The sequence below is a fragment of the Actinoplanes sp. NPDC051475 genome (assembly GCF_040689425.1).
Lineage (GTDB): Bacteria > Actinomycetota > Actinomycetes > Mycobacteriales > Micromonosporaceae > Actinoplanes.
The window spans coordinates 286,437-341,101 of record NZ_JBFAZZ010000005.1; the positions used below are offsets into that span (position 1 = coordinate 286,437).

The 54,665-nt window shown below is 71.7% G+C and carries 59 protein-coding genes (2 of these 59 cut by a window edge); 18 read left to right on the forward strand and 41 right to left on the reverse strand.

Annotated features, from left to right (window positions below):
* The 3 genes in view from AB0368_RS12950 to AB0368_RS12960 are tightly spaced (at most 33 nt apart) and all read left to right on the forward strand, a layout consistent with a single transcriptional unit that may run on beyond the window.
* Window positions 1-44 carry the 3' portion of a zinc-binding alcohol dehydrogenase family protein gene (locus AB0368_RS12950; RefSeq protein WP_366154025.1) on the forward strand. Its footprint begins 919 nt before the window's first position, so only the last 44 of its 963 coding nucleotides appear in the window; its start codon lies off the left edge, out of view; it ends in the stop codon at window positions 42-44.
* A 33-nt stretch (window positions 45-77) separates the two neighbouring features.
* Window positions 78-1,259: a serine hydrolase domain-containing protein gene (locus tag AB0368_RS12955; RefSeq protein ID WP_366154026.1), complete on the forward strand. Its 1,182-nt coding sequence runs from the start codon at window positions 78-80 to the stop codon at window positions 1,257-1,259.
* Between the two features lie 11 nt (window positions 1,260-1,270).
* The gene (locus AB0368_RS12960; RefSeq protein WP_366154027.1) at window positions 1,271-1,645 is read left to right on the forward strand and encodes a nuclear transport factor 2 family protein; all 375 of its coding nucleotides are present in this window, start codon (window positions 1,271-1,273) and stop codon (window positions 1,643-1,645) included.
* Here AB0368_RS12960 and AB0368_RS12965 read toward each other — a convergent pair.
* Window positions 1,605-2,756 (reverse strand): NAD(P)/FAD-dependent oxidoreductase, encoded by a 1,152-nt coding sequence (locus AB0368_RS12965; protein ID WP_366154028.1) that lies wholly within the window; start codon window positions 2,754-2,756, stop codon window positions 1,605-1,607. The two genes, AB0368_RS12960 and AB0368_RS12965, sit on opposite strands and share 41 nt — an antisense overlap.
* A 54-nt stretch (window positions 2,757-2,810) precedes the next feature.
* Complete coding sequence (locus AB0368_RS12970) at window positions 2,811-4,424, reverse strand: CocE/NonD family hydrolase (RefSeq protein WP_366154029.1); 1,614 nt, start codon at window positions 4,422-4,424, stop codon at window positions 2,811-2,813.
* A gap of 79 nt (window positions 4,425-4,503) precedes the next feature.
* On the opposite strand from AB0368_RS12970, the gene AB0368_RS12975 reads away from it, so the two are divergent.
* Together AB0368_RS12975 and AB0368_RS12980 are read left to right on the forward strand one after the other, a co-directional pair.
* Window positions 4,504-5,883, forward strand: a complete 1,380-nt coding sequence (locus AB0368_RS12975) for a serine/threonine-protein kinase (RefSeq protein WP_366154030.1) — start codon at window positions 4,504-4,506, stop codon at window positions 5,881-5,883.
* A 79-nt stretch (window positions 5,884-5,962) separates the two neighbouring features.
* Window positions 5,963-6,175 (forward strand): hypothetical protein, encoded by a 213-nt coding sequence (locus tag AB0368_RS12980; RefSeq protein ID WP_366154031.1) that lies wholly within the window; start codon window positions 5,963-5,965, stop codon window positions 6,173-6,175.
* A 39-nt stretch (window positions 6,176-6,214) separates the two neighbouring features.
* Here the strand turns inward: AB0368_RS12980 and AB0368_RS12985 are convergent, their stop codons facing one another.
* Window positions 6,215-7,165, reverse strand: coding sequence for a helix-turn-helix domain-containing protein (locus tag AB0368_RS12985; protein ID WP_366154032.1), 951 nt, complete (start codon window positions 7,163-7,165; stop codon window positions 6,215-6,217).
* Between the two features lie 239 nt (window positions 7,166-7,404).
* Here AB0368_RS12985 and AB0368_RS12990 point away from each other — a divergent pair, with 239 nt between their 5' ends.
* Window positions 7,405-8,094: a VOC family protein gene (locus AB0368_RS12990; RefSeq protein WP_366154033.1), complete on the forward strand. Its 690-nt coding sequence runs from the start codon at window positions 7,405-7,407 to the stop codon at window positions 8,092-8,094.
* Here the strand turns inward: AB0368_RS12990 and AB0368_RS12995 are convergent.
* Entirely contained in the window at window positions 8,083-8,418 is a 336-nt protein-coding gene (locus AB0368_RS12995; RefSeq protein ID WP_366154034.1) for a helix-turn-helix domain-containing protein, read from the reverse strand. The two genes, AB0368_RS12990 and AB0368_RS12995, sit on opposite strands and share 12 nt — an antisense overlap.
* 75 nt (window positions 8,419-8,493) lie before the next feature.
* Between AB0368_RS12995 and AB0368_RS13000 the strand changes: the two genes are divergently transcribed.
* Complete coding sequence (locus AB0368_RS13000; protein WP_366154035.1) at window positions 8,494-9,369, forward strand: alpha/beta hydrolase; 876 nt, start codon at window positions 8,494-8,496, stop codon at window positions 9,367-9,369.
* On the opposite strand, the gene AB0368_RS13005 is transcribed toward AB0368_RS13000, so the two are convergent.
* The 3 genes from AB0368_RS13005 to AB0368_RS13015 all read right to left on the reverse strand — a co-directional run bounded on the left by AB0368_RS13005 (window position 9,284) and on the right by AB0368_RS13015 (window position 10,590).
* Window positions 9,284-9,745 (reverse strand): VanZ family protein, encoded by a 462-nt coding sequence (locus tag AB0368_RS13005; protein ID WP_366154036.1) that lies wholly within the window; start codon window positions 9,743-9,745, stop codon window positions 9,284-9,286. The genes AB0368_RS13000 and AB0368_RS13005 overlap by 86 nt on opposite strands.
* Window positions 9,746-9,790: 45 nt before the next feature.
* Entirely contained in the window at window positions 9,791-10,126 is a 336-nt protein-coding gene (locus AB0368_RS13010; RefSeq protein WP_366154037.1) for a YnfA family protein, read from the reverse strand.
* 107 nt (window positions 10,127-10,233) lie between these two features.
* Window positions 10,234-10,590 carry an STAS domain-containing protein gene (locus AB0368_RS13015; protein WP_366154038.1) on the reverse strand — a complete coding sequence of 119 codons (357 nt, stop codon included), beginning with the start codon at window positions 10,588-10,590 and terminating at the stop codon, window positions 10,234-10,236.
* Window positions 10,591-10,868: 278 nt separating this feature from the next.
* Here AB0368_RS13015 and AB0368_RS13020 point away from each other — a divergent pair, with 278 nt between their 5' ends.
* Window positions 10,869-11,873, forward strand: coding sequence for an AraC family transcriptional regulator (locus AB0368_RS13020; RefSeq protein WP_366154039.1), 1,005 nt, complete (start codon window positions 10,869-10,871; stop codon window positions 11,871-11,873).
* Between the two features lie 4 nt (window positions 11,874-11,877).
* On the opposite strand, the gene AB0368_RS13025 is transcribed toward AB0368_RS13020, so the two are convergent.
* On the reverse strand, window positions 11,878-12,252 hold the full coding sequence (locus tag AB0368_RS13025; RefSeq protein ID WP_366154040.1) for a hypothetical protein: 375 nt from the start codon (window positions 12,250-12,252) through the stop codon (window positions 11,878-11,880).
* Window positions 12,253-12,505: 253 nt separating this feature from the next.
* Here AB0368_RS13025 and AB0368_RS13030 point away from each other — a divergent pair, with 253 nt between their 5' ends.
* On the forward strand, window positions 12,506-12,796 hold the full coding sequence (locus AB0368_RS13030; protein WP_366154041.1) for a hypothetical protein: 291 nt from the start codon (window positions 12,506-12,508) through the stop codon (window positions 12,794-12,796).
* A 7-nt stretch (window positions 12,797-12,803) separates the two neighbouring features.
* Here the strand turns inward: AB0368_RS13030 and AB0368_RS13035 are convergent, their stop codons facing one another.
* The 5 genes from AB0368_RS13035 to AB0368_RS13055 all read right to left on the reverse strand — a co-directional run bounded on the left by AB0368_RS13035 (window position 12,804) and on the right by AB0368_RS13055 (window position 17,321).
* Complete coding sequence (locus AB0368_RS13035; RefSeq protein WP_366154042.1) at window positions 12,804-14,282, reverse strand: molybdopterin-dependent oxidoreductase; 1,479 nt, start codon at window positions 14,280-14,282, stop codon at window positions 12,804-12,806.
* Between the two features lie 3 nt (window positions 14,283-14,285).
* The gene (locus AB0368_RS13040; protein WP_366154043.1) at window positions 14,286-14,927 is read right to left on the reverse strand and encodes a fasciclin domain-containing protein; all 642 of its coding nucleotides are present in this window, start codon (window positions 14,925-14,927) and stop codon (window positions 14,286-14,288) included.
* Between the two features lie 68 nt (window positions 14,928-14,995).
* A complete protein-coding gene (locus tag AB0368_RS13045; protein ID WP_366154044.1) occupies window positions 14,996-15,745 on the reverse strand; it encodes an anti-sigma factor in 750 nt (249 codons plus the stop codon).
* Window positions 15,742-16,350, reverse strand: a complete 609-nt coding sequence (locus AB0368_RS13050; RefSeq protein ID WP_366154045.1) for a sigma-70 family RNA polymerase sigma factor — start codon at window positions 16,348-16,350, stop codon at window positions 15,742-15,744. Before AB0368_RS13050 ends, AB0368_RS13045 begins: the two co-directional genes overlap by 4 nt.
* A gap of 68 nt (window positions 16,351-16,418) precedes the next feature.
* On the reverse strand, window positions 16,419-17,321 hold the full coding sequence (locus tag AB0368_RS13055) for a Gfo/Idh/MocA family oxidoreductase (RefSeq protein WP_366154046.1): 903 nt from the start codon (window positions 17,319-17,321) through the stop codon (window positions 16,419-16,421).
* 77 nt (window positions 17,322-17,398) lie between these two features.
* Between AB0368_RS13055 and AB0368_RS13060 the strand changes: the two genes are divergently transcribed.
* From AB0368_RS13060 to AB0368_RS13070, 3 genes are read left to right on the forward strand one after another with little or no spacing between them, the layout of a single operon-like run.
* A complete protein-coding gene (locus AB0368_RS13060) occupies window positions 17,399-17,764 on the forward strand; it encodes a hypothetical protein (RefSeq protein ID WP_366154185.1) in 366 nt (121 codons plus the stop codon).
* On the forward strand, window positions 17,757-18,188 hold the full coding sequence (locus AB0368_RS13065; RefSeq protein WP_366154047.1) for a hypothetical protein: 432 nt from the start codon (window positions 17,757-17,759) through the stop codon (window positions 18,186-18,188). Before AB0368_RS13060 ends, AB0368_RS13065 begins: the two co-directional genes overlap by 8 nt.
* Window positions 18,185-18,637: a MaoC family dehydratase gene (locus AB0368_RS13070; RefSeq protein ID WP_366154048.1), complete on the forward strand. Its 453-nt coding sequence runs from the start codon at window positions 18,185-18,187 to the stop codon at window positions 18,635-18,637. Before AB0368_RS13065 ends, AB0368_RS13070 begins: the two co-directional genes overlap by 4 nt.
* An 18-nt stretch (window positions 18,638-18,655) precedes the next feature.
* Here the strand turns inward: AB0368_RS13070 and AB0368_RS13075 are convergent, their stop codons facing one another.
* The 7 genes from AB0368_RS13075 to AB0368_RS13105 all read right to left on the reverse strand — a co-directional run bounded on the left by AB0368_RS13075 (window position 18,656) and on the right by AB0368_RS13105 (window position 25,361).
* Window positions 18,656-20,110 (reverse strand): glutathionylspermidine synthase family protein, encoded by a 1,455-nt coding sequence (locus tag AB0368_RS13075; protein ID WP_366154049.1) that lies wholly within the window; start codon window positions 20,108-20,110, stop codon window positions 18,656-18,658.
* A 3-nt stretch (window positions 20,111-20,113) separates the two neighbouring features.
* A complete protein-coding gene (locus AB0368_RS13080; protein ID WP_366154050.1) occupies window positions 20,114-20,506 on the reverse strand; it encodes a hypothetical protein in 393 nt (130 codons plus the stop codon).
* Between the two features lie 84 nt (window positions 20,507-20,590).
* A complete protein-coding gene (fabG, locus tag AB0368_RS13085) occupies window positions 20,591-21,349 on the reverse strand; it encodes a 3-oxoacyl-ACP reductase FabG (protein ID WP_366154051.1) in 759 nt (252 codons plus the stop codon).
* Between the two features lie 68 nt (window positions 21,350-21,417).
* Window positions 21,418-23,064: an alpha-amylase family protein gene (locus tag AB0368_RS13090; RefSeq protein ID WP_366154052.1), complete on the reverse strand. Its 1,647-nt coding sequence runs from the start codon at window positions 23,062-23,064 to the stop codon at window positions 21,418-21,420.
* A complete protein-coding gene (locus tag AB0368_RS13095; protein ID WP_366154053.1) occupies window positions 23,045-23,917 on the reverse strand; it encodes an MFS transporter permease in 873 nt (290 codons plus the stop codon). The genes AB0368_RS13090 and AB0368_RS13095 overlap by 20 nt, the downstream gene beginning before the upstream one ends.
* Entirely contained in the window at window positions 23,914-24,354 is a 441-nt protein-coding gene (locus tag AB0368_RS13100) for a hypothetical protein (RefSeq protein WP_366154054.1), read from the reverse strand. Before AB0368_RS13100 ends, AB0368_RS13095 begins: the two co-directional genes overlap by 4 nt.
* A 35-nt stretch (window positions 24,355-24,389) precedes the next feature.
* Window positions 24,390-25,361, reverse strand: coding sequence for a hypothetical protein (locus AB0368_RS13105; RefSeq protein WP_366154055.1), 972 nt, complete (start codon window positions 25,359-25,361; stop codon window positions 24,390-24,392).
* A gap of 62 nt (window positions 25,362-25,423) precedes the next feature.
* Between AB0368_RS13105 and AB0368_RS13110 the strand changes: the two genes are divergently transcribed.
* Window positions 25,424-26,089 (forward strand): DedA family protein, encoded by a 666-nt coding sequence (locus AB0368_RS13110; protein ID WP_366154056.1) that lies wholly within the window; start codon window positions 25,424-25,426, stop codon window positions 26,087-26,089.
* Window positions 26,090-26,122: 33 nt separating this feature from the next.
* On the opposite strand, the gene AB0368_RS13115 is transcribed toward AB0368_RS13110, so the two are convergent.
* The 5 genes from AB0368_RS13115 to AB0368_RS13135 all read right to left on the reverse strand — a co-directional run bounded on the left by AB0368_RS13115 (window position 26,123) and on the right by AB0368_RS13135 (window position 31,200).
* The gene (locus tag AB0368_RS13115; RefSeq protein WP_366154057.1) at window positions 26,123-27,301 is read right to left on the reverse strand and encodes a glycosyl hydrolase family 18 protein; all 1,179 of its coding nucleotides are present in this window, start codon (window positions 27,299-27,301) and stop codon (window positions 26,123-26,125) included.
* Between the two features lie 13 nt (window positions 27,302-27,314).
* Window positions 27,315-28,571 carry a glycosyl hydrolase family 18 protein gene (locus tag AB0368_RS13120; RefSeq protein ID WP_366154058.1) on the reverse strand — a complete coding sequence of 419 codons (1,257 nt, stop codon included), beginning with the start codon at window positions 28,569-28,571 and terminating at the stop codon, window positions 27,315-27,317.
* 160 nt (window positions 28,572-28,731) lie between these two features.
* Window positions 28,732-30,111, reverse strand: coding sequence for a glycoside hydrolase family 16 protein (locus AB0368_RS13125; protein WP_366154059.1), 1,380 nt, complete (start codon window positions 30,109-30,111; stop codon window positions 28,732-28,734).
* Window positions 30,112-30,209: 98 nt separating this feature from the next.
* Window positions 30,210-30,875 (reverse strand): membrane protein insertase YidC, encoded by a 666-nt coding sequence (gene yidC, locus AB0368_RS13130; RefSeq protein ID WP_366154060.1) that lies wholly within the window; start codon window positions 30,873-30,875, stop codon window positions 30,210-30,212.
* A gap of 49 nt (window positions 30,876-30,924) precedes the next feature.
* A complete protein-coding gene (locus AB0368_RS13135; protein ID WP_366154061.1) occupies window positions 30,925-31,200 on the reverse strand; it encodes a DUF6412 domain-containing protein in 276 nt (91 codons plus the stop codon).
* Window positions 31,201-31,316: 116 nt separating this feature from the next.
* On the opposite strand from AB0368_RS13135, the gene AB0368_RS13140 reads away from it, so the two are divergent.
* The 3 genes from AB0368_RS13140 (at window position 31,317) to AB0368_RS13150 (ending at window position 35,428) form a co-directional block, all read left to right on the forward strand.
* Window positions 31,317-32,435: a glutamate--cysteine ligase gene (locus tag AB0368_RS13140; protein ID WP_366154186.1), complete on the forward strand. Its 1,119-nt coding sequence runs from the start codon at window positions 31,317-31,319 to the stop codon at window positions 32,433-32,435.
* Window positions 32,432-33,811 (forward strand): FAD-dependent oxidoreductase, encoded by a 1,380-nt coding sequence (locus AB0368_RS13145; protein WP_366154062.1) that lies wholly within the window; start codon window positions 32,432-32,434, stop codon window positions 33,809-33,811. The genes AB0368_RS13140 and AB0368_RS13145 overlap by 4 nt, the downstream gene beginning before the upstream one ends.
* A 141-nt stretch (window positions 33,812-33,952) precedes the next feature.
* Complete coding sequence (locus AB0368_RS13150) at window positions 33,953-35,428, forward strand: polysaccharide deacetylase family protein (protein ID WP_366154063.1); 1,476 nt, start codon at window positions 33,953-33,955, stop codon at window positions 35,426-35,428.
* A gap of 4 nt (window positions 35,429-35,432) precedes the next feature.
* Here AB0368_RS13150 and AB0368_RS13155 read toward each other — a convergent pair whose 3' ends face one another.
* From AB0368_RS13155 to AB0368_RS13165, 3 genes are all read right to left on the reverse strand, one after another.
* Window positions 35,433-36,239 (reverse strand): DNA-formamidopyrimidine glycosylase family protein, encoded by an 807-nt coding sequence (locus AB0368_RS13155; RefSeq protein WP_366154064.1) that lies wholly within the window; start codon window positions 36,237-36,239, stop codon window positions 35,433-35,435.
* A 97-nt stretch (window positions 36,240-36,336) separates the two neighbouring features.
* Window positions 36,337-37,146, reverse strand: coding sequence for a hypothetical protein (locus AB0368_RS13160; protein WP_366154065.1), 810 nt, complete (start codon window positions 37,144-37,146; stop codon window positions 36,337-36,339).
* A 117-nt stretch (window positions 37,147-37,263) separates the two neighbouring features.
* A complete protein-coding gene (locus AB0368_RS13165; RefSeq protein WP_366154066.1) occupies window positions 37,264-38,073 on the reverse strand; it encodes a hypothetical protein in 810 nt (269 codons plus the stop codon).
* A gap of 111 nt (window positions 38,074-38,184) precedes the next feature.
* On the opposite strand from AB0368_RS13165, the gene AB0368_RS13170 reads away from it, so the two are divergent.
* Both AB0368_RS13170 and AB0368_RS13175 read left to right on the forward strand, forming a co-directional pair.
* Window positions 38,185-38,481, forward strand: a complete 297-nt coding sequence (locus tag AB0368_RS13170) for a 4a-hydroxytetrahydrobiopterin dehydratase (RefSeq protein ID WP_366154067.1) — start codon at window positions 38,185-38,187, stop codon at window positions 38,479-38,481.
* Between the two features lie 92 nt (window positions 38,482-38,573).
* Window positions 38,574-39,719, forward strand: coding sequence for an FHA domain-containing protein (locus AB0368_RS13175; RefSeq protein ID WP_366154068.1), 1,146 nt, complete (start codon window positions 38,574-38,576; stop codon window positions 39,717-39,719).
* Between the two features lie 40 nt (window positions 39,720-39,759).
* Here AB0368_RS13175 and rocD read toward each other — a convergent pair whose 3' ends face one another.
* From rocD to AB0368_RS13240, 13 genes are all read right to left on the reverse strand, one after another.
* Window positions 39,760-40,968, reverse strand: a complete 1,209-nt coding sequence (rocD, locus tag AB0368_RS13180) for an ornithine--oxo-acid transaminase (RefSeq protein WP_366154069.1) — start codon at window positions 40,966-40,968, stop codon at window positions 39,760-39,762.
* Window positions 40,965-41,768, reverse strand: a complete 804-nt coding sequence (ddaH, locus tag AB0368_RS13185) for a dimethylargininase (RefSeq protein ID WP_366154070.1) — start codon at window positions 41,766-41,768, stop codon at window positions 40,965-40,967. Before ddaH ends, rocD begins: the two co-directional genes overlap by 4 nt.
* A 302-nt stretch (window positions 41,769-42,070) precedes the next feature.
* Window positions 42,071-42,784, reverse strand: a complete 714-nt coding sequence (locus AB0368_RS13190) for a thrombospondin (protein WP_366154071.1) — start codon at window positions 42,782-42,784, stop codon at window positions 42,071-42,073.
* A 107-nt stretch (window positions 42,785-42,891) separates the two neighbouring features.
* Window positions 42,892-43,500, reverse strand: a complete 609-nt coding sequence (locus AB0368_RS13195; protein ID WP_366154072.1) for an ATP-dependent Clp protease proteolytic subunit — start codon at window positions 43,498-43,500, stop codon at window positions 42,892-42,894.
* Between the two features lie 119 nt (window positions 43,501-43,619).
* A complete protein-coding gene (locus AB0368_RS13200; RefSeq protein WP_366154073.1) occupies window positions 43,620-44,681 on the reverse strand; it encodes a 1-acyl-sn-glycerol-3-phosphate acyltransferase in 1,062 nt (353 codons plus the stop codon).
* Window positions 44,681-45,532, reverse strand: coding sequence for a patatin-like phospholipase family protein (locus tag AB0368_RS13205; protein WP_366154074.1), 852 nt, complete (start codon window positions 45,530-45,532; stop codon window positions 44,681-44,683). Before AB0368_RS13205 ends, AB0368_RS13200 begins: the two co-directional genes overlap by 1 nt.
* Window positions 45,533-45,639: 107 nt before the next feature.
* A complete protein-coding gene (locus AB0368_RS13210) occupies window positions 45,640-46,668 on the reverse strand; it encodes a hypothetical protein (protein ID WP_366154075.1) in 1,029 nt (342 codons plus the stop codon).
* Window positions 46,669-46,820: 152 nt separating this feature from the next.
* A complete protein-coding gene (locus AB0368_RS13215) occupies window positions 46,821-48,212 on the reverse strand; it encodes a glycosyl hydrolase family 18 protein (protein WP_366154076.1) in 1,392 nt (463 codons plus the stop codon).
* A gap of 53 nt (window positions 48,213-48,265) precedes the next feature.
* Window positions 48,266-49,510 (reverse strand): ABC transporter ATP-binding protein, encoded by a 1,245-nt coding sequence (locus AB0368_RS13220; RefSeq protein WP_366154077.1) that lies wholly within the window; start codon window positions 49,508-49,510, stop codon window positions 48,266-48,268.
* Between the two features lie 27 nt (window positions 49,511-49,537).
* The gene (locus tag AB0368_RS13225) at window positions 49,538-50,413 is read right to left on the reverse strand and encodes a hypothetical protein (RefSeq protein WP_366154078.1); all 876 of its coding nucleotides are present in this window, start codon (window positions 50,411-50,413) and stop codon (window positions 49,538-49,540) included.
* A gap of 86 nt (window positions 50,414-50,499) precedes the next feature.
* Complete coding sequence (locus AB0368_RS13230) at window positions 50,500-50,715, reverse strand: hypothetical protein (protein WP_364711480.1); 216 nt, start codon at window positions 50,713-50,715, stop codon at window positions 50,500-50,502.
* A gap of 3 nt (window positions 50,716-50,718) precedes the next feature.
* Window positions 50,719-53,874, reverse strand: coding sequence for a M50 family metallopeptidase (locus tag AB0368_RS13235; RefSeq protein ID WP_366154079.1), 3,156 nt, complete (start codon window positions 53,872-53,874; stop codon window positions 50,719-50,721).
* 214 nt (window positions 53,875-54,088) lie between these two features.
* Window positions 54,089-54,665, reverse strand: partial view of a trypsin-like peptidase domain-containing protein gene (locus AB0368_RS13240; protein ID WP_366154080.1) — the final stretch only. Its footprint extends 1,031 nt past the window's final position; 577 of the gene's 1,608 nt are visible here — the last part of the coding sequence; its start codon lies beyond the right edge, outside the window; its stop codon occupies window positions 54,089-54,091.

Here is a 54,665-nt window from a genome sequence, read left to right on the forward strand (position 1 = left end):
AGTCGGGTTCGGCGATCGGCAAAACGGTCCTCGCCGGCTTCTGATTTTTGTCGGAGGCACCTGGCAAGGTGGTCGGCATGACGGTGCATGAGGCGAAGAGCGTTCATGACGCGATGGCGGCCCGCGTCGAGCATGGCGAGTTCCCCGGAATCGTCACGCTCGTCGCCCGGGGCGACGACGTGCGAGCCGACGCGATCGGCAGCGCATTCTTCGACGGCGGTCCGCCGATGCGCCGCGACACCGTCTTCCGGATCGCGTCGATGACCAAACCGGTCCTCGCCGCCGCCACCATGACCCTCGTCGAGGACGACCTCATCGACCTCGAGGAACCGGTCCACCGGCTGCTCCCCGAGCTGGCCGGCCAGCGGGTCCTGGCCCGCATCGACGGCCCGCTCGACGACACCGTCCCGCTGCGCCGGCCGGTCACGGTGGAGGACCTGCTGACCTTCCGGATGGGCTTCGGCCTGATCACCGAGCCGGAGTTCGACCCGCCCTGGCCGATCAACCAGGCGGCGAACGAGCTGGAGCTGCGGCTCGGGCCGCCCGACCCGCGCACCCCGCACGACCCGGACGAGTGGATCCGCCGGTTCGGCACACTGCCCCTGATGCGGCAACCGGGCGAGAAATGGCAGTACAACACCGGCACCCTCGTGCTGGGCGTGCTGGTGGCCCGGGCGGCAGGCAAGCCGCTCGGCGACGTGCTGCGCGAGCGCCTCTTCGACCCGCTCGGCATGCGCGAGACGGGTTTCCTGCTGCCCGAAGCCCGGGCCCGCGAGCTGCCCGGCTACTACATGACCGACCCCGGCACCGGGAAGATGACCGAGCGCACCGACACCGGCCCCGAGGTGTGGAGCAGGCCGCCTGTGTTCCCCTCGGGCTCCGCCGGTCTCGTGTCCACCGTGGACGAGTTCCACACCTTCGCCCGGATGCTGCTCGACCGCGGCGTGCACGGCGGCACCCGGCTGCTTTCGGAGCAGTCGGTCGAGCTGATGACGACCAACCACCTCACGCCGGCTCAGGTGGAGTCGGCGGGCACGCTGCTGAGCGGCTCCGGCTGGGGCCTGGGCATGGCCGTCACGGTCGCCCCCGACGAGGTCTCCGGCCCGGGGCGGTACGGCTGGTCCGGCGGCTACGGCACCACCTGGTTCAACGACCCGCACGAGGGCCTCACGGCGATCGCTCTCACCCAGGTCAGCGACTTCCTGTGGAGCGGGGCCCTGACAGAGTTCGGCCGGCTCGCATACGCGACGGCAGGGTAGGAGGAACGACGATGACGAACCTCGACGCGGTGACCGCGTGGGTGGAGAAATACCGGGTGGCCTGGGAGTCGAACGACCCCGCGCACATCGCCGACCTCTTCGCCGAGGACGCCGCCTACTTCACCGAGCCCTACGCGGAGCCGTGGCGCGGCCGCGAGGCGATCGTCGCGGGCTGGCTGAAGCACCGGGACGAGGCGGACACGACTACGTTCGACTGGCACCCGCTGATCGTCACGGACGACCTGGCCATCGTCGAGGCGACGACGCACTACACGACGCCGCCGCCGCGTACTTACAGCAACATGTGGGTGCTCCGCCTCGACCAGGCGGGCCAGGCGCGCCAGTTCACCGAGTGGTGGATGAAACACCCGGCCGCCGACGCATAGCGTCCGGAAAGGACCCGTCGCCGAACAACAGCCGCGCCGCCGCGGCTCGTCCGACCGGGGTCCGCAGCAGCGCGAAGGCCACCTCGGCGGCGGGTCGCGACCGCACCCCGGACCACGCCCGGCGCAGCACCAACCGGCCCCGGAACCGGGCACGCAGCGCCGCGCCGTCATAGTGCCGCAGCACGGCCGGGTCGCCGCTGCGCAGATAGTCGCCGGTCACCGCCGCGGCCAGCTCCGACAGGCGCAGGCACGGATCCAGCCCGCCGGCGGTCAGCGGCGACACCGCGCCCGCAGCGTCGCCGACCAGCAGGCCCTCCGGGCAGGCGAGCCGCCGCAACACCCCGCCGACCGGAATCGGCCCACCCCGCCGCCGCACCGGCCCGACCGCCCCCGGCAGCGGGCCGGGGGCGCCCATCGCGCCGGCCGCCGCCCCCGTCGCGGGCGGCAGCGCGGCGAAAGTGTCGCCGAAGGTTCGCAGCAGCGTGGGCAGCGGGCCGGTCAGCCACTCCGGCCGCCCGGCCAGCCCGACATGCGCATGCCGCCCGTCATCGACCACCCACGCGAGATAGCCAGGCGCGAGCCGCGGATCCACGACACAGTGGAACGTCGGCGGCCCATCCCCGCCGGCCACCGGATACACCTCCTCAGCCCCCACGATCAGCCGCCGGTTGACGTCCAGCCCGAGCCGGCGGGCAACCGTCGACCGGGTCCCGTCCGCGCCGATGGTGAACCGGGCCCGGACACCCTCCACCGGATACGACACGCCCAGCCGAATCCGCGCACCGGCGAGCGCCGCCTCGGCCAGGGCCCACGCATAAACGCCGGCCATGTCGGCCACCCGGTACTCGTCGCGGCCGCTGACCAGCTCGACCGGCCGGCGCAGCGACGGCGGATAGAGCAGAACCCTGCGGATCGGCGGCCCCAGAAGCTCGGCCGGCAGCGCGAAGTCCTCGAGTGTGCGCCGGACGAAGATGCCGGTGGTCCGGATGCCCGAGTCCAGCGAGCGCCGCCGGTCGACGACGAGCACGTCGTGGCCCTGCGAGGCCAGCAGCCGGGCGGTGTGCAGACCGGCCAGGCCGGCGCCGACGACGAGAACGTCCGGGGTCTCCATGGCCGCCGAAGGTAGCGGCCTCAGCGCCGGATCGCCCCTGCTTTCACCACACCTTCACGGGGTCTCCACCACGGGCACCGTCAGGGACGAGTCGGCGCAGTGAATGGTGTGCAGAGAGGGGGCGGTGTCCGAGCCGTGCGCCGGAGTGCCGTCGGTGCCCAGGTTCCGGGCGTACCGCGGGTGTGCGCCGCCCGAGAGCTGCAGGCGGAGCCGGTGGCCCGCCGGAACCCGGTGGAAGCATTGGTCCAGGCGCAGGGTGACGTGCTGCACCTCGCAGGCGGGCGCCGCCGGGTCGAGCCGGAGCAGGGCGTCGGAGAAGTTGCGCGACCGCCCGGCCGGGTCGACGTCGCAGAGCCGCGCGAACACGTCCGCGTACGGGTTGTCCAGCGAGATCGCCAGCTCCACCGTAGGGGCGCCCGCGACGTCGAGGTCCGTGGTCAGCGGTGCGGTGGTGAAGGTCAGGACGTCGGCGCGGGCCTCAAGGCCCCGGTTGTCGCGGACGCCCATCGAGCCCGCCAGCACCCGGCCGCCCACCGACGGGGTGGGGTCCGCCGGGTCGTACCGGAAGGACACCGGCTCAGCGGCCGGGACGTGGCCGAGCGTGCCGCCGGCGCCCAAGGTGAAGCGCAGCGGTGTCGTAGCGGGTGGCCACTCCGCGAGGTCGTGCCACTTGTTCTCGCCGGTGCGGAACATGCTCGCCTTCGAAGGCGCGCCGGGGTCCCCGCCGAGGTGGCGGTCCAGCCACGCCAGCGCCGCGGGTTCCGTACGGGAAGCGCCCTTCGTAGCCACCCCGATATGCGTCCACGGGCCGACGAGCAGCGACACCTCGAGTCCCCGGCCGCGCAGGGCCGCGTACTGGTCGAGGGTCTGGTCCAGGAACAGGTCCTGCCAGCCACTGATCAGCATCACCGGCACGGTCACGCGCTCCAGGGCCACGCCGGCTCGCATGGGCTCCCAGAACGGGTCGGTCTCCTCGTGGTGCGACAGCCATTCGCGGTACCACGGCGCCCGGCCGCGCAGCACCGGCTCGGCGGCCTCGGCCAGCGGGAGCCCGTGCAGGCCGGGACGGATCCGGCGGGCCGCGGTGGCGAGGTTGCGGATCCGGCGCAGGCCGCGGGCCTCCTGGCCGGCGATCTGGTGGCTCCAGCTGAGGAAGTCGCCGAGGGTGAAGGCGCCGGTCCCGTAGACCGCGCTGCGGAAGTCGTGCGGGCCGACCGAGATGATCGCGGTCCGCAGCTCCGGCGGCGGGTCCTGCAGCAGCGTCCATTGCGTCCAGCCCAGGTACGAGCCCCCGAGCGTGGCGAGCCGGCCGTTGAACCAACCGCAGGTCCGCAGCCACGCGACGGTGTCCTGCCCGTCCGAAGCTTCCTGCGCCATCGGGACGAACGTGCCGCCGGAGCCGAACGTGCCGCGGACGCTGCTGACCACCACGTGGTAGCCGCGCGCCGCCAGCATGTGGCCCTGCACCAGCGAGGTCGGCAGCCCCCGGCCGTACGGGGTCCGCACCAGCACCGTTCCCCGCGCCTTCCCGGCGGGCGCGTAGTGGGCCGCGCGGAGCAGCACACCGTCGCGCATCGGGATGGCTACGTCGTGGTTCACCGCGTACGTGGTGCGGGGCGCGGGCAGGCCCAGCGCGCGACCCACCAGGGAGGTCATCGGCCGGGGCACCGCCTCATCCTTCGTGGGTGCGGCGCCGAGTGCAAGCGGGGTCGTGCGTTCCCGCCTCGATCAAGGCAGACTGCCTCGGGTGGAGGTGCAGCTGCGCAGGCTCGATGACCGCTACACCCTGCTCGACCGGCTCGGCAGCGGCGGCATGGCGGTGGTCTGGCGCGCCCGCGACGAGGTCCTGGGGCGCACGGTCGCGATCAAACTGCTGGCCGGACGGTACGCCGGGGACGCCGCGTACCGGTCCCGCATCCGCGACGAGGCCCGCGCCGCCGCGACCTTCTCCGATCCCCACATCGCCCAGGTGTACGACTACGGCGAGGCGTGGCAGGACGGCCTGCCCGTCCCGTACGTGGTCATGGAATTGGTCCACGGCGTCACGCTGCAGCAGCGCGCGCGGCACAGCCTGCTGGACCCGCGCGAGATCTGCCGGATCGGCGCGCAGGTCGCGGCGGCGCTCGCCGCGGCGCACGCCCACGGCCTGGTGCACCGCGACATCAAGCCGGCCAACGTCATGGTCACCGCGGACGGCGTCAAGGTCGTCGACTTCGGGCTCGCGGCCGCAGCGGGCCCGGCCGAGCCCGAGGAGGAACTGCTGGGCACGCCGGCCTACCTGGCGCCCGAGCGGCTGACCGGCGACGCGGTGGAGCCGGCCTCGGACGTCTACGCCCTCGGCGTGCTCCTCTACCGGCTGCTGGCGGGCGAGTCCCCGTGGACCGCCGACACCACCACGCAGATGCTGACCGCCCACGTCACCCTGGAGCCGGTCCCGCTGCCTCCGCTGCCCGGGGTGGACCCGGCGATCGCCGGGCTGGTCGACCGGTGCCTGCGCAAGGATCCCCTGGAGCGTCCCAGTGCCGCCGAGGTCGCCCGAACCCTCGGCGAGGGCCCGGCCGTCCGCCCACAAACACCACCGATGGCCGTGGCGGCGTCCCGGCAGGGCGGGAAACTGCTGGCAGTGGCCGTGGCGGCGGTCCTGGTCGCGGTGGGCACGACCTGGGCACTGCTCCCCCGCGGTGCGCAGGGCGGCGACGTACCGGCGTCCGCGCTGCCGACGGCAGCCTCCGCCCGGCCGTCCCCCACTCCGAAGCGACCGGCCGTCACGGAAGCCGCCCCGACCAGGACTGTGTCCGGCACAACCACCACCGCCGCCACCACGTCGCCGCCGACCACCAGCGCGCCGGCGCAGCACACGACGACGACCGCCTCGCCGAGCCCGTCCCGGCCGCCCGCGGCCACCGCGACGTTCCGCTCCACCGGCGGCTTCGTGACGGCTCGCTGCGGCTCGACCGGCCGGGTCACCCTCGTCGCGTGGGCGGCCGTCGAGCCGTACAAGGTCGAGCGGGTCAATCCCGGGCCCGCCGCCACCGCCGGGGTCGTCTTCGCCCACGGCGCGAGCCGGATCCGGATGCGGGTGACCTGCGTCGCCGGCATCCCGGTGGTGGCCACCACGCGACCGTGACCGGCCGGGCCCGGAAAAGTGCTAACCCGGACCGGCGGCCGGTCGATAGTGGGGGCCGACCCGATGGCAGGGAGGCGTGATGGAGGCATACATCGACCCGGTGTACGCATGGGTCAGCGCCCTGATCGGCCCGAACGCGGTGATTCCCGGGTGGGCCTGGCTGGCCGTGCTGGTCATGATCTTCTGGGGCCTGCTCGCCCCGGGACTGGCGGCCGCCCGGGCCCGCGAGGCGGAGCGCGCCCGCCTGCTGAGCCGGACTCCCAGCCTTCAGCACGTCAGTCGGCACGTCTGACCTCGGCCGTGCGGTCGTTCAGTTCCTGCCGTACCTCCGTCAAGATCGGCGCGCTCGGAACGCGTGGCGGTACGCGTAGGGGCTCGTGCCCACGACCCGCTTGAACCGGTCGCGGAACGCCGTGGGCGACCCGAACCCGACCCGCGCCCCGATCCGGTCCACCCCGTCCGTGGTGGTCTCCAGCAGGTGCTGAGCCCGGCGGACCCGCGCCAGGTGCAGCCACTGCAGCGGTGTCGTCCCGGTCTGCTCGCGGAAGCGGCGGTTGAGCGTACGCGTGCTCATCCCCGCATGCGCCGCGATCCGGGCCATGGTCAGGTTCCGGCCGGCGTTCTCGTCGAGCCAGCGCAGCAGCGTCTCCATGCTGGAGCCGCGCGGCACCGGCGGCTGCTCCGGCACGATGAACTGTGCCTGGCCGCCCTCGCGTTCCAGCGGCATCACCGACAGGCGGGCGGCGTCCGCCGCGACCGCCGAGCCGTGGTCCCGCCGGATCATGTGCAGGCAGAGGTCGAGCCCGGCCGCCGCACCCGCGGACGTGAGCAGTTGTCCGTTGTCGACGTAAAGAACGCCCGGGTCGACCTCCACCTCGGGGAAGCGCTCGGCCAGCCGGGCGGCCGCCAGCCAGTGCGTCGTCGCACGCCGCCCGTCGAGCAGCCCGCTCGCGGCGAGAACGAACGCGCCCGCGCAGACGGAAGCGATCCGGGTGCCGCGCGCCGCGGCTGTCCGCAATTCGCTCAGAACTTTTTCCGGTACGGGCACAGCGACGTCCACGATTCCCGGGACGATGATCGTGTCCGCGACGCCGAGGATGTCGAGCCCGTGCCGAGGGCGCAGGACGAACGGCCCCGCGTCGATCTCGGTCCCGGGACCACAGACCCGGACGTCGTATGCGGGCGACCCGTCGGCGAGCCGGGTCCGGGCGAAGACCTCGAGCGGCGTGGCCAGGTCGAAGGCGACGACGCCGTCGAGGGCGAGGACGGCCACCATGTGCATGGCCGGACAGCGTAGCCCTCACCGTGGCGGGAATCCGTCGACCTGCAGCATTCTCGCCAATCTTGGCCAGTATCCGCGCCCCGCCGCCGACGCCCGGAATCGGGGGACTTCTGGTCGTTCGTCGGACCCCGGGCTCGGCCGGTCCGGCGGGAAATGAATCGATGAGCGGTACGGGTCGTTGAGCCTTGCGGTGGCGGCATTTCCGCCGGCGCCGACAGCTGCCCGATCAGGAGTCCGCCATGGCCAAGGAACGACCGGTGACCGCCGGTGGCACGACGGCGAACGACCGGGGCCGGCACCCTGCCGTGCCCCCGGCCCGTCCCGCGCCCACGGCCGGCACCCCGGGTCCCCGCCGCCCCGCCTCGGCAGGCCCGGCACAGACGAGCCCCGCCGACCCGCGCCCGATCCCCCCGCCCTTCCTGGCCCACCAGGAGGAGCCGTCCCCCGAGGACACCGCCGACGACGCGGCTGCGTCGCAGCCCGAAGCCGAGGTTGTCCCGGCTCCCCGCTCAGAAGTGCCCAAACGTGGCGTCGCCCGGGTTCCCTCACCGCGTCCGGTGCTGCCCGGCCTCCAGCTGCAGCCGATGGTCCACGTCGCGGAGATGGCGGACGCGGTGGCCTTCTACGAGCGGCTCGGCGGCGAGATCGTGCACGGCGACCGCGACGGCGAGTGGGTCCTGATGCAGGTCGGCACCGCCCAGATCGGGCTGGTCACCCGGCCGCCGGACCCGGCACACGGCGAGAGCACGGTCGAGCTCAACTTCTCCGCCACCATGCCGCTGGAGCGCCTCGAGAAGATGCTGCGAGACCGCGGTGTCACCGTCGTGCGGCTGGCTATGGACCCGGACCTCGGCGCCCGCCTGCACGTGGAGACCCCGGACGGCATGCCGGTCAAGATCCATCAGGTGGAGCCGGACCTACTGATCTGAGCCGGCGTGCAGCGCCCAGTGGCAGATCGCGGCGAGCGGTTCCTCCAGTGTCCGGCCCAGCGGCGTGAGCGCGTACTCGACGTGCTGCGGCGGCTCCTCCTTGAGCACCCGCCGGGAGACCAGGCCGTCCGCCTCCATGTCCCGCAGCGAGGACGTGAGCACCTTCTGGGTGATCCCCGGCAGCCGGCGGCGCAGGGCGGCCGGGCGGTGCGGCCCGTCCATCAGCGCGTAGACGAGCAGCACCCGCCACTTGGCGGCGAGCCGCGCCAGCGCCTGCCGGGTCACGCAGCTCTCCTCCAGCACGTCCGGGACGACCAGTGCCACCTTGACCCCCGTACGACGATGGGTACCGCGAAGTGCCTTCTGGCCAGCGCTCTGCGCCGAGCCTAACGTCGGTACGTGACTGAGATCCGTACCGAAGAAGTGACCTTCACCGCCGACGGCCTGACGCTGGCCGGGACCCTGCGCGGCGACGCCGCCGAGGCGGTCGTGCTGACCGGCCCGTTCACCGGCGTGAAGGATCAGGTCGTGGGCCGCTACGCCGAGGAGCTGGCCCGGCGCGGCTTCACGACGCTGGCCTTCGACCACCGCGGCTTCGGCGCCAGCGACGGCCGCCGCGCGCACGAGGACAGCCAGGGCAAACTTGCCGATCTGCGGGCCGCCGTGAGCCTGCTGGACCGCGACCGGGTGGCGGTGGTGGGCGTGTGCCTCGGCGCCGGCTACGCGGTGCGCGCGGCCGCGGCCGACCCCCGGGTACGCGCGGTCGCCGGCATCGCGGGCGCGTACAACAGCCCGGCCTGGTTCGCCCGCGACCCGATCGCCTACCGCCACGCGCTGCGCGGGTTCGTCGAGGCGTACGACGACTACCTGCCCGCGGTGGCGCCGGAGAACGGCCCGGCGGCGATGGGCGGCGACGAGCCGTGGGCCTACTACGGCACCGCCCGCGGCCACGCCGACCGGTGGGAGAACCGGGTCACCACGGGCTCCCTGCACTCCCTCATGACCTTCGACGCGCTGGGCGCGGCGCCGCTGCTGACCGAGACGCCGCTGCTGGTGGTGCATGGCCGCAAGGACGACTACTGCTCCCCGGAACTGGCCGAGGCGATGTACGCCGCCGCCCCGGGCGAGAAGGAGATCGAGTGGCTGGACGCCCGCGAGCACATCGACTTCTACGACGTGCCGCCGATCGTCACCCGGGCCGCCGAGGTGACCGCGGACTTCCTGCACAGACACCTGCGCGATGCGCCGCGGACGGCACCGCCAGCCGCAGGATGAGCAGCCCGGCCAGGGCCCCGGCGGTGTTGGCGATCAGGTCGTTCACGTCGATGGTGCGCCGGCTTCCCAGGGTGAGGCCGAGCACCAGCTGCACCGACTCGATCGCCGCGCTGGCCGTCAGCGCCCGCAGGCCGATCGCCCGCAGCCCGTCGGCCGCGGGCCACAGCAGCGGCAGCAGGACGCCGAACGGGATGAACATGATGACGTTCAGCGTGAAACTCGGCGCGTCCACGTCGCCGGGGATCCAGTGCACCATCGTCATGAACGGCTCACCGGCCCAGTACGACGCGGGGTGCACCCGGATCGGGAAGACCGTGATGGCGACGACCGCGGCGGCGTACAGGAGCAGGATTCCGACCGTCGCGCGCCGCCACATGATTCTTCAACGCTAGGACATCGCGGAAATCACGGTCGAGCGGCGTCAGGCGCCCCGGGGGGCGTACATGATGACGCCGACGCCGAGGAGGCACAGGGCGGCGCCGATCAGGTCCCAGCGGTCGGGCTTGAACCCGTCGAACAGCATCCCCCATCCGAGGGACCCGGCGACGAACACCCCGCCGTACGCGGCGAGGATCCGGCCGAAGTTCGCATCCGGCTGGAGCGTGGCGACGAAGCCGTATGCGCCGAGGGCGATCACGCCGGCGCCGGCCAGGAGCAGGCCCCGGTGCTCGCGGACGCCCTGCCAGACGAGCCAGGCCCCGCCGATCTCGGCAACGGCCGCGAGCAGGAACAACGCGACGGAACGCAGCATGGGCATGCGCCCATTCTGACCGATCGGCGCGACGGGCCGACGCGGCTCGGGGGCGGAGGCGGGCAGGACCGGGCAAATCCGGCTCGCGGGCGTCCTCCCGGGCCGCTGCGGCGTCAGCTCGGGCGCAGGCCCACCGAGGTACGGGAGTTCGGGGGCTCGGCGCAGCCCAGCAGCCCGACCAGGCCGGAGATCCAGAGCTGCCGGTAGACCGTGGGGCTCGGGTGGCTGACCACGAGCCGCACCCCGGAGGCGGCCGCGGCGTGGAAGCAGGCCACCAGGATGCCGATGCCGATACTGTCGATCAACATCACCCGTTGGAGGTCGAGGTCTATCCGGCCCGGCGTCTGCGAGGTCAGGACGTCGTTCACGGCGTCCCGCATGACGTGGGCGTTGTCGAGGTCGATCTCGCCGCTCGGGGCGATCTCGACCGTACCGTCGGCCAGCTGGCGAGTGGTGATCGGCAGATACACGGCTGCCCTCTTCCTGGCGTCGTGCGGGCGACGCCGAAACGTTCTGCGGACTCAGCTGCGCACCCAGCTACGCAGCCCGGTGCCTCACCCCGGCCCCGGTCGGACGTCCGCGTCCCAACAACTATCCGCTGGTCTGCAAGTTACGCCAGGTAGGCGCGGAACGCCAGAGTAGTTCATATGGCCGGAATGTGCTGGATCGGTCACCGGGCCCTCGCGGACATTGACGAGTCCCGACCCGGTCCGAATACTCACCGTATGCGCAGGGGTGGCCGTACGAGATGAGTGACGCTCACTTCAGGACAGTGACGCCATCGTCGGGATCCCGTGACACCGCGAGTTTCAGCACTGTCGACCTCGATGACACCCGCATCCTGCTGACCCGCTTCTACTACCCCCTGGCCGTCGGCGCGCCGGAGGGTGAGGAGGGTTTCGAGTTCCGTGCCGACGTGATCCAACTCGGACCTCTGACCGTCGGTCACCTGGGCTTCGGCGCCCCGGTGACCCTCGTCGCCCCCGAGCTGGACGCGTACCACGTGACCATGCCGACGACCGGCCGGGTGCACGCGAGGTACGCCGGCCGGGAGCTCACCGCCCACCCCGGGACGGCCGTGCTGTACGGCCCGGGCAAGCCGGTCTACAGCCTGCACACCGCGGGTTCCGCCGAGCTCGACGTGAAGATCGAGCGGCCGGCGCTGGAGGCGGAGCTGGCGACGCTGCTCGGCCGCCCGGTGCCCGGCCCGATCGACCTGCCGCCGCTCGTCGACCTCAGTTGCGGGCCGGCGCGCAGCTGGAACACGCTGGTCCGGATGCTGCGCGGCGAGATCGGCCACCCGGCGAGCCTGCTCCGGCAGCCGCTGATCGCCGAGCAGATGAGCCGCAGCGTCCTCAGTGGGCTGCTGCTCGCCGTCCCGCACCGCTACACCGAGGAGCTGACCGCTCCGGCTCCCGCCGGGCCGCCACGCGCCGTCCAGCGGGCCATAGACGCCATGCACGACGAGCCGGAGCGCCCGTTCACCGTCTCGGACCTCGCCCAGATCGCCGGCGTGAGCGTGCGGTCGCTGCAGGAGGGGTTCCGGCGCTACGTGAACTGCGCGCCGATGACATACCTGCTGCAGGTCCGCCTGGCCAGGGCGCACGAGGCGCTGCGCCGGCAGGATCCGGCCCGCACGACGGTGGCCGCGGTGGCACACCGGTGGGGCTTCGCGCATCTGGGGCGGTTCGCTTCGGCGTACCGGGCGCGTTTCGGGGTCTCCCCGTCGGAGACCCTGCGCCGCGGCGCCTAGCTGCTCACTCGCCGGGATCGCGACGCCGGCGCGGGCGCGGGAATTCCTCGATCCGAGTGGCCGGTCCGGCCGGGGCTCCGAAGAGGTTGCCGCGCGGCGGCACCCAGTCGCGCCACGGGCCGAGCCGCGGTGGCACCGCCGCGGCCACGCCGTCGCCCGCCCCCCGCAGCTCCCGCAGGTACGCGAGGACCCGGGCCGCCGCCGCACCCCCGTCCTCGGCCAGCAGGGCGATCAGCTCCTGCTCGGCACCGAGGTCCCGGTCGCGGGCGCGCAGCCGGGCGGCGAGCACCGCCAGCAGGCGAACCACCTCACCGGCATCGCGCTCGGCGTCGAAGGGGCCGCTCACCTCGTCCGGCTCTCGGCCATCGGGTCCGGCCACTGCCGGGCATCCCAGCATTCGCTCATGTCACTTCTCCTCGCCACGGCGTGCGCGGTCCCCGCCGGAACGCGCACACACATGACACCGCAGAAATGTATTCGTCCGGCTACACACCGTCCATCCGATGCGCGCGGCGGCTGTCCGAATCGCGCTCGCTTGGCCGCCACGCCATTGATCGCCCGCTTTCCGCCGAGCTTGCGGTGGGGCATGCTGGGTATGCATGCGCAGGGCAGACAGCCACCTTGGAGGACGCATGACCGACCAGAACCGGCCACCGCTCGAGGAGACGCCGGAAGTAGCCGACGCGATCGAGGACGACGTCGCGGTCGACGCGTTCGTCACGGGCGGCGGTCCCGACTCGGAGAATCCCCAGTTCCTGGCGCCGGGTCAGGAGCCCGTCATCCGCACCGGCGCCGACCAGCCGTGGGAGCCAGTCGACCTGGCCATGGCCAAGGGCTGGGATCCCACGCCGGCGAACATCGAGCGGGCCCGCAAGGAACTCGAACGCGACGGCGCCGCGGCGATCGAACGTACCGTTCCCTGAGGCCGGTTCAGTCCACGGTCGCGGTGATGGTGTGCCAGCCGGTGGCACCGTCCGGGAACGGGGTCGCCCGCTCCGCCGGCTGCACCGCACCGGTGCCGTCCGTCGCGCGTACGGCCAGCGTGTGCGGCCCCGGCGTGGCGGCCCATTCGTAGCGCCACTGCACCCACGTGTCCGAGGACGGTACGGGCAGCAGCTCCGCCTTCTGCCAGGGCCGGTCGTCGACGCGTACCTCGACGCCCCGGATGCCCCGGCCCTGCGCCCAGGCGACCCCGGCGACCGTCACCTTCCCGGCCCCGACGCGGGCGAAGGGCTGCGGCTTGTCGATCCGTGAGGCGGTCTTGACCGGCCCGCGCGCCGCCCAGCCGCGCCGCACCCAGTAGGCGTCGAAGGCCGCGAAGGTGGTGAGCTCCAGCTCGGTCAGCCACTTGCAGGCGCCGGCGTAGCCGTACAGGCCGGGGGTGAGCATGCGCACCGGGAAGCCGTGCTCGAGCGGGAGCGGCTCGCCGTTCATCCCGACGCAGAGCATGGCGTCGCGGCCGTCGAGGACCGTGGCGACCGGCGTACCGATGGTCATGCCCTCCACCGAACGGGCCACGAGCTGGTCCGCCGCCGGATCCACGCCGAGCTCCGCGAGCAGCGGTGCCAGCGGTACGCCCAGCCACCGGACCGTGCCGATGTACGGCCCGCCGACCTCGTTGGACACGCAGTTGAGGGTGATGTCCCGTTCGATCAGCGGCCGCCGGAGCAGGTCGTCGAAGGACAGCGTCAGCTCGCGGCGCACCTTGCCGTGGATCCGAAGCGACCAGGCGCCGACGTCGACCGTCGGCACGCTCAGGGCGGTGTCGACCCGGTACAGCTTGTCGGAGTAGAACCCGGGTGCGACCCCGCCGGGCAGGGGCCGGGCCGGGTCGGCGGCCGCGGGGAGGGCGATCGCCTCCCGTGATTTCGCGACGGCTCCCCCGCGTACCCGTTTGACGGTCTCCGCCGCACCGCCCGTGAGCACCGCGCCGCCCGTCACCAGTAGGGCCGTCCGCAGGAAGGCCCGCCGGTCCTGCGACGCGGACCGGGACCGCGACCACATCGTCAGCACACCGCCCGCGATCACCGCGCCGAGCAGCGACGGCACCGCGTCGAATCCGTTGGAGGCCGGGCGGGAGAGCGCCGCGGCCGCGCCGGCCAGCCCGAACACGGCCGCACCGGCGATCGCCACCGAGCGGCGCCGGGTAGTCAGTACGCCCACCACCGCGGTGAACAGGACCAGGACGAGCGCGATGCTGCCCAGCAGCACGGGCTTGTCGTACGTGCCGAGGGTCCGGACCGCGAACTCCTTGACCGGGGTGGGCGTCGCGTCGATGACCGCCCCGCCGACCGCGACCAGGGGTCCGGCCGCCGGCCGGGTGGCCGCCGCGAGCAGTTCGGCGGCGGCCAGCCCGAGGCCTGCGGAGAGGACGCCGATCAGCGCCGGTCGTACCGTACGCCGGAGCACGGCTCAGCTCTTCGGCATCAGGACGGAGTCGATGATGTAGACCGTCGCGTTCGCGGTCTGCACGTTGCCGCAGACCACCGAGGCCCCGCCGACCTTGAAGTCCATGCCGCTGCCGGTGACCTTGACCTCGTCACCCTCGAGCGTCTTGTGCGAGCCGGCCAGATCCGCGGGCGCGAGCTTCCCGGGCACCACGTGGTAGGTCAGGATGCTGGTCAGCGTCTTCTTGTCGGTCAGCACCTTCTTGAGATCCGCGGCCGGGATCTTGTCGAAGGCCGAGTTGGCCGGCGCGAAGACGGTGAGCTCCGGGGCGGTGTTGAGCGAGTCGACCAGCCCGGCCTTCTTGACCGCGCTGACCAGCGTGGACAGAACCGGGTTGCCGGAGGCGGCGGTGGCGACCGGCACCTGGGCCATGGCCGCGAAGCTGCCCGGGTCGGACGAGTCGGTCGGCACCGCGGAACAGCCGGCGCCGAAGTTGGTCATGGTGTCCATGGCCGGGGACGACGACATCATCGGCGCGGCCGACGTGGCCATCGGCGCGGCGGCGGCACCGGCGCTGTCCGACGTGGAGTCGTCACCGCCGCAGGCCGTCAGGGACGTGGTGAACAGGACGGCCGCGGCGACGGCGGTGAGCTGGGTGGCGCGCATTTTGTACCCCTCAGTAGTGGATGCTGGCTTCACTACTGATTCGCACCGGAATGCTCGCCGGATGGGTCTCAGGTGAGCTGAATCTTCGCCATCACGGCCGTTGGCGCCGGCGACCCGCCGGCCGGCTCGAGCGAAACGGCGAAGACGTCGTTACCGGGCACTCCGTCGAGCACGGCCACACCCGACTGCTCCCCCGGAGCCATGACACCGGGCGACACCGGGCTGGCGGTGCCACGAATCGTCCACATCTGAAAGGCCTGATCTGCCGCGGGAGCATGCGCGGACCTGATGGTCACCACGCTGGCCCGCTGCATCGCGGACGACGCCACGGTCACCCGGCCACCGCCGTTCATCGGCCCGGTCCGGACCACCAGGTCGGCGGCGGAGAGGACCGCCTGGGTGCGGGCCTCTCGCAGTTGCGCGGCCGCGGCGACCGCATTGCTGTCCCGCAACTTCTGCTCCTGGATCGCGTAGACGCTCGCGCCGGTGCCCGCCGCCAGGACCACCGCGGCGGCGGCCGCGATGGAATACCGCTGCCAGCGCGGAGTGCGCCGAGGGTCGCGCGGGGCGTCCGGCTCCACCGGCGGAGGGATCTGACGGGTACGCCCGATCGCGGCCATCACCTCGGCCCGCAACCGGGGCGGCGGCACGGACCAGGTGCTGTCGGCGAGCCGGGCCGAGGTCTCCCGAAGCTCGGCGACCTCGGCGCGGCACGTCTCGCACTCGGCGAGGTGGCGTTCGAAGGCGGCCCGTTCCAGGTCGTCGACGGCGTCGAGCGCGTAGGCACCGACCAAGGAGTGAACATCCGGCGAGCTCACGCGGTCACCTCCACACCCAGGCAGTCACGAAGCCGGATCAGCCCGTCGCGCATCCGGGTCTTGACCGTCGGCAGCGGCGTGCCGAGCAGATCGGCCACCTCCCGGTACGAGTGGCCCTGGTAGTACGCGAGCGTCACCGCCTGGCGCTGCAGCTCGGTGAGATCGTCCATGCACCGCCGCACCTGCTGGCGCTCGAGCCGGCCGGACACCTCGTCGACGACCTCGTCGTACGGGGTGTCGACGGACGCGGCGCCGACCCTCAGCGTGCGGTCGGCGGAGGCCTGCTCGGCCCGGACCCGGTCCACCGCCCGGTGATGCGCGATCGTGAACACCCACGCCGTGGCGGAACCGCGGGCCGCGTCGAAGCGGGCGGCCGTACGCCACACCTCGACCAGCACCTCCTGGGCGACCTCCTCGGCCTGGGCCGGATCGCGCAGGACGCGCCGGATCAGCCCGTACACCCGCGGCGCGACCAGGTCGTAGAGGCGCCCGAAGGCCGACTCGTCGCCCCGGGCGATCGCGCGCAGCAGGTCGCCGACGTCCGTGGGCGGCGCCGGCACCGCCGAGAGGTGGTCCGGCCGCCGCACAGCGCCGTGCTCCGTCATCGGTCCCGCCTTCCCGTCGCTCCCGGCATTCAACGCCGATTCGGAGCGGGCGGCTACGCGGATGGGTGTTACTGCTCGGCGAGCTTGACCGTACGGCCGTCGCTGACCGACTCGGCGGCGGCCGCGAGGATCTTGACGACCTCGGCCCCGAACCGTACGTCCAGCGCCGACGCCGGACCGCCGTTCGCCGCTCCGATCAGCGCGTCGATCGCCCGCCCGAACGCTTCCACGGGCAGCCACGGCACCGGCGGGACGTCCGCGACGCCGGACTCGCCGTACAGGGCGGCGACCTCGCGCTCAAGCTTGGCCGGGGCGTCGACCGACAGGGTCATCGTGCTGATCGCGCCGCCGGTGTGACGCATCAGGATGTGGGTCATGTCCCGGGCGCCGGACAGCGCGGTGACCTCGCTGACCGGGCCGAGCACGGGCAGCACCAGCGCGACCGCGTGCGGCCCGACGTCCCACAGGCCGCCGCTCTCCTTGCGCCAGGCCGACTCCCCGAACGGGTTGCCGGGCTGGAAGATCGAGCCGAGGTGGTCGATGCGCGCCTCCAGCCAGCCGCCGGTGGCCCGGGCCCGGTCCACGAACTCCTGGATCTGCGGCATGAAGCGCCGCGTGAAGAAGACCACGCTGGCGACGTCCTGCTCGGCCGCGGCGGCCACGATCTCGTCGGCGGCCGCCGCCGTGAACGCCACCGGCTTGTCGAGCAGCAGGTGCTTGCCGGCCCGGGCCGCCTTCAGCGCGATCTCCGCCTGCACGCCGGGCGGCAGCGCGACGGCGATCGCGTCCACGTCGGCGATCAGGGCGTCGACCTCCGCGTACGGCTTGGCCCCGAATTCTTCGGCGAGCGCCCCCGCCTTCTCGGCGTTGCGCCCCCAGACGCCGACGAACTCGACGTCGTCATGGGCCGCCAGCGCCGGCGCGTGCGCCTGATGGGCCCACGGCCCCGTGCCGAAAAGTCCGAACCGCATCGCCGTGCCGCCTTCCCCGCGCAGATCACCCGGCCGAAAGCTAACACGTCCGCGCTGATCAGTACGCTGTGCCGGTGATGAACGGCCCGCTCTCGATCGCCACGATCGTGGTGGCCCTCGCGCTGGGGGTCTGGTACCTGATCCGCACGGCCCTCGGCCGCGCCCCGAGCAACGCCGACCTGTGGGCCATGCTGGGCCTCGGCGCCCTGGTCGCGGTGCTGGTCGTCGTCGCGGTGGTGGGCCTCTTCGTCGGCGACCGGCCGACCGAGTGGACCACCTTCGTCGGCTACCTGATGACCACGATCGCCTTCGCCCCGGTGGCGGTCTACCTGGCCCGCCTGGAACCGACCCGGTGGGGCACCCTCATCCTCGGCGTCGCCGCTTTGGTGCTGCCGGTCCTGGTGCTGCGCCTGCAGCAGATCGCGGAGGTGACCGGTGGCTGAGCAGCCCACCCCGGCCCGGGCCCGCCCACGAGACGCCGCCATCGGCTCCGGCCTCGGCCGCGTCCTGCTGCTGGTGTACGGCATCTTCGCCCTCTCCGCGAGCGCCCGCGCCCTGGTCCAGATCTCGACCCACTTCTCCGAGGCCCCGCTGGCGTACCTCCTGTCGGCCTTCGCCGGCCTGGTCTACATCGCCGCCACGGTCGGCCTCGGGATCGGCGGCGCCCGCGGCCGCATGATCGCGCTGGTGAGCTGCTCGATCGAGCTCCTCGGCGTCCTCATCGTGGGCACCCTGAGCATCGCCGACGCGGTCGCCTTCCCCGACGACACGGTCTGGTCCCGCTACGGCAGCGGCTACGGCTACGTCCCGCTGGTGCTGCCGTTCATCGGCCTCTGGTGGCTGTGGCGCAACCGGCCGCACCCATGACGCGCTTCAGGGACCTCGACGACCTGCTCGGCCGGGACGAGCTCGGCACCAGCGACTGGCACCTGGTGGACCAGGCCCGCATAGACGGCTTCGCTGATGTCACCGGCGACCACCAGTGGATCCACGTGGACCGGGAACGAGCCCGCCGCGAGGGCCCCTTCGGCGCGACCATCGCCCACGGGGCACTGACGTTGTCGCTCTGCGTAACCTTCGTGACCGAAGTCGTCCAGGTCGCCGGCGTGACCTACGCGGCAAACGGTGGCTTCGACCGAGTCCGCTTCAAGGCCCCGGTCCGCGCAGGCTCCCGCCTGCGAGGCGTGGTCACCCTCCTCGATGCGCGCCGGATGCCGGGCGGGGCCCGCATCGTGACCCGGACCACCGCGGAGATCGAAGGCGAGAACCGCCCGGCCTGCGTGGCCGACCAGGTACTCGCCCTCTACACCGGATGACCCGGGACGTGCCGCCGCTCAGCTGATGACGTGCGGGAGGAAGTTGCAGCGGTCCTTGGTGACCAGGCCGTCCTCGCCCAGCCCCTCGCGGATGCCCATGCCCGCCGGCTCCCCGTCGATCAGCCACGCGCCGATCACCGGGTGCACCACACCCTCGAGCCCCTCGTACGACGGCAGCTCCAGCAGCTCCTGCACCACGAACCGCCCGTCCGCCCCGTACTCCGAGGGGTTGGCGGAGAGGGTCACGCCGTCCTTGACCAGGGTCACCGAGCCGCCCTCGCGACCCCAGACCGGCTTCTTCGCGTACGACGTCAGCTTGGCCGCCGCCGACGATTCCGCGAAGTACGCCGGCAGCAGGTACTTGCCGCGTTCGGAGTCGTCGCCGAAGAGTTTCCACAGGACGGGGAGGAGGGCCTTGTTGCCGAGCAGGGCTGCCTTGTACGGCGGTTCGATCCAGACCGTGCCGCGTTTCGCCGGGTCGGCCATGTTGCGGAAGAAGGCCTTGCCGCCCTCCTCGTTCCAGAACCATTCCCACGGGTAGAGCATGAAGATGACGTCGATCGGTTCGGCCTTGTGTTCCTGGCCCGGGGCCGGCACGAAGAGGACGCGGTCGCCGGCCACGTCCCAGCCGATCTGGCTCATGGCGATCAGTTCGACCGGGAAGCCCGCCTCCTCGGCCGTGGCCATCAGGTAGGCCACGTTCATCCGGTCCTCGCCGGTGGTCTCGCTGGTCTCGTACGCGAAGAAGATCTTGGGTTTCTCCGGGAGCCAGGGCCGGGCCTCGCGGAGCTTGGCGATGTTGCGCCGCCACGCGCCCGGGTTGGCGGGCTCGCCGTCCGCCGCCTCCCAGCCGACCAGGCGGTCGTGGAGGGAGTTCCACTGCCGCCACGGGTGCTGGGTGAGGTTGGTCTGGTCGACCCAGTGCCACTGGATCACCGCGGCCTCGACCAGGGACGTCGGGGTCTGGGCGTTGAACTCGAGCAGCCGGGGCACGCTGCCGGCGCCGTCGTACCAGAGGTCGAAGCGGCCGTAGACCGTCGGGGAATAGTCGGGGGTCTGCATCGGCAGCCTGTTGTCCGGGTCTTTGTCCTGGTGGGTCCAGGTCTCGGCGTCACCGTCGAACCAGGTACGGATGATCTGCTCGTGCGCGTACTCCGGGATGCCGATCTTCGTCAGGAAGCAGCTCTCCGGGGTGCACACCGATGCGAAGTAGCCCTGGCGGCGACCCTCGGCGGTGCGCCGCGGGCACTGCTGGACCATCCAGTCGCCGGCGTCGAGGCACATCTGGTAAAGCACCGAGGTCGCCGTCTCCAGCTCCTCGATCTCCGCCTCGGTGAAGTCGTAGTACGGCCCCTCCTGCCAGTACGAGATCATCGTCCCGTCGGGCAGTTCGGTGTCGTTGTACGTCAGCCCGAGGCTGTAGTTCGTGAGCCGCCAGCCGTCGCGGACCGGCCCGTACGGGATCCGCCGCAACGCTCAGCCGCCCGACTTGCCGGAGGAACCGCTGCCGCCCTTGCCGACGACGCTGGTCTTCACCGTGCCGTTGCCGATCTTGCCGGACGACGGCAGGCCGAACGACGACCGCGCGGCCTTGTCGTTGTAGGCGAACTTGGATCCGCCCGACGGCAGCCGGGACCCGACCGGGTAGCCGGAGCGGTAGCCCGACGAGTGCCAGATGAAGAAGCCGCCACCGAGGCCTCCACCACCGTTGTTGTCGTCGTCGCAGTAGTCCTCGTCGACGATGACGCCGTTCTCGTCGGCGCAGTAGAAGCCCTCGTCCTGGTAGTCGTTCCCGTTGTCGCATGCCGCCGTCCCGCCCGCGGCCAACAGCAGGAACGTGCTGGTCAGAGCCACGCTACGAGAGCTCATCCGTCGGTTCACTTCTCGCTTCTCCGCCCTTTCGCGCATCGGGGTCGCCCCATCATGTGTAGCGACCCCGATCAAGACAGGACGCTACGCGCGCGGCCCGCCGGCCACGTAGATCACCTGGCCGGACACGAACCCCGCTCCCTCACTGACCAGGAAGGATACGGTGTTCGCCACGTCTTCGGGGCGCCCCGCCCGGCCGACGGGAATCTGACTGATCGCCGCCTTCTCGAAGTCCGCGAAGTCGACGCCCACGCGGGCGGCGGTGGCGGCGGTCATGTCGGTCACGATGAAGCCCGGCGCGACCGCGTTCGCGGTGATGCCGAAGCGACCCAGCTCGATGGCGAGCGTCTTGGTGAAGCCCTGCAGGCCGGCCTTGGCGGCGGCGTAGTTGGCCTGGCCGCGGTTGCCGAGCGCGGACGTGCTGGACAGGCTGACGATGCGGCCCCAGCCCGCATCGACCATGTGCTTCTGCACCGCCCGGCTGAAGAGGAACGCGCCGCGCAGGTGCACCGCCATGACGGTCTCCCAGTCATCGTCGGTCATCTTGAACAGCAGGTTGTCGCGGAGCACCCCGGCGTTGTTCACCAGGACCGTCGGCGCGCCGAGCTCGCTCACGACCTTCTCGACCGCGGCCGTCACCTGTTCCGGGTTCGCCACGTCGGCGCCGACGGCGAGCGCGGTGCCGCCGGCGTCGTGGATGGCCGTGACCGTACTGGCGCAAGCGCCCTCGTCAAGGTCGACGACCGCCACGGCCATGCCGTCGGCGGCGAGCTGGCGTGCCGTCGCCTCACCGATGCCCCGCGCGGCTCCGGTGACGATCGCTACTCGACTCGGCTGGGTCATGGTGCTGGCCTCCCGCAGATGTGCAGATCCAATAGTCGGCCGACTCTAACCCACTTGTTACCGGCGAGTTAGGGCTTGCGGCACAGCCGGATCCAGCGGTATCCGTAGCCCTTGATCGGCAGGGCGTCGAGCTTGCCGGGGTCCGGATACTCGCTGTCGGCCAGCACGTCGTTGGGGAACTCCGCCTCGGGGTCGAGGCTGCCCAGGTCCACGACGCCGTCGTCCGGCCCGAGGTTGTGGATGAAGACCATGGTTCCGGTACGGTCGTCCGCGCGATGCACCAGCACCCCGGACGGCACCGGGACGTCGACTGGGGTGCAGGTGCCGCTGCCCACCTCGGGCGCCTCCCGCAGCGTGCGGATCATCCGCTCGAACCACGACAACAGCGACGTCGGATCGTGGCGCTGGAGCGTGACGTTGACCTGCTCGTAGCCGTACTGCGGGTCGGACACCACCGGGCGGACGAGATCGCCGCGGTTCGCTGTGGAGAAGCCGCCGTTGGGCAGGGCCGACCACTGCATGGGCGTACGGATGGCGTCGCGCCCCTTCTGCGACAGGTCGTCGCCCATGCCGATCTCTTCGCCGTAGCGCAGCACGGGGGTGCCGCGCAGGCTGAACTGCAGCGCGTACGCCAGCTCGATGCGCCGCCGGTCGCCACCGAGCATCGGGGCCAGCCGCCGCCTGATGCCGCGGCCGTACAGCTGCATGTCCTCGTCCGGGCCGAACTCGGCGAAGACGTCGCTGCGCTGCTCGGCGGTGAGCCGGGAGAGGTCCACTTCGTCGTGGTTGCGCAGGAACGTCGCCCACTGTCCGCCGGACGGCAGCGCCGGCGTGTCGCGCAGCGCGTCGATGATCGGCTCGGGGTTGTGCCGGGCCAGGGCGAGCATGAGCCGGCCGTTGAGCATGAAGTCGAAGAGCATGTGGATGCGGTTGGACGAGCCGCCGTCGTCGCCGAAGAAGTGCTTGAGCTGGTCGGGCTCGACGTTGGCCTCGGCGAGCAGCACGGCGTCGCCCTTGCGCCACTGGAGGTGCTGGCGCAGGTCGGTGAGGAAGTCGAGGTCCTTGGGCGAGTTCGGGTTGCCCGGCTGGGTCTCCTCGATGATGAACGGCACCGCGTCCATCCGGAACCCGGCGACGCCCAGCTGGAGCCAGAACGCGCAGATCTTCTTGATCTCCTCGCGGACCCGGGGGTTCTTGATGTTGAGGTCGGGCTGGAACTTGTAGAACCGGTGGTAGTACCACTGCTTGGCGGTCCGGTCGTACGACCAGGTCTCGTTCTGCTCGCCGGGGAAGACCATGCCCTGGTGCCGGTCCGGCGGCTGGGTCTCGGACCAGACATACCAGTCCCGGTACGGCGAGTCCGGCGACGACCGCGCCGACTGGAACCACGGGTGCTGGTCGGAGGTGTGGTTCACGACCAGGTCGATGATCACCTTGATGCCGCGGTTGTCCGCCTGGTGCAGCAGCTCGGCGAAGTCGCCCAGGGTGCCGAAGCGCGGGTCGACGTTGTAGAAGTCCTCGACGTCGTACCCGTCGTCGCGGTCCGGCGAGGGGTGGATCGGGTTGAGCCACAGGCAGGTCACGCCCAGCCGGGCGAGATAGTCGAGCCGCCCGATCAGCCCGCGGATGTCCCCGACGCCGTCGCCGTCGGAGTCGGCGTACGTGTCGATGTCGAGGCAGTAGATGACGGCTTTCTCATACCACCGGTCGCTCATGGGGCTCTACTTGTCCGCGCCGCCGCCGCAGGAAACCCCTGGCCCACTGCACGGGACGAACCTTCTCGAGGGCGAGGAAGCTCGCCAGGGCGGCGAGGTGCGGCGCGAACGAGATCGTGATGGTCGCGAAGGTGACCGCGTGGAACGAGTAGAAGAACGCCACCGCGCGGTTGCGCCAGCGCTCGTCGAGGAAGAAGATCGCGGGGCTGGTGAGCTCGAAGGCCATGATGCCGATCTGCGCGAGGATGAGCAGGTAGGGCACGCCGGCGATCAGGTCGGCCAGGTCGGTGCCCCGCCGGATGATCGCCCGCGCCAGCACGGAGCTGGTCACCCAGTCCAGGCCGCCGAAGCGCAGCTTGGCCCAGGCCGCCAGGAAGTACGTGCACACGACCGCGATCTGGGTGACCCGCAGCGCCCAGCCGCCGGCCTCCGAGCGGGTGGGATCGCCGTGCCGGGCCCGGCCCACGGTCGGCAGGGCGGCCAGCGCCACCAGCAGCCCGACCCGGTCGTGGTCGACCTTGCCGTAGCTCATCGCGATGACCATCCACTCGAAGTAGAGCGCGAAGACGGTCCATCCGAGCGCCCGGGGCGCACGCCCGGTCGAGGCGGCGAGCGACACCGCGAGCAGCAGCCAGAAGATGCCGTGCACCAGCAGCGGCGTCGGCGTGGGCAGGTGCAGCAGCCGGCCGACGAGCAGTGGTCGGTAGAGGTCGCCCGGGGTGGAGGCGTGGTGGCGTACCCACGGGGTGAAGACCACGAGATCCGCGGCGACGAAGAGGTAGACGAGCGTGCGGAAGGCGGCGATCCGGCCGCGCGGCACGGGCTCGGTGAGCCAGGCGACGGCCCGGCTCACGGGGTCGCCGTCCAGGTGGCGATGACCTCGTCACGACTTTCGCCGGTCGGACGGGCGTCCTCGATGCCTTCCCAGCGGATGACGATCCGGACGGTGGTCAGGGGAGCGGCTCCGGGGCTCTTGTCGGCGTACGCGACGGCGACCTGCCGCAGCCGGCCCGGATCCTCGACGTAGGCCTGCTGCTGCCCCTCGATCTCCGCCCGGCGCAGCCCGCTGTTCGCCTCGGTCAGCACGACCGTACGCCCGGTGGTGTCGACCCCCTCGACACGCGTGTCGGGGGCGTCGGCGTCCGGATCGGGAGCCGTGGAATACATCCGGAACGGCCCGAACGGGAAGTCGTCGTCCTGGCCCCAGAGGGTGCCGAGAAGCAGCAGCACGGCGCCGAGCGCGGTGACCGCGACCCGGACCGCGCGGCCCCGTGAGCTCAACGTGTCCATCGCCCAGGGAACCTACCGCCGTGGTGCCACCGGAACTAATCCGACTTTCCGACGGACACGCGCAGGTTGTCCCGGAGCAAGAACGCCCCCCACACGGTCACCGCCGCCACCAACGGCAGCCCGACCAGGAACACCGCCTCCACGACGACCAGGTCCCACGTCACCGTGAATATCCACTGGACACCCGCAACTTCGGCGAACCGCCCTTGTGCGACGGGCACGGTGGCGATCGCCGCGAGCAACACGAGGATGCGGCGGCGGACACCGGCCTCGACCCTCCCGACAGCGGCCAGCAGTACGGCGGCGGCCGGCGGGTAGCCCAGAACCATCAACCAGTCTGAACGGGCATCCCACGCCAAGCCGGCCACAACGCCGGCAAGCACGATGCCGCCGACTGCCACCAGGGTCCCTCCGAGCCCGAGAACCGCCACCGGCTTGCGCCCACGGCGAGCCACGGTCAGGAGCATGGCGGTCAGCGAAGCGAGTACCAGTACCCAGCCCGTCGCTACCCAGTGCCACTGATCCGACCAGGACGCGACCGCGCCGATCTCGACGACGACGGCGACCACGGCGAGTGCCGCACCGGTAAGACGCATGCCGGCGAGCAGCGCAGCGACGACGAGGAGCCAGGCCCCGGTGCGGGCGGCGACGTCGGAGAACATTCCGAATCTCAGGTAAGGAGAGTCCCCGAGCCACATCGCCCACAGCCCCGGCCAGAGCCTGCGCCCGGCGGACGCGGCCAGGAACAGCGCGGCGAGGAGGCCGGTCACGCCGGCGGCGTCGCGCCAGCCGGTGCCGCGCGCGCCCTGGAGGCCACGGCTTACGCGGGCCAGGAAGCCGGACCACAGCAGGTCGGCGACCTCCGCCAGGGACGGCCGTTGCTGACCGGGCCGGGCGCCCTCCATCAGCACCCCGAGCATCTCTTCCTCGTACGCCCGGCGATGGTCGCGCGGGTACACGGCGAGCAGGCGCCGGTAGCGCAGTTCCAAGGTCACGTCGAACACCATATACCGATGATGGGTATATACGCGAGACGGTTCGTACGGGTGCGGCCGGGTACCGGAAGACCATGAGTGTGCCGCACGTCCTGGCCGCGGAGACCGATCTCAGCGGGCTGACCGGCCTGACCGGCTGGGTCGCGTCCGTGATCGATTCCCTCGGCGCGACGGGCGTGGGCCTGCTCGTCGCCCTGGAGAACCTGATCCCGCCGATCCCGAGCGAGATCGTGCTGTCCATGGCCGGCTACCTCGCCGGCGAGGGCCGGGTCAACCTCGTGCTGGTCACGATCGCGGCGACCGCCGGCTCGGTGCTGGGCGCGCTGGCGCTCTACTGGCTCGGGTACGCGCTCGGCGAGGATCGCCTGCGGCGCTGGCTCGACCGGATCCCCCTGGTGGACGTCGACGACCTGGACACCGCGGACCGGTGGTTCAAGCGGCACGAGCGGGCGGCGGTCCTCTTCGGGCGCATGGCGCCGGTCGTGCGCAGCGTCATCTCCGTCCCGGCCGGCGCCAACCACATGCCGCTCGGGCAGTTCACCCTCTTCACCACCATCGGCAGCGGCGTCTGGAACTGCATCTTCGTCGGCGCCGGGTACGTGCTCGGCTCCCGCTGGCAGAACGTCGAGCAGTACAGCAACTGGATCAACTACGGGGTCTGGGCCCTGATCGTTTTGGCGGTCGCCAACTGGGCCGTCAAGAAGGTCCGCAAACGCCGCCGCGCGGCCGCGGATCGCTGAGATCCACGGCCGCGCAAGCGTCCCTGAGGAGGGTCAGAAGCCCGCGCTGATCCGGGTGAACTCCCAGTCGGACTGGGCGATGCCGGAGCAGTTGGAGACGACGCCACCGCCGGGGCACGGCCGGTCGCGGTTGACCGCCCAGAACGTGAAGCGGGCGAAGCCCTTGCTCTTGGCGTAGTCGCGGATCTGCGTCCACGTGGCCGGGGTGGTCAGCTCCTGCTGGTCGGACAGGCCGTTCATGCCGGAGATGCCCATGTGCGAGTAAGCCTGCGTGTCGTTGTACCCGAAGGTGGTCTTGAGCAGGTTCTTCAGGCCCTCGGACGCGTTGACCGTGCTCTGGTACATGTTCGAGCCGCCGCCGAAGTCGAACGGCATCTGGGTGAAGATGTCGATGTTCGCTCCGAGCGCCTTGGCCTGCTGGACGAGCCGGGTGCCGTAGTAGCTCGGGCCGGACGTCGTGGTGCCGAAGGTCAGGATCGTCTTCACGGACGAGTTCCGCTGCTTCACGATCTTCAGCGCGTTCAGGATGCGGTCCTGGACGACCGTGTTCTCGAACTCATCGGTGTTCTCGATGTCGATGTCGATCGCCTTGAGGCCGAACGTGTCGATGACCTTCTGGTACGCGCCGGCGAGCGCCTCCGGCGTCGAGCAGTTCGGGCCCAGCTTGTTGCCCTGCCAGCCGCCGACCGACGGGACGACGCTGCCGCCGGCCGCCTTGATCGCGTTGATCGTGCTCTCGTGCGAGCCGCCGGTCAGGCCGCCCTCGCCGTCCCAGACCGGGTTGCAGCCGTTGGCAAGCACGAAGGCGATGGTGAAGGCCTTGATGCCGGTGGCGTTCATGACGGTCGACGGCGCCGGCGGGTTACCCCAACCCGGGTAGATGTACGGCGACGACGCCATCTTGGTGCCGGTGGTGGGAGGAGGGGTGGTCGGGTCCGTGGGAGGCGGCGTGGTGCCGCCGCAGGTCCCGTTGTCCGCCCACACGTCCCACTGACCGCTGTGGGTCGCCGGGCTCTCGTTCTGGGTCCACCACTTGGCGGTGTAGTTGTGGCCGCTCTGCGAAGCGGTCATGTCCTTGGTGTAGACGGCGCTCGCGCTCCAGGCGGGAGCACAGGCCACGGCGGCGTTGGAGGCGGTCATCGGGATGACCGCGGCGGCGGTCCCGGTCAGGGCCACCGCGAGGGCGGCCAGGTATCTCATCTTCAGTCGCATGGGGATTCTCCGGTCAGGGCAGGGCGTGGACGTGGGGGGAGACGGCGTTGGCCCATCCGTTGCCGGCGGTGACGTCCCAGTTGATGGACCAGGTCATCGCGCCACGGAGGCCGGGATAGCTGTGCGGCGGCCGGAAGGAGCCGCAGTTGGTGCCACTGGAGAGGCAGTCGAGCGCCTGGTTGACGACGGACGGCGAGACGTAGCCGCCGCCGGCCGCGCTGCTCGTCGCCGGCAGGCCGATGGCGACCTGGTCGGGACGCAGGCCGGCCTCGAGCTGGATGCAGGTCAGGGCGACGATGAAGTTGACCGTGCCCTGCCCGTACGCGGCGTTGTTGTCGCAGCCGAGCATCGCGCCCGAGTTGTAGAACTGGGTGTGGACGACCGTCAGGATGTCCTTGATGTCGAGCGCGAGCTTGAAGTACGAGCCCGCCGGGTTCTGCATGTCGATGGTCTGCGGTGCCATGGTGATGATCAGGCCGGCGCCGACCTTGGCGCGCAGGCTGCGCAGCGCCTGGGCCATGTAGGTGGGGTTGAGCCCGTTCTCGAGGTCGATGTCGACGCCGTCGAAGCCGTACGACTGGATCAGCGAGTGGACCGAGTTGGCGAAGTTGGTGGCGGCGCCGGAGTCGGCGACCGACACCGAGCCCTTCTCGCCACCGACCGACAGGACGACCTTCTTGCCGCGCGAGTGCAGCGTCGCGATGTCGGACTTGAACTGGGCGTCGGTGTATCCGCCGACGCTGGTGGACAGGCCCGGGTCGACCTTGAAGGAGACCGCGCCGGGGGTGCTCGTCGCGTCGGCGAACGCCACCGCGATCAGGTCGTACGTGTTCGGCACGGCGGCGAGCTTGATCTCGTTGGCCGGGTTGTCGAAGTTCTGCCAGTAGCCGGTGACGATGTGCCGGGGCAGCGACCCGGTGGGCGGCGGGCTGGTCGGCGGCGTGGTGGGCGGTGTGGTCGGGGGCGTGGTGGGAGGGGTCGTCGGGGGCGTCGTGGGCGGAGTGGTCGGGGGCGTGGTGCCTCCGCACGTGCCGTTGTCGGCCCAGACGTCCCACTGACCGCTGTGGGTCGCCGGGCTCTCATTCTGGGTCCACCACTTCGCGGTGTAGTTGTGACCGGACTGCGAAGAGGCCATTCCGTTCGTGTAAACCGCCGTTGAACTCCAGGCGGGGGCGCAGGCGGCCGCGGCGCTGGCCGACGAGCCTATGTAGACGGCGGAGCCGGCGGCGGCCAGTACGGCTGCCACGGCGAGAAGGAAGGATCGGCGCATGGGGGTGGGCCTTCCACGGGTACCGATGTGGGTTGGCCAATTATTAGGAGTGTTAACAGAGGAAGTAAAGGCATCCGTGAACTTAACTTTCTTTTAAGCGCCGGGGCCGGAAGTGCTGGTAGCGCTCCCGGCCCTTCTGCGTACGTATTGAAGAAAGTCGCTACCTGCGGAACTGGAACCAGTTGACGTTGACGAAGTCGGCCGGCTGCCCGCTGGTGAAGGTCAGGAAGACGGTGTGCCGCCCGGTCACGTTGGCCGCGCCGCCCGGGACCGAGCGCCAGGACTGCCAGCCACCGGTGCTCGCGAGCGCGAAGGACCCGATCGGCGCGTTGCCCCGGCTGTCGACGCGAACCTCGACCAGGCCGCTCACTCCGCCGCCGGCACCGGACGCCACGCGGGCCAGGAAGTCGCGAACTCCGCCCGTACCGAAATCGACGTTGTTGTACTGCAGCCAGTCGCCGTTGCTGAGCCAGCCGATGTCCTCGCCGCCCTCGGAGCAGGCCTCCTTGCCCACGGCGGACGCGGCGTCGTACGACTCGGCCTGGATCGTGCCGTAGGCGTCCCGGGCGCCACCGCTCGGCGGCGGGTCGGTGGGCGGCGGCGTGGTGCCACCCCCGCGGCTGTACACGGCGACGTAGTCCACGAGCATCGGACGGCCCGAGGCGGTCGCGCCGGTCGGGGTCCCCGAGCCGGCCACACCGTTCGGGAAGGCGCCGCCCATCGCGACGTTGAGCAGGATGAAGTAGCCGGCGTGCCCGGTCATGTTCGTCCAGTGCGGCTCGCCGACCTGGGTCTGGCTGACCGAGTGGAACTGCTGGCCGTCGACGTACCAGCGCATCTGGTTGGGACTGACGCTGCGGTCCCACTCGAAGGCGTACGTGTGGAAGGCGGACTGGCAGCTGGAGCCGGGGCAGGCCCGGTTGGTGCCGATGCCGAGCGTCTCGTTGCAGGGACCGCCCGGATTGACGCCGCAGTGCAGTACGCCCCAGACGGCGTTGATCCCGTTGACGTTCTCCATGACGTCGAACTCGCCGACCGAGGGCCAGTTCTGGTAGTTGCCCCGGTACGGCGCGCCGAGTGCCCAGAACGCGGGCCAGTATCCGGCGGCCTCGGCGCCGGTCACGTTCGGCATCTGGATCCGGCCCTCGATCCGCAGCACCCCGCCGGCCGGCGGCTTGAAGTTGGTGCGCTGAGTCTCGATACGCGCCGAGGTCCACTGGCCGGAGCCGTTGCGCAGCGGGGTGATGCGCAGGTTGCCGCCCCCGTCCTGCGCGAGGTTGCTCGTGCTGGTGGTGTAGGTCTGGATCTCTCCGGTGCCCCACTGCGCCGGACCACCGGGATAGCTGGTGCCGGTGTCGATGATCCAGTTGGCGGAGCTGGGCAGGGTGTTGGCGGGGCCGGTGAAGTCGTCCGCCCAGACCTGCGTCCATCCGGAGGGGACCGGGGGCAGGGCGGCCTGGGCGGAGACGGCGACGGCGGCGGATGCGGTCAGGGCGGCGGCGACGGCCGCGGCGGCGGCGAAACGGCGACGGATTCTCATACGACGGCTCCCAGGGCAGTCGTGACAGGCGAGAGAGCGCTCTCAGAAAGTTTCCGTCTTGTTTCGTCAAGTTGTCAACATTAAGAACAATCGATCTGTCAGCGGCGCAGGACCAGCTGTTCCAGCGCCGTCCAGGCGGCGGATGTCACGAGGTAGAGGCCACCCGCGAGCGGCAGCCACGCCACCGCTGCCAAGCTCAGGTACGGCAGCCGGCTCATGACCCCGCCGAGCGGGTTGTCCGCCGGCATCAGCCGCCGCGTCCGCCGCGACGACCACCACGCCAGCAACCCGGCGACGGCTAGGAGAACGGCGAACACGGGCAGGCCCGCCGCGAGGTGCGCGGTCAACGGCACCCCGAACAAGTGGCCCGCGAGCACCCCGGTGGGCGCGCCCGCGCCGGGCTGGACCACGTGGTACATCAGCATGAAGAACGGCGCCTGCGCGAGCGCGGGCAGCATCGCGGCGAACGGGCTCGCCCCGTTGGCACGCTGGAGAGCAAGGGTCTCGGTGGCGAGCCGGACCGGGTCGTCCCGATGCCGCTCGCGCAGGACGGCGATCTCGGGCGCCAGGGCGGCGCCTCGCCGGGCGGACCGGGCCTGCAGCCACGCCAGCGGGCTGATGAGCAGGCGTACGGCGACGGTGAACACGACGATGGCCAGGGCGGCGGCGAGCGTGCCGGTGGCCGGGGTCAGGAGGGTGGCGAGACCCTCGAGGGTGGAGTGCGCGACACCGGTGACGGCGCCCAGCGCGGATGACAAGGACATGGGCGTACCCCTGCGGTCCGAAGGAAATGGGACGCGGAGGTGGCCGGGCCTATCGGAGCGCGGCCACCGGGAGGGCCGCCGGTGCCCGGGGACGCGGCCGTCCGGGCGCGTCCGGGTCGAGGATGCGGGGCAGGGGCGGGATCCCGGACCGCCCGCCCGAGGGGGAGGTGCAGCCGGCGACCCTCGGCGGCGAGACCGGCAGGCCGGCGGCCGCGACCACCACAAGCAGGCCCGCCGCGACCACGGCGAGCCCGAGCAGCAGGTGCGGGGGCGAGGTCGCGAGGCCCGGCAGGGCGACAAGAGCCCAGAACCCCAGCAGCAGCACGGATCTCACGCTACGCCTGAGAGGCAACATCCGTTTTCCGGCGAGGGGTGGAGGGTACGTTGCGGCCCATGGCGACACCGGAGACTGCGGCGGAGGCGACCACGATCTCCGAGGAAATGGCCGATGAGGCACAGGCCCAGGGGCTGCTGACCCTCGGCGTGGAAGAGGAGTACCTGCTCGCCGACGCGGTGGAACCCCGCGCGGTCGAGGCCGTCGACGAGGTCTTCGAGCAGCTCGGCGACGACATCCGCGACTCGGTGCAGTACGAGTACATGCGCAGCCAGATCGAGACCGCCAGCCCGCCGCAACTGGAGCTGGGCAGCCTCTTCGAGGCGATGAAGCGGCTGCGCGCCGGCATCGCCACCGCGGCGGAGGCGGCCGGCGTCCGGCTGGTGGCGGTGGGTGCGGCACCCGGCTCCGGCCCGCACACCCGGGTGGTGGACCGGCCGCGCTACCACCGGATGCGCGAAAGCTTCGGCGACCTCTCCCCCGGTGCCGGCCTCAACGGCATGCACGTCCACGTCAGCGTCCCCGACCCGGAGACCGGCGTGCAGGTCCTCAACCACCTGCGCCCGTGGCTGCCGATCCTCCAGGCGGCGACGGCCAACTCGCCGTTCTTCGGCGGCCACGACACCGGGTACGCCAGCTGGCGCTCGATGCTGTGGGAGCGCTGGCCGACGGTGGGCCCGACGCCGTACCTGGAGTCCCACGAGCACTACCTCACGCTGATCTCCGACCTGCAGGCGAGCGGCGCGATGCTGGACGAGGGAATGCTCTACTGGTACGCCCGCCTGTCGGCGAGCTACCCCACGGTCGAGATCCGGATGGGCGACGTCTGCCCGTCGCTGGACGACACCGTCCTGCTGGCCGCCCTGGCCCGCGCGCTCGTCGGGACGATCCTGGGCGAGGTCCACGACGGCAAGCAGGCCCCCGACGTGCCGCACCCCCTGCTGCGGGCCGCGCACTGGCGGGCCGCGCACGACGGCCTCGAGGGTCTCAACATCGACATGGCCACCCGAGAGCCGCGCCCGGCGTGGCGGCTGATGCGGCAGCTCTTCGACTACATCCGTCCCGAACTGGAGCGCCACGGCGATCTGGAGCTGGCCACGGTGCTGATGGGCCGGCTGCGGTCGCACGGCACCGGCTCGGCCCGCCAGCGCGCCCTCATGGCGCAGAACGCCACGATCTCCGACGTGGTCGACTGGCTCGCCCGCACCACCGCGGGCGCCCGGTGAAACTGGTCGTCATCGGCGGCGACGCGGCGGGAATGTCCGCGGCCTCCCAGGCACGCAAGCGCAAGGGCCCGGACCAGCTCGAGATCGTCGCGTTCGAACGGGGCCACTTCACGTCGTACTCGGCCTGCGGGATCCCGTACTGGATCGGCGGTGCGGTGACCGACCGGGACGCCCTGGTCGCCCGGGACCCGGCTGCCTTCGCGGAGGCGGGCATCGCCGTACGGATGCGGCACGAGGTCGTGGGGATCGACCTGGACCGGCGCGAGGTGATCGCCCGGGACCTGGAGGGTGGCGGCGAACGCCGCGAGGGCTTCGACGAGCTCGTGTACGCGGCCGGCGCCGTCCCCATCACCCCGGACTGGGCGCGCATCGACGCCGGCGGTGTCTTCGGCGTGCAGACCCTCGACGACGGCGAGGCCATCCACGCCTGGCTCGACCGCGATCCACGGCCGCACCGGGCGGTGGTGATCGGCGGCGGCTACGTGGGCGTCGAGATGGCCGAGGCGATGGTCCGGCGGAAGCTGGAGGTGACGCTGCTGGAGAGGTCGCCGCAGCCGATGTCCACCGTAGACCCGGACATGGGCGAGCGGGTCCGGCGGGCGATCTGCGGGCTCGGCATCGAGGTGCGCACGAACGCCCAGGTCCAGGGCCTGGAGAGCGAGCACGGCCGGGTCTCGGCGGTGGTCACCCCCGACGGGACGCTGCCGGCGGACATCGTGGTGCTCGGTCTGGGAGTACGGCCGAACACGGCGCTGGCCGAGGAGTCGGGCATCCCGCTCGGCATCACCGGCGGCCTGCGGACCGACCTGCAGATGCGGGTGGTGGGCCCGGACGGGCGCGTCGACGGGCTCTGGGCGGCCGGGGACTGCGTGCAGACCGTGCACCGGATCAGCGGTCAGCCGGTACACATCCCGCTGGGTACGCACGCCAACAAACAGGGCCGGGTGGCGGGCATCAATATCGGCGGCGGCTACGCGACGTTCCCCGGAGTCATCGGTACGGCGGTGACGAAGGTCTGCGAGCTCGAGGTCGCGCGTACCGGCCTGGCGGAGAAGGAGGCGATCGCGGCGGGCTTCGAGTTCGTCACGGCCTCGGTGGAGTCGACGAGCCGGGCGGGCTACTACCCGGGTGCCAGCCCGATGGTCGTCAAGCTGATCGCGGAGCGGCGTACGGGCATGCTGCTCGGCGCCCAGATCGTCGGGCGCGAGGAGGCCGCCAAGCGCATCGACTCCCTGGCGATAGCGGTCTGGAACCGCATGACGGTCGAGGAGATGACGGCGCTCGACCTCAGTTACGCCCCGCCGTTCTCCCCGGTCTGGGATCCGGTGCTCATCGCCGCGCGCAAGGCGACGGACGAGGTCCACGCCTCGCGCTGACCCGTTCGGGACGCACCGTCCGAACTGTCTTCATCATTCGCCGCCGACCGCAAGGCATTGACCTGCGGTGATTACTTTCGGCCACACAATGATCACGAATGCGGTATCGTCTTTGATCTTGCGGCAGGGTAGGCATGACGAATGCCGTCGCAACCCCCCGAACGTACGGCGCCGGAGAAGGGCCCGCGACACGCGGCCGGACCGGCGAGACCCGTCCGCTTCGGCGCGCTGACCGGCGGCACCGGCGGCTTCCCGCACGTCTCCGTCCTGGACGGCGAGACGACGCTCGGCCGGCACCGCCGCCCCGAGTCGCTGGGCGACCCGACGATCCTGCGTCCACCCGCGACGGAACGCATCGCGGGCGGCCGGCGCGCGGCACTCGGCCTCGCGCCGCGGGCGGCTTCCCTGCCGGTCCCGTCCTCCCGCCCGGCTTCCTCTTCGCCGGCCCGGCGTGCCCGGGGCCGGCACGCCGCCACCGACCAGCTCGCCATCACCGTGCGGCCGCTGCCCGTCGTGCGCGAGGCGGCGGGCGCGGTGCGCGACTGGGCCCTGGCCGACAGCGGCAAGCGGCCGCTCACCGGCACCCACCGCGCCCCCGGCACGCTGCCCATCGAGTCGTGGCTGCTCATCGGCCGGCACCGCCAGCAGGCGCTGCTCGCCGGGCTCGTCGCCGTCGGCCTCATGCTCGTCGTCCTGCCGATGCGGCAGAACGACGACACCGGCGTGAACCCGGTCAACGCGGCGGACCACTCGATCGCCACCGCGGCCAAGGCGCGGGCCAAGAAGCCCGCCAAGAACCCGCCCGCCGCCCCGGCCAAGCAGGAGACCTCTCCCCAGGAAGCCCCCGCGTCGACGCCGCCCAGCGGCCGACCGGCAGGGCCGAAACCCTCGGCCGCCACGCCGCCCGCCTCCGCCACCGAGCCGGCCCCGGCCATCGTGGTCCCGGAGGGCAACGGACCGGCCAAGTCGCTGCGCACCACCGGCTCCACCACGGTCGCCCTGACCTTCGACGACGGGCCCGACCCGGTGCAGACGCCGAAGATCCTCGAGCTGCTGCGCGAGAACCACGTCAAGGCGACGTTCTGCCTGGTCGGCGTTCAGGCACGGCGACACCCGGACATGGTCCGCCAGATCGTGGCGGAGGGGCACACGCTGTGCAACCACACCTGGAACCACAGCCTGACGATCGGCAAGGACAAGCCGGAGCACATCGCGGCGGACCTGGCCCGCACCAACGAGGCCATCCGCGCGGCGGTGCCGGACGCGGAGATCCCCTTCTTCCGCGCCCCCGGCGGCAACTTCACCGACCGCCTGGTCGAGACCGCGTATGCCGACGGCATGACGTCCCTCTACTGGGAGGTCGATCCGCGCGACTGGGAGCACACCGCGGACGAGGACGACGCCACGCACGTCGAGAAGGTCGTCAAGGGCGTGCAGGACAACGTACGGCCCGGCTCGATCGTGCTGTCCCACGACTTCAACCAGCCGGACACGATCCAGGCGTACGAGACGCTGCTGCCCTGGCTCCAGGAGAATTTCGAGCTGGGGCTGCCGTCGGAGCCGGAGCCGCCCGCAGCACCGCCGCCCGTCTCCGCGCCGACCTCGACCGGTCAGTGACGGATCAGGGCTGACAGGTGGGGCACCAGTAGAGGTTGCGCCCGGCCATCGGCCCGCGCTGCACCGCCGTCCCGCAGACCAGGCAGGGCTGACCCGGGCGGCGGTAGACGTACACCTCGCCGCCGTGCCGGTCCACCCGCGGCGCGCGCTGCATCGCCTCCGGCGTGTGCGCGGTGTGCACCGTGTCGATGCGGCCCCGCACCACGCCCTCCTTCATCAGCGCCCGCAGGTCGTCCCACATCTCCTGCCAGCACGTCGCGGAGATGCTCCGGCCCTCGGTCGTGGGCGCGAGCCCGGCCCGGAACAGCACCTCGTTGGCGTAGATCAAGCCACACCCGGCCACCACCGTCTGGTCCAGCAGCAGGGCGAACACCGGCTTGGTGCTGCCGCGGACCCGGGCGTACGCGATGAGCGGGTCGGCGTCGTCCCGCAGCGGATCCTGCCCCAGCCTTGCGCGCAGCACCGTCACCTGGCCGGGATCGAACACCTCGCAGGCGGTGGGGCCGCGCAGCTCGAGCCAGTGCCCGCCACCCACCATCCGCATCCGCAGCTGACCGACCGGCTCCGGCACCGGCGGCACCCCGTCGGCGAACTTGCCGTACAGGCCGAGGTGGATGTGCAGGCTGCGGTCGCCGTCGAAGTGATGGAGCAGATGCTTGCCGTACGCCTCGGTGTCGGCCAGCCGGCGCCCGCTGAGCAGGGCCGCCCCGGCAGCGAAGCGTCCCTGGGGGCTGTCGACGGTGACGACGTGGCCGGCGAAGAGCTCCCGGTGGCGGGCGGCGAGCCGATGAATGGTGTGTCCCTCTGGCACGGTCCGCAACGGTAGCCGATGCATCGATCGACCGGCCCACCCCATGGCGCAGGCCCCCACCCGCGAGGGCAGGGGCCTACGAAATGGTGCGTACGGTTCAGCCGCCCAGGCTGGTGTACAGGCTGTCCGGCGCCTCGGTGAGCTGCGAGGCCGGCGGGCGCTGCGCGTCGACCGTGGTGCCGTAGTCCGTGTACAGCACCTCGAGCGGCTGGGCCTGCTGCCCGTTCACCGCCGGGAGCTGAATGGTGAGGGCGGAGAGCCGGCCCTGCTCGTCGAGGCCCGCGGTGAACGGTACGTGCTGGGCCTGGGCTCCCCACGTACTGATCATCTTCTGGTCGACGCCCGCGACGCCGGCCGCCTTGGTGAGATCGACCGTGCCGCGGTAGCTGCGGGGGTCGACCTGCTGCACGTCGGTGGTGGAGCTGAGCAGCTGGGCGGTGTTGGCCGGGTCGATCTGGCCGGGCCGCAGGCCGACGTTCGCGCCCTCGGGCAGGCGGGACACGTCCACGTGGGTCCACGTGCCGGCCTTGGTGACGCCCGGGACCTGAAGGTAGAGGTCCTTGTCCACCAGCAGCGTCTTGACCTGGATCTCGGTGTTGGGGCCGCTGGCCGTCAGCGTCGCGGTGCCGACGCCGTGCGGCGCGTCCATCAGCCCGTTCAGCTTGAGCCCGGGCCCGGACGTCATGGTCACCTTGAAGCTGGTCTCGCCGAGCTTGGCCGCCGCGCCGGCGAGCGCGGAGGCGGCGGCGGGATCGGCCGGCCCCACACTGGCGGAAGCGCTGGGTACGCCACCCGCCGGGGCGCTGGCACCCGGGGTCGCGCCACCGTCGTCGGAGCAGCCGCCGACGGCGAGCGCCACCGCGGCCAAAGAAGCCAGGCCCAGCCCACGAACTCGAGCCGTCCGCATGTCGATCCTCCCTGCATTCGCCGCCTTGACGAAGGCTCACCCTTTGCCCGATCGCCCGGAGAACGAAACAGCGATGGCCGGGTGGACGAGGTCCACCCGGCCATCGACAGCCGCGGATCAGGCGTTGAGGATGCCCGAGAGCTGGCTCGGCGCTTCCTGCACCTGCGACGCCGGCGGCGCCTCCACCAAGACCGGCGTACCGAAGTCGTAGTACTTCGTCTCCACCTTGCCGGCGCCCGCGCCGAGGCTGCTCATGTCGAGCGTCAGCTCGGTGAGGCGGCCCTCGCCGTCCTTCTTCGCCGTGAAGGGGACCTTGGTGGCCTTGGCACCCAGCGCCTCGAGGCTCTTGTTCTTGTTGTAGCGGGGCGACTTGGTCAGGTCCAGGGTGCCCTTGAAGCCGGTGTCGCCGACGCGCTCGACCTGCGTCATGGCCGAGATCATGGCCTTCGTGCCGGCCGGGTCGTCCTTCGGCATCACGTTGAAGCTGCTGCCCTCGCTCAGCTTGGACGCGTCGATGTGCATCCAGGGCTTGGTCTTGTCACCGCCGCCGAGCATCGAGCCGATCGAGCCGCCGAACTTCATGTAGAGGTCGTCGCCGAGCTTGCGCATCTCGATCGCGGTGCCGTCGCCGAGCGCGCCCATCTCCATCGACATCTTGACGTTTCCGGACTTGGGGTCGGCCACGCCGCTCATGCTCATGGCACCGGCCATGTTCATGTCGATCTTCATGCTCTGCTCGCCGAGCTTCTGCGCGGCGGCGGCCAGGTCGGCGGCCGGATCCTGCTTGTCGGCCGCCTGCTGGGCCGCGACGCCGGTGCCCTTGCCGCCGCCGGTCGTCGCCGCCTTGTCCTCGTCCGGCCCGCAGCCGGTCAGGCCGAGTGCCGCGACGAGCGCGAGTCCGGCGATCGCCAGCCGTCGATTGCTCATGTGGGTTTCCTCCCCGTGTTGCCGCATGTCGGCGCCCACCGTAGCGGAACCGCGCGACATTCCGGCCGCGGCCGCCGACGGGACGGGACCCGCGGCGACTAAGCTCAGGTCATGGCTGACCTGCTCGACGCCGATTCGGTTCGCAACGCCGTCGCCGTCCTGGATGGCTGGGAGGGCGGCCCCGACGCGATCGTCCGCACGGTGGGCCTGCGCAGCTTCCCGGCGGCCATCGCGGTGGTCGACCGGGTGGCGAAGGTGGCCGAGGAGATGGACCACCACCCCGACATCGACATCCGCTGGCGCACCCTGACGTTCCGATGCAGCACCCATTCGGCGGGCGGCGTCACGACCCGGGACATCGCCCTGGCCAACCGCATCGACCGGATCCTCGCCGACGACGGCTCCTGACGGCGAAGATCACGCCACCCTGATTGGCCGCGGCCCGGCCCCGGACGGCATGATGGCCGGGGCAGCCGCACGCGTATCCATCGGGAGGCCATGTGAGATTCGAGGTCAGCAAGGTCCTCGACGCCATCGAGGCGCGTCTCACCACCGACCCCGCGCTCGCCCGGGCGGTGGTCGATCTTTCCGAGATCGTCCGGTACGCGGACCTCGACGGCGGCCGTCCCGCCAGCATGCTGCGGCTGGGCCTGGTCATCGACGCGCTCGGCCGGCACGTCGCCGAGGAGAACGTCCCGGTGTACGCGGTGGTCCCCCGCGGGCTGCTCTCCGACGCCGACCTCACCTCGAACGAACGCATGGTGGTGCGCCGCTGGGCCGACGACGGCGTCGTGGAGGTGGTACCCCAGCTGGACGACCGGGTGTTCGAGGTCGCCGAGCTGCTGGGCCTGCCGGTGCTCACGCGCGGCCGGGCGGAGGAGTTCCGCGATCGCCGCCCGTGGGTCGAGGAGCCCGGCCGGCTGCTGGCCGCCGTGCCCGGCGCCGGCGGTCCGGTGCTGGTCGCCAGGGTGGGGCGCGGCGAGGTGCCGCCCGTGGCCGAGCCCTCACCGACGGGTCAGAAGCTGCTCTCCCGCGTCTGGGGCTGCCCCGAGTCCAACTGCAACGCGTACGGTTCGGGCGGCGACCCGGACAGCCCCTTCGCCGACATGCGGAAGACCACCAGCCCGGTCTCCCAGCCGCCGCCCTCGTTGCGCGGCGGCGTGCCCACCTGCCCCCGGCACGGTGGCCGGTTGCGCGACGCGGGTCCGCGCCCGACCGTCGAGGTTCTTTCGGTACGCATCGACGGCATCGTCCGCCAGCGTTTCGTGGTCTCGACCGAGAAGCCGGTGGTGGTGGGCCGGGCGCCCGAGGGTGGCGGCGTCATGCTGGGCCAGTGGCTGACCGACGACGCCCGTAAGTGGATCAGCCGCGGGCACGTCCGGCTGGCGCTGCGCAGCGGCGAGCTGAGCGCCCAGGACGTGAGCACCAACGGCACGGGCATCCGGCCGAACGGCTCCTTCGACGACGAGCAGCGGATCACCCTCAACCGCGACGAGACCCGCGCGCTTGCCCCGAACGACGTGGTCGAGCTGTACGCGAACGTGCACGTGGGCCGCGCGAAGCTGTGGAACTCCGGCGGGGTGGCGCAGCCTCACTCGGTGATGGCCGAGGCCCCGACCATGGCGATCCGCAAGTTCGAACGGTAAGAGCGGCGGCCGTTGCCGGCCGCCGCCCCACCGCCCCCTCTCACAGGATCGCGGCCAGCTGAGCCAGCGCGTGATCGATGTCCGCCTCGGTGACCACCAGCGGCGGCGCGAGCCGGATCGTCGATCCGTGGGTGTCCTTGGCGAGTACGCCGCGAGCCGCGAGCCGCTCCACGGCCTGGCGGCCGGTCATCAGCGCCGGGTCGATGTCGACGCCGGCCCAGAGCCCGCGCCCGCGTACGGCCAGCACGCCGCGCCCGATGAGCGCGTTCAGGCCCTCGTGCAGCCGCGCGCCGAGCTCGGCCGAACGCTGCTGGAACTCGCCGGTCTCCAGCAGCTTGACGACCTCGGTGCCGACCGCGCACGCGAGCGGGTTGCCACCGAACGTGGAGCCGTGCTCGCCGGGCTTGAGCACCCCGAGCACGTCCCGGTTCGCCGCGACGGCCGAGACGGGGATGATGCCACCGCCGAGCGCCTTGCCGAGCAGGTACATGTCCGGGACGACACCCTCGTGCTCGATCGCGAAGGTCTTACCCGTACGCCCGAGCCCGGACTGGATCTCGTCGGCGATGAAGAGCACGTTGTTGTCCGTGCACAGCTGCCGCACGCCGGCAAGGTAACCGGCCGCCGGGACGAGCACGCCGGCCTCGCCCTGAATGGGCTCGAGCAGCACGGCCACCGTGTTCGGCGTGATCGCCGCGGCCAGCGCGTCGCTGTCGCCGTACGGAACAATCTTGAAGCCCGGGGTGTACGGCCCGAAGTCGTTCCGCGCGTCCGGATCCGTCGAGAAGCTGATGATCGTCGTGGTCCGGCCGTGGAAGTTGTCCGCGGCGACGATGATCTCCGCCTGCCCGTCCGGCACGCCCTTGACCTGGTAGCCCCACTTGCGGGCGACCTTGATGCCGGTCTCGACGGCCTCGGCCCCGGTGTTCATCGGGAGCACGAGCTCCTTGCCGCACAGGTCGGCGAGGCGGTGGCAGAACTCGGCGAACTGGTCGTGCACGAACGCGCGGCTGGTCAGCGTGAGCCGGTCGAGCTGCGCGTGGGCGGCTGCGATCAGGCCGGGGTGCCGGTGCCCGAAGTTCAGCGCCGAGTACCCCGCGAGGAAGTCCAGGTAGCGACGGCCGTCGACGTCGGTGACCCAGGCGCCCTCGGCACCGGAGATCACGACGGGCAGCGGGTGGTAGTTGTGCGCCGTCCAGCGCTCGGCGTCCGCGAGCGCTCCGGGCGTACGCATATCCAGGTCGGTCATGAACGAACCTCCAGGGTGCAGCACTTCGGGCCGCCGCCGGCCTTGCGCAGCTCGCTCACGTCGACCCCGACGGTCTGGTATCCGGCAGCCTGCAGGGCCGCCGCCAGCGCGGTGGCCTGGACCGGCAGAACCACAGTACGGCCATCGCTGACCGCGTTGAGGCCCAACACCTCAGCGTCGGCCGCAGTGGCGATGACCGCGTTCGGGAAGAGGCGGCGCAGCACGGCCTGCGAGCCCGGCGAGAACGCGGACGGCAGGTAGGCGATGTTCTTCTCGTCCAGCACGCACAGCGCGGTGTCGAGGTGGTAGTACGCCGGGTCGACCAGCTGGAGGGTGATGACCGGGCGGCCGAAGACCTCCTGGGTCTGGGCGTGCGCGGCGTGGGCGGTGCGGAAGCCCGTACCCGCGAGCAGCACGTCGCCGGCGAGCAAGATGTCGCCCTCGCCCTCATTGGTGTGCTTCGAGTCGAAGGTCTGGAACCCGGCGTTCTCGAACCACGCCTGGTACGCAGGCGCCTCGTCGGCCCGCTCGGCGTCGCGGAACTGCACGGCGAGCACCTTGCCGTCGACGACGGTGGCGCCGTTCGCGGCGAAGACCATGTCGGGCAGGCCGGGCAGCGGGTCGATCAGGTCGACGGTGTGGCCCAGGTCGAGGAACGTCTGCCGCAGGTTCTCCCACTGGCTGACGGCCAAGGCGTTGTCATACGGCGCCGTCGGGTCCATCCAGGGATTGATCCGGTACGTGACGGCGAAGTAGGTAGGCCGGCACATCAAGTAGCGGCGCGGGGCAGCAGTCGTCATGCCTGAAACGCTAAGGGCGAAGTGCCTGCGTAGGCCCCTGACCAGCGTTGCGCACCGCGGCGAATCGTTGCGTGATCCACGGGGGCCCGCGACGATTCGTTGCAGATGCGTCGGGGGCGGCGAACCGCCGCCCCCGGACAACGTCGCGGTCCCGTCCCGAGTCGGTCGACGGTGATCGCCGATCGGCCTGTTCCCGCTCTTTCCAGCGAACCGCCGGGGGTTTCGGGGCGGGACGGCTGGTGACCGCCCCGGTTCCGAGAAGCACCGGCGGCGAATCGCCGCCGGTGAATATCAGGTACCCGTCAGAACCGGTTCACAAACTGTGTGTCAAGCCACTCTCGCAGGCTGCTGACCGGCTGCATGTCGGTGCCGAGCCAGGACAGCGACCCGGTGAGGGCCAGCACGCCGACCACGATGGCGGCCAGGGCCAGCACCATGCCGATCAGCGCGTCGGTCTTGCCGGCGACGTGCCGCTTGTTGGTGGCCCGGATGCCGGCGACCGACAGGATCAGGGCGAGCCCGGCGACGCCGATGCCGTAGCCCAGCAGCGGGCCGGAGAGCACGAGCAGGGCGCCGGCCAGCCCGGTGATCAGGCCGAGGGTGGCGAGCAGGCTGGCGCGCGGCTTCGGGCCGGCGAGCGGCTCGGGGGTGCGGTCGGCTACGCGGTCGGGGGTGCTGTCGACCTCACGGTTGGCGTGCCGGGTCTTGTCGTCGTCGACGGCCGCCATGGGAAGGGTGCGGTCCCGGTCGTCTGCGTGACGCTTCTCGGTCCGCGCGCGCTCCGTGCGAAGCTCTTCGGTCCGGGCATCCTGCTCACGGATGGCGCCGGCCGCGGCGGTCCGGTTGGCGGCGGTCCGGTCCTCGGCTGCGCGGTCGGCGGCCGCCAGGTCTTCGGGGCGGCCGGCCTGGACCGCTCCGGGCTGGGTGGGGGCATCGGTCCGCGCGGAGACAGGCGCTCGGTCTTCGGTCTCGGTGGTGGTGGTGTCGGACTGGCGGGAGAACGTCGGGAGTCTCACGTCAGCACCTCCTTCAAACCTTCGGGGATGCCCTGGCTATACCCCCGCGGCCCGTGAGGCACACAAACGGGCGCACGGTCACCCGTACGCCCGTTCGAGGAGAAGCGTCAGACCAGCGCGGACGTCGCCGAGACGTCGGCCGCCTTGGAGATCACGTGGTCGACGATGCCGTAGTCCTTGGCCTCCTGCGCCGTGAACCAGCGGTCGCGGTCCGAGTCGATGCCGATCTGCTCCGGTGTGTGCCCGGTGTGGAAGGCGATCCGCTCGTTCATCACCTTCTTGATGTGCAGCATGCTCTCGGCCTGGATGGCGATGTCGGCCGCGGTGCCGCCGATGCCGCCGGAGAGCTGGTGCATCATCACCCGCGCGTGGGGCAGTGCGTACCGCTTGCCGGCGGTTCCCGCGCAGAGCAGGAACTGCCCCATCGAGGCGGCCATGCCCATGGCGATCGTCGCCACGTCGTTCTTGATGTACTGCATCGTGTCGTACACGGCCATGCCGGCGCTGATCGAGCCGCCCGGCGAGTTGATGTACAGGGCGATGTCCTTCTCGCTGTCGGCGGAGGCGAGCAGCAGCATCTGGGCGCAGATGCGGTTGGTCACCTCGTCGTTGACCTCGCTGCCGAGGAAGATGATGCGCTCGCGGAGCAGCCGCTCGAAGACCTGGTCGTCAAAGGATGCGCCACCAGACCGCATCACGAAGTCGTCAACACTCATGGACCCACCCTCTCGCACCAGCCGGAGGGGTGCGGCACCCACCCGGCATCAGACTCTCCTACCTTCCCCGGTAACGACCGCCACGCCCAGCGATTCCCCTGAGGGCGAAAGGCGAACGCTCAACCGGACGGCACTCCGGTGCGGCGGGCCGTCCAGTCCGTACCCAGCGGGCGGGGCTGCGGCCGGTGCTCGTCGATCCACTTGTCGATGCGGGCCCACCAGTCGTAGAGCCAGGCCACCCGCTCGTCCTCCCCGGCCGGGATCTCCTCGGGCGGCACGCTCCAGAAACGCATCACGAGCTGCTTGTCCATCGGCAACTCCCGCCAGACGTCGGCCACCGTGATCATCTTGTCGAGGCCGGTGTGGGCCACGAAGATCACGCCGGCGTCCGGGGCAGCGTCGATGGCGGCCAGCAGCCCGCCCGGCTTCGGCGGGAGGAGGTTGCGCAGGCGCTCCGCCCGTACGGCCATGTCCTCCAGACCGCGAGCGCGCAGCCGGGCGATCGCCCGGACCCGGCGGTGCGGGGTGAAGTTGCCACCTTCCGGGAAGATGACGAACGCGTCGTTGTGGTCGAGGCCGCTCGCCAGCGTCCCGACGTGCTGTTCCAGGTCGGTGATGCCGGGGCGGCCCGGGCTGATGAACCGGTTGGGCAGGCGGTTGAGCAGGATGTCGACCGCCGGGTCCCACTGCAGGGTGGCCTTCAGCACGATCCGCGGTTCCCGCTCGAACCAGTTGACCAGTGCGTGGATCAGGACGAACGAGTCGCCCGGCCCCGCGTGCCGGCTGACCACGATCTCGGGACGTCCCGGCATGCCCGTGTCCGGGTCGGTGCCGACGACGTCGATGCTCAGGTGCAGCGACCACTTCGCCACCCAGAACAGCGCGCGAAGGAAGACGCCGGTCAGCACGTAGTGGGCGCGCTGGAACGCCGGGGTTCTGATCTTCCACCCGAACCCGGACGCCACCCACAGCCCGGCCAGGCTGACGAGGGCAGCCGCGTCCCAGACGACGTAGACGATGCCCAGGAACGCCAGGCGCGGCAGCCGCAGATGACCCGGCGCGAGCGGCGATGCCGCGAGCGCCAGCAGCAGCCACACCGGGAGCGTCGTCAGCAGCACGGCGGCGAGGATCACCACCAGCGGGGCGATGACCAAGCGGCGGACCCACGGCGCCGGAAGCATCAGGCGCCGTCGCTCGGAGCGGGTGCGACGTTCGCCGCCAGATAGCGGCGGGACGCCGTGTATGCCCGGCTGATCCGGCGCCCGGCGGCGGCCATGTCCCGGTAGGCCCACGGCGAATCGTCACGGCTCTCGCCGCCACCGGTCGGTAAGACATGCACCCGCACATCGTCGGGCAGCGATGCAAGCTCCCGCGCGAACCGGTGCCGCCGCGCGATCTCGAACGCCACCTGGGCCACCTCCCACGGCCGCCGGGGCACGGAGAGTGGCCGTTCGATCCGTCCGACCTGGAGCACGAAGATCAGCTTGGCGCCGACCCGGACCGCCTCCCCGATCGGGATCGAGTTGACGATGCCGCCATCGACGAAATGCTCGCCGTCGATCTCCATCGGGGGCAGCAACCCCGGCACGGACGACGAGGCGAGCACGGCGTCGACCAGCGGACCGCTGTCGAACCAGTGCTCGGCAGCGCGCTCGATGCTGGCGGCGCAGCACCGGAACGGCACCTTGAGATCGGCGAAGTCGGCGTGCTCGCCCAACTCGGCGCCGAGCAGGCGGCGCAGCGGCAACGGCGAGTGCAGGTGGGTACGCGCGGCGAACCGGCGGAGCTGCCGGGCGAGCGAGTCCCCGTAGACCTCCGCGGCCTCGGGCGACGACCAGAGCCGCACCAGCCGGTCGGTGACGGCCTCGGTCGGATCGGCCGCGACGAGCGCCCCGTTGACGGCACCGATCGAGGTGCCCACGACGACGTCGGGCCGGTAGCCGGCCCGGAACAGCGCCCGCAGCATGCCGACCTGGACCGCCCCGAGGACACCACCCCCACCCAGCACGAACGCGACCGGCTTCTGCACCATGCGGCCATCGTTCCACGTCGCGGCGCCGCGGGAACCGTTGTCCACAGGGGCGGAACGATCACGGTTCCCGCGAGCCTCGACGCCGCCGCCCACCAAGGCGACACCGGCTACGAAGCGGAGCGGCAGGTTCCGTCGGAGTCGGTGTTGCCGCCCAGATCCACGATCTGCGCCCACACGGCCCGGCAGTTCTGGGGGCCGTGGCCGGTCATGTTGCCGCTGACCTCGGTCCGCTGCAGGGTGACCCGGCCGGGGCCGAGCGGGTTCTCCGGGCCGGGCACGTAGCCGAGCGTGATGTTGATCCCGCCGCCACCGTCCTCGGCATAGTTGCCGGTCACCGCGGAGTCCAGCACCGTCACGGTCTCGGTGCCCCGTACGTCGATGCCGCCGCCCAGCCCGGCGAGCTCCCCGGGACGGGTGGGGTCGTACGGGTTGGTCACCCGGTTACCGGTGATCGTCGACCGTTCGATCCGGCCTCGCCAGTCGAAGCGCAGGCCGCCGGCCTCTCCGGCCTCGTTGCCGTCGACGAGGCTGTCGCGCAGCGTGAACGAGGTGAACGGGATGTTCTGCACCGCGCCGCCGAAGCGGGCCCGGTTGCCGGTCAGCCGTACGCGTTCCATGACCAGGTCCGAGGAGTTCAGTACGCCCCCGCCGCCGTAGTAGTTGTACAGCGAGGCCACCGGCGCGGAGACACCGCCGGTGATCGTGAGGTCGGTGATCGAGGCGGGGTTCAGGGTCGTGAACACCCGGTCGAGCTGGGCGCCGTCGATGACCGTACGGTCACGCCCCGCGCCGATCACGGTGGTGGGCTTGAAGATCTTCAGGTTCCCGTGCGCCGCGTCGGCCAGGGTGTAGTCGGTGAAGGCCCTGCCGAGCAGCGGCGGGATGGCGAGCGTGAACCGGCCCTCGGGGATGACGATGGTCGAGCCGGGCGCGGTGTTCGCCTCCATGACGGCCGCCCTGAGCGTGCACCTCCCGTCGTCGGCGGCGCAGCGACCGTCGCCCGGCCGCCGGTCGGGCGCGTCCGCGGTGCTGTCGACGTGCAGCTGCAGCGCACCGTCCCGGGGCGCGGCGTCGGCCGGAGATGCCACGGCGACGGCGAGGGTGCCGACGGCGGCCAGGAGTATCGATGTCCTCATGACCGAGCAAGTTACTGGGGAGTAACGGCACAATCCCGAGCAATGCCGGATTTGTTCATATGCTGCCAGGTCGATGATCAGAGCTTGCGACGTTCAATATCGACAACGCGGACGGCGGCCCGCACCGGGCGGGCCGCCGCCGATCCACATCGTCAGAGGCTGTTCAGGAACGGCTCGTGGCTGTTCTTGAACTCCCACCCGTAGAACTTGTCCCAGTTGATCGACCAGGTCATCAACCCGCGGAAGTTCGGGTTCGTGCCGCTGCGCAGCGTGTACCCGCCACAGTTCGTGTTGTTGACCAGGCAGGTGACCGCCTGCTGCACGCCCGCCGGTGCGACGTACCCGTTGCCGGCGCTCACCGACGACGGCGCCCCGAAGGCGACCTGGTCCTCCCGCAGGGCCGGGAACATGTTGGCCGTGTTGCCGGCGACCGGGAAGCCGGCAAGCAGCATGTCGGTCATCGCGATGTGGAAGTCCGCCCCGCCCATGCTGTGGTACTGGTTGTCCAGGCCCATGATCGAGCCGCTGTTGTAGTCCTGCACGTGCAGCACCGTCAGCTCGTTGCGCAGCGCGTAGATCACCGGCAGGTACGAGCCGGCGCGCGGGTCCTGGCCGCCCCAGGGACCGGAGCCGTAGTACTGGTAGCCGAGCTGGACGAAGAACGTCTCCGGCGCCATCGTCAGCACGAAGCCGGCGCCGTACCGGGTCTTGAGCGACTTGAGGGCCGCGATCAGATTGACCACGACCGGGGTCGTCGGGTTCTTGAAATCGGTGTCGCCGGTGTTCAGCGACAGCGAGTGGCCCTCGAAGTCCACGTCCACGCCGTCCAGGCCGTACTTGTCGATGATGGCGCTGACCGAGCTGACGAACTTGTCGCGGGCCGCGGTCGTGGTGAGCTGGACCTGGCCGTTGGCGCCGCCGATCGAGAGCAGGACCTTCTTGCCGGCCGTGCGCTTGGCCTTGATGGCGTTGATGAACTCCGCCTCGGACTCCACACCCGGGCACTCGGTGGCCGGGCACAGCGTGAAGCGGATGTCGCCGGAGGTGGCCGAGGTCGGCTCGCCGAAGGCCAGGTTGATGATGTCCCAGTCGCCCGGTACGTCGGCCATCCGCAGGTAGCCCGAGCCGTTGGCGAAGCTGGCGTGCAGGTAGCCGATCAGCGCGTGCTTCGGCAGACCTGTCACCGGTGGCTGGGTCGGCGGAGTCGTCGGCGGCGTTGTCGGCGGGGTGGTGGGTGGCGTCGTCGGCGGGGTGGTGGGTGGCGTCGTCGGCGGAGTCGTGGGCGGCGTGGTGCCACCGCACGTGCCGTTGTCGGCCCAGACGTCCCACTGACCGCTGTGCGTCGCCGGGCTCTCGTTCTGGGTCCACCACTTGGCGGTGAAGTTGTGACCGGATTGCGAAGCGGTCATGTCCTTGGTGTAGACGGCCGTGGAGCTCCAGGCCGGACCGCAGGCCGCGGCGGCATCGGCGGACGAGGCTATGTAAACGGCGGAGCCGGACGCCGTGAGCAGGGCGGTCACGGCGAGAAGCAGGGATCGGCGCATGGGGGATGGCCTCCAACGTCGGTATATCGACAGTTGGCCAATTATTAGGACTGTTAACTGATTCTGTCCAGAGCCGGTTCCGGGAATCTGATCCGCCGGCCCGAGCGGTCGAACAGCAGCAGGTCCTCCACGCGTACGCCGACGGTCAGCGCCGACCCCGGCTCGACCCGTCCCGGCGCCGGGACACGCACCATCACCTCGCCCAGGGGCGGCGGCTCCGTCAGATCGTGCGCCGGCTGCAGGCCGTACGGCGAACGGTCGGGCGGCGGCCCGGTCCGCTGCCGCGGGACGTCCGGTATCTCCAGGTGCGACGTCGCCACCGGCGTCGGTACGCCGCCCACGTCGAGGTGCACGAGCAGTTCGTGCCCCACGTTCTCGACCGCGCGCACCGTGCCGCTCAGCGTCATCGGCCCCGTGCCGCCCGCCGGCAGCGCCCGGATGGCGACCGTGACCCGCGCGGTGTCATGCCGGGCGAGCGCCGCCGTCCGGGGATCCTCGGCCGGGAACTCGAGCACCTGAGAGCCGAGGTCGAGCAGCACACGCCCCTCGGAGGCGTACACCGCGGCCTCGAGGAGGCTGGTGCGAGGCTTGCCCAGGAACGCCGCGACGAAGATGGTGTCGGGGTCCGCGTACACCTGGGCCGGGGGTCCGATCTGCTGGAGCACGCCGCGCCGCAGCACGGCGACGCGGTCGGCCATGCTCATCGCCTCGACCTGGTCGTGCGTCACGTAGATCGTGGTGACACCCAGCCGGCGGGACAGCGCCACGATCTCGCCGCGCAGCGCCGCCCGGGATCCCGCGTCCACCTGCGACAGCGGCTCGTCGAGCAGGAACACCGACGGCCGACGGACCAGTGCCCGGGCCATCGCCACCCGCTGCCGCTGCCCGCCCGACAGGTGCTCGGGATAGCGGCTGAGCAGGTCGTCCACCCCGGCGTGCCGGGCCACCTCGGCGACCCGCGTGGCGATGTCCGCGGACGGCAACGGCACGGCCCGCAGCGGGAAGCCGATGTTCTGGGCGACCGTGAGATGCGGATAGAGCGCGTACGACTGGAAGATCATGGCGATGCCCCGGTCGCGCGGGGCGATCTCGGTGACCGCCACGCCGTCGTACCGCACCTCGCCGGCGGTGGGCTGTTCGACGCCCGCCAGCAACCGCAGCAGAGTCGACTTGCCGCAGCCGGTCGGGCCGAGCAGCACAACGAACTCGCCCGGAGCCACGTCGAGGTCCACGCCGTCCACGGCCACCGCGCCGTCGTCGAAGACCTTCGTGAGTGCCCGGGCCGCGATAGCGACCATGCCTCCCATAGTGGGGGCCGTCGGGTCCTAGTGCCAGACGGAGCGGTCCAGGAAGCCGTCGCCGTCGTCGTCGAACATGCGCTTCTCGAACGTGCCGTCGTGGTCCTTGTCGTAGTCGGCGAAGTCCACGCGGTTGTCGAGGTCCTTGTCGACGCCGATGAAGTCCGTTTTGCCGTCGTCGTTCAGGTCGACGAGGATCTCCGCGCCGCCGCCGTGGTGACCGCGGTAGGTGGATGCGTCGAGCCTGCCGTCCCCGTCCGCGTCGACCCGGTCGTGGTAGCCCTTCGGCGCCGGCAGCTCCGCGTGACCGTGGCCGCCGTGCATCTCGCCGGCTTCGCCGAACCCGCTGCGCGGAGCGTCACCGAAGCCCGAGACCGCCGGCAGGCCGTCCAGGTCCGGGCCCTCCGCGAGGCCGGGTGCGGACCCCAGACCCGAATGACCCGGCACGCCGCCACCCCCGGCCCCCCAGGCTCCCGGGGCGTCCCCGAAGCCCTGTGCCGCCGGGTGCTCGACGGCTGCGTTCGCGGCGAGGCCTGCCGACGTACCGAATTCCGACCACTCCCCGAGCCCGGACCGGCCCGCGGTGCCCGGGCCGATCCCCGCCGCGCCGTCGGCGGGCACCCCGCCGGTCGGCACACCGGTCTGCGCGCCGATGCCGTCGGTGAGCGCGCCCATGCCGCCGCCGAAGGAGCTGAAGAGCCCGAACGTGCTCGACTTGCTGACCCGGTCCTCGACCGTGGCCAGCGTCGCTCCGACGTCGGAGGCGACCTGCTGGTGCAGGAGGTCGACCTCGGAGGCGTCGAGGGCATAGCCGGCCAGCGCCGTGCCCGGGTCGCGCGCCAGGTGCGCCTGGAAGGCGGGGTCGGTGAGCAACCGCTCGAGGACGGCGTCGAAATCGCTCATGGCATCACCGTAGGCGGCGGCGTCCAGCCCCCGGTATCCCTCGGTCAGGCGGGATCAGTCCCGCCCTGATATCCCCCCAGGCGGGATCAGTCCAGCTCGGGCATCGCGACCGGCTGCGGCCGGGGCCGGCACGTGCCGCACTGGACCGCGTCCTCGACCACCAGCGCCTCGGCCCGGTCCCGGCTGGCCGACCGGCTGACCTGCAACAGGTACGGCCCGAAGCGGGCGTGGTCCTCGCACACGCCGCGGCCGCAGAACCGGCAGCTGCCACGCGCCGCCTTGGCGCAGAAGAAACAGAGCACGGCTCATCCAATCACGGGCGGCGTCGAGGTCGACGTCGACGGTTCGGGGTCGTCGGACGGGGGGTCGTTCGGCGTCGACGGGTCGTCCGACGGCGGAGGCGAGGCCGAGGCCGAGCTCGAGGGCGTCGGCGGCCGCGTCGAGGGCCGGATCGTGGTGGGCGGCGCCGTGGGCCTGGTCGTCGGCCGGACGGTCGTCGGGTCCGGGCGGTCGGGCGTCACCGGGCGTACCGGGTCGGTGGTCGGCTGGGGATCGGTCGTCGCCTCGGTCGGCGGTGCCGAGCCCAGCGACGGCGGCACCGTGCTCGGCAGGTCGGACGGCTCGTCGCTGGGCGAGTCGCTGGGCGAACCGGCCGGCGGTGCCACGGGTACGCCGTCACCACAGCTGAGCGTGGTCACGTCGGCCATCGAGGGGGTGCCGGCCACGTACACGCGCCCGGTGGCGACGCTGACCGCGCCGGGGTCCACCGCGAACCACGCCGCGCCGTTGTTGGTCACGTCGCCGCCGGCCGGCCGGGCCACGGTCAGGTTCAGCGGCTGGTACGCCCCGCTCGTACTGCCCGTGTCGGCCAGGACGCGGCCGCGGTGGACCGTGATCGCCCCGTGCGGCACCCGCCGGCGTCCGGCGTCGGTGTAGAGCGCGCCCACCTCGGCTCGGGTGCCCGCGCAGAGCAGCGTCGCCGAGCCGCCCTGGAAGGTGAGCCGGCCGGAGGACTTGCTGGACACGCGCACGACGGCGCCCTGGTCGACGTACCGGCGGTCGCCCTCGGCAAGACGTACTTTCCGGCCGTCGATGGTGGCGGTCACCGTGCCGCGGTCGGCGGTCAGCAGGGCCCGGTCGGTCGGCATCTCGGCCCAGGCCGGACCGGGCGCGAAGTTCATGCCCGTCAGCAGCAGTGCCAGCAGGAGCAGGAGCAGCACCAGCCACCACATGCGCCGCTCGAAGCGGCGGTCCACCTCGGGGTCCTCGGTGCCCTCCGGCGGCCCGGGCGGCACCGCGAGCGGGGGGTAGACACCGGCCGAGTGCACGCCCGTGGCGGCCGGACCGCGACCGGCCTCGGCGGGTCCGGTGAGCCGGCTCGGCGCGCCGACCAGCGGCGGCAGGTCAGCGGCGTCGGGGATGACCCACAGCCGGGTGGGGGTACGCGTCTGCGCGACCGCACCCGGGTTGCCGTCCCCGACCGGCCCGATGAGCGTGCCGCGGCGCAGCTCCACCCCGTCGGGCATGGCGATCACGCCGGACTCGACGACGACCGCGTGGGTCGGCCCGGCCAGCTCGACCGGCGCTCCCGGCTCAAGGTCGACGGGGTGCGCGGAAGCGATCAGGGCGAGCCGTTCGTCCCCCGCGAGCCCGGCGAGGGCGGGAGTGTCGGCGAAGAGTGCCTCCGCCTCGGCCCGGTCCGCCGGGGGCGGCCCCGGCAGAGGGCCGACGACGGTCGCCACGGCCGCGGTCGGAACGGCCAGCAGCGTCGTGCCCGCGGTGTGCCAGTCCAGCGACGTGGAACGGCCGGTGAGCGCGTTGGCGAGGCCGACGACCCCACCCGCGCCGACGTGGTGGCGGATCGTGCCGCCCGGGTCGCCGGGCCTGCGGGCCTGCATGGCGCCGTCGACGACCACGTACACAGCGTGCTGGGTACTGCCGGCCAGCACCATCTGGGTGCCGGAGGGCGGGCGGACCCAGCTCGCTCGCGCGGCCAGGCCGGCCAGCGCCGCCTCGGGAAGACCACCCAGGTCGGAGTTGCGCAGGGCGGCGAGCCGTCGCGGCGCGTCGGCATCGCGGCGCTTCTCGGTCGCGCGGACCCGGAACCGCTGCCACGAGCGGACCGCCCACGCCACGGCCAGGTAGATCAGCGGCGCGCAGAGCCCGCCCACGACCAGGACGAGCAGGAGCTTGCCGGCGGCACCGCTGTGCCAGAGCCCGGTCGCCAGCCCGGCGATCCGGTCGGCCCAGACCCGGTACGCGAGGTTGGCCGCGATCGCCAGCCAGAGCACGGCCAGGACGCCGTACAGCGCGACGATGCGGCCCTCCCGGTCGAGGCCACCCCACGCGGGCGGGCGCCCCCGCAGCCGGGAGGCCACCCACGCCAGCCCACGGCCGCGCAGGTTGGGGATCTCGAGCCAGTCCATCAGCAGGTAGTAGCCGTCCAGCGCGAGCAACGGGTTCAGGTTGAACAGCACGTTGAGGTACCAGACGAAGGCCAGCTTGAAGGCGAGCGGGCCGAGCGCGGGCACCGCCAGCCCGACCAGCTGCACGGATCCGGCGAGCACCAGGCCCGTCGCGGGGCCGGCCCCGGTGACCAGCATGCGGGCGCGCCGCCCGGCCATCCAGACGTCCGTGGTGTCGACGAACACCGACGGGATGCCGAAGTAGACGAGCAGCCCGGCGGCCGGGATCTCACGGCCGGCGTGTTTGGTGGCCAGGGCGTGGCCGAGCTCGTGGCTGGCCAGGGCGAGCAGGTTGAGCAGCAGCAGGACCACCGCGCCGAGCAGGTAGGACCCGCCGCTGAGGAACACCGCCTGGCTCCCGCGCCACCACGTCGCGGCGAAGATCCCGATGCCGGCCAGCGCGAAGACCGAGAGGACGATCGCGGCAGCCTTCGTGAACAACAGCCGCCCCCCACCCCGGTAGAGCGCGGTGATGACCCGGTCGATGTCGAAGACGAGCATGCGCTGACCGCGCGCGGCGGCGAGCACGCCCCTGCCGAGCCGGTGCGGCAGCGGCTTGCGGTCGAGTTCCTGCAGCGGGCGGAAGGCGTCGACCGGCAGCTCCTCGAGCATGCGGTTGCCCGCCAGGTCGGCGACGACGCGGCGGACCTGGTCGGGCGCCAGCCGGCCGGCGAGGCGCGCGAACTCGGCGACCAGGCGGGCCACCGTGTGCGTGCCGTCCATCATCAGCGCGAGCTGCCACTCCTCCGGCGTCAGCCGCAGATAGCAGGCGCGGCCACCGTCGTCGGGCGACCGGAGCATCACGTACGTGGCGCCGCGAACGCTGGTGAGCTCGGCGGCCTCGATGCCCGCCCGCAGCACCGGTTTCGCCCGGGCCGGGTTGAGCCGGTCGACGACCGCGCCCCAGAGTCCGGGATCGGCGGGTCCGAGTGGCTCTCCCGGCGCGCGTCCGGCCAGGGCTTCCCAGACATTCATCCGGGTCTCGACGTAGGTCACTCGGGTCGGCCTTCCAATCCGCTATGGCGAATGGAGACTAGGCGGTCGGCCGGGCCGAACGCGAGCCCCCGATTTGCCGCTGATCGGCAGATACAGCACGGAGTGGACACAAAAGGTGCGGTGGGCGGTCGTGACCAACCCCCTTGGTCACGACCACCCACCGCGTGGGAGGTGGTGCCGCCCGATGGCCCGGGCGGCACCGGGTCCTAGCCCGTCAGGACGCCTCGGTGAGCGTGGCGTTGACGGTCTGCTCCTGTCCGTTGCGGGTGAACGTGACGGAGACGCTGTCCCCGACTTTGCCGTTCTGGATGATCGTCACCAGGTCGTCGGAGTCGTTGACCGACTTGCCGTTGACCGACTTGATGACGTCGCCCTGCTCGAGGCCGGCCTTGGCGGCCGCGCTGTTCGGGCTCACCAGGCTGACCTGGGCGCCGCCGCCCTCGGCCTCGGTGACACTGACGCCCAGCGCGGGGTGGCTGACCTTCTCGCCGTTCATCAGGGCCTTCGCGACGATCTGCACCCGGTCGCTCGGGATCGCGAAGCCCAGGCCGATGTTGCCCGAGCTCGACCCCGAGGTGGCGATCGCCGAGTTGATGCCGATGACCTGGCCGTTGGTGTTGACCAGCGCGCCGCCGGAGTTGCCGGGGTTGATCGGCGCGTCGGTCTGCAGCAGGCCGGACATCGAGGTGGTGGCCTGCGGCTGCTCCTGCTGCTGGCCGCCGAACGGGTTCTGCGGGGTCTGCTGGTCCTCACCACCGGACTGGATGGTCCGATCCTTGGCGCTGATGATT

What these genes read in the sequence shown, in the direction of transcription:
- AB0368_RS12955 (WP_366154026.1), top strand. Translation starts at nt 78, where the DNA reads ATGACGGTGCATGAGGCGAAGAGCGTTCATGACGCGATGGCGGCCCGC.
- AB0368_RS12960 (WP_366154027.1), top strand. Translation starts at nt 1,271, where the DNA reads ATGACGAACCTCGACGCGGTGACCGCGTGGGTGGAGAAATACCGGGTG.
- AB0368_RS12965 (WP_366154028.1), bottom strand. Translation starts at nt 2,756, where the DNA reads ATGGAGACCCCGGACGTTCTCGTCGTCGGCGCCGGCCTGGCCGGTCTG.
- AB0368_RS12980 (WP_366154031.1), top strand. Translation starts at nt 5,963, where the DNA reads ATGGAGGCATACATCGACCCGGTGTACGCATGGGTCAGCGCCCTGATC.
- AB0368_RS12985 (WP_366154032.1), bottom strand. Translation starts at nt 7,165, where the DNA reads ATGCACATGGTGGCCGTCCTCGCCCTCGACGGCGTCGTCGCCTTCGAC.
- AB0368_RS12990 (WP_366154033.1), top strand. Translation starts at nt 7,405, where the DNA reads ATGGCCAAGGAACGACCGGTGACCGCCGGTGGCACGACGGCGAACGAC.
- AB0368_RS13005 (WP_366154036.1), bottom strand. Translation starts at nt 9,745, where the DNA reads ATGTGGCGGCGCGCGACGGTCGGAATCCTGCTCCTGTACGCCGCCGCG.
- AB0368_RS13010 (WP_366154037.1), bottom strand. Translation starts at nt 10,126, where the DNA reads ATGCCCATGCTGCGTTCCGTCGCGTTGTTCCTGCTCGCGGCCGTTGCC.
- AB0368_RS13020 (WP_366154039.1), top strand. Translation starts at nt 10,869, where the DNA reads ATGAGTGACGCTCACTTCAGGACAGTGACGCCATCGTCGGGATCCCGT.
- AB0368_RS13030 (WP_366154041.1), top strand. Translation starts at nt 12,506, where the DNA reads ATGACCGACCAGAACCGGCCACCGCTCGAGGAGACGCCGGAAGTAGCC.
- AB0368_RS13040 (WP_366154043.1), bottom strand. Translation starts at nt 14,927, where the DNA reads ATGCGCGCCACCCAGCTCACCGCCGTCGCCGCGGCCGTCCTGTTCACC.
- AB0368_RS13050 (WP_366154045.1), bottom strand. Translation starts at nt 16,350, where the DNA reads ATGACGGAGCACGGCGCTGTGCGGCGGCCGGACCACCTCTCGGCGGTG.
- AB0368_RS13055 (WP_366154046.1), bottom strand. Translation starts at nt 17,321, where the DNA reads ATGCGGTTCGGACTTTTCGGCACGGGGCCGTGGGCCCATCAGGCGCAC.
- AB0368_RS13060 (WP_366154185.1), top strand. Translation starts at nt 17,399, where the DNA reads ATGAACGGCCCGCTCTCGATCGCCACGATCGTGGTGGCCCTCGCGCTG.
- AB0368_RS13070 (WP_366154048.1), top strand. Translation starts at nt 18,185, where the DNA reads ATGACGCGCTTCAGGGACCTCGACGACCTGCTCGGCCGGGACGAGCTC.
- AB0368_RS13080 (WP_366154050.1), bottom strand. Translation starts at nt 20,506, where the DNA reads ATGAGCTCTCGTAGCGTGGCTCTGACCAGCACGTTCCTGCTGTTGGCC.
- fabG (WP_366154051.1), bottom strand. Translation starts at nt 21,349, where the DNA reads ATGACCCAGCCGAGTCGAGTAGCGATCGTCACCGGAGCCGCGCGGGGC.
- AB0368_RS13090 (WP_366154052.1), bottom strand. Translation starts at nt 23,064, where the DNA reads ATGAGCGACCGGTGGTATGAGAAAGCCGTCATCTACTGCCTCGACATC.
- AB0368_RS13100 (WP_366154054.1), bottom strand. Translation starts at nt 24,354, where the DNA reads ATGGACACGTTGAGCTCACGGGGCCGCGCGGTCCGGGTCGCGGTCACC.
- AB0368_RS13105 (WP_366154055.1), bottom strand. Translation starts at nt 25,361, where the DNA reads ATGGTGTTCGACGTGACCTTGGAACTGCGCTACCGGCGCCTGCTCGCC.
- AB0368_RS13110 (WP_366154056.1), top strand. Translation starts at nt 25,424, where the DNA reads ATGAGTGTGCCGCACGTCCTGGCCGCGGAGACCGATCTCAGCGGGCTG.
- AB0368_RS13115 (WP_366154057.1), bottom strand. Translation starts at nt 27,301, where the DNA reads ATGCGACTGAAGATGAGATACCTGGCCGCCCTCGCGGTGGCCCTGACC.
- AB0368_RS13120 (WP_366154058.1), bottom strand. Translation starts at nt 28,571, where the DNA reads ATGCGCCGATCCTTCCTTCTCGCCGTGGCAGCCGTACTGGCCGCCGCC.
- AB0368_RS13125 (WP_366154059.1), bottom strand. Translation starts at nt 30,111, where the DNA reads ATGAGAATCCGTCGCCGTTTCGCCGCCGCCGCGGCCGTCGCCGCCGCC.
- yidC (WP_366154060.1), bottom strand. Translation starts at nt 30,875, where the DNA reads ATGTCCTTGTCATCCGCGCTGGGCGCCGTCACCGGTGTCGCGCACTCC.
- AB0368_RS13140 (WP_366154186.1), top strand. Translation starts at nt 31,317, where the DNA reads ATGGCCGATGAGGCACAGGCCCAGGGGCTGCTGACCCTCGGCGTGGAA.
- AB0368_RS13150 (WP_366154063.1), top strand. Translation starts at nt 33,953, where the DNA reads ATGCCGTCGCAACCCCCCGAACGTACGGCGCCGGAGAAGGGCCCGCGA.
- AB0368_RS13160 (WP_366154065.1), bottom strand. Translation starts at nt 37,146, where the DNA reads ATGCGGACGGCTCGAGTTCGTGGGCTGGGCCTGGCTTCTTTGGCCGCG.
- AB0368_RS13165 (WP_366154066.1), bottom strand. Translation starts at nt 38,073, where the DNA reads ATGAGCAATCGACGGCTGGCGATCGCCGGACTCGCGCTCGTCGCGGCA.
- AB0368_RS13170 (WP_366154067.1), top strand. Translation starts at nt 38,185, where the DNA reads ATGGCTGACCTGCTCGACGCCGATTCGGTTCGCAACGCCGTCGCCGTC.
- rocD (WP_366154069.1), bottom strand. Translation starts at nt 40,968, where the DNA reads ATGACCGACCTGGATATGCGTACGCCCGGAGCGCTCGCGGACGCCGAG.
- ddaH (WP_366154070.1), bottom strand. Translation starts at nt 41,768, where the DNA reads ATGACGACTGCTGCCCCGCGCCGCTACTTGATGTGCCGGCCTACCTAC.
- AB0368_RS13195 (WP_366154072.1), bottom strand. Translation starts at nt 43,500, where the DNA reads ATGAGTGTTGACGACTTCGTGATGCGGTCTGGTGGCGCATCCTTTGAC.
- AB0368_RS13200 (WP_366154073.1), bottom strand. Translation starts at nt 44,681, where the DNA reads ATGCTTCCGGCGCCGTGGGTCCGCCGCTTGGTCATCGCCCCGCTGGTG.
- AB0368_RS13205 (WP_366154074.1), bottom strand. Translation starts at nt 45,532, where the DNA reads ATGGTGCAGAAGCCGGTCGCGTTCGTGCTGGGTGGGGGTGGTGTCCTC.
- AB0368_RS13210 (WP_366154075.1), bottom strand. Translation starts at nt 46,668, where the DNA reads ATGAGGACATCGATACTCCTGGCCGCCGTCGGCACCCTCGCCGTCGCC.
- AB0368_RS13215 (WP_366154076.1), bottom strand. Translation starts at nt 48,212, where the DNA reads ATGCGCCGATCCCTGCTTCTCGCCGTGACCGCCCTGCTCACGGCGTCC.
- AB0368_RS13220 (WP_366154077.1), bottom strand. Translation starts at nt 49,510, where the DNA reads ATGGTCGCTATCGCGGCCCGGGCACTCACGAAGGTCTTCGACGACGGC.
- AB0368_RS13225 (WP_366154078.1), bottom strand. Translation starts at nt 50,413, where the DNA reads ATGAGCGATTTCGACGCCGTCCTCGAGCGGTTGCTCACCGACCCCGCC.